Below are 57,671 nucleotides of genomic sequence, written 5' to 3'. Positions count from 1 at the left end.
GTTGCCTCCGGCCTGCGATTTTTCTGCTGATGTTCCGTCCTGGGACCGGCGTGTGCAGGCTATTTCAGCAGGGCCGCGTCACCCCAGGTGACGGCGGCGGGGTTGGCGCTCGGGCTGGCGCTAGTGGCCACCAGTTCTACGAGCCGGACACCGTTCAGATCGGCTGAGAGCGCCTGCGGGGTCTGCCCGAAGCGCAGCGGCTGAGACTTCACCAGCAGCTTGCCATCTCCATAGACGGCGAAGGTCACGGCTTCCGTGGTGTTGAGCGTGGAATCATCCACCCCGACCCTGGCTTCGAAGCGGCGATCGGACGGTTGCACCCGCACCTCCAGCCGCGAATTGGCAAGGATGCCGATACCGCTGCGGAAGGCCTTGCCGGCGATCTGAAGCTGGCGGCCATGGGGGGAGGCATCGGCCTGCGCCCCGCCCCAGCCGGTATAGGCCGGAATGTCGCCGCGCCCGCGCGTGCCGTTCCACGGGCTTTTCATGCGGTAGATGAAGGGGTCGGCCTGCGGCACCACGACGCCATCGACCGCCGGGTTGACGCGGCCGGGCAGGTCGGAGAGGTATTGCCCGTTGCTCAGGACCGGCGTGCCGCTGGCCATGAAGATCAGGGTCTGATGCGGATCGAGGTGGAACTTGGCCTCGCCGGTGAAGGGGGCCTGATCGGCCTGCGCCCACAGATCGTGCAGTTTGACCGGCTGATTGGCCAGATATTTCAGGTGCTCGGCGGTCAGGATGATGTCCTTGCCCTCCGCCGTGCGGTTGAACAGGGCCACAGCCTTGCGCGTCGGGTCTGCGCCCACGGTCTTGATCAGGATCTGCACATCGTCACTGTCATAGGCGAGGACCGCCTGATGGCCGCCCGCATCCTGATTGAGTGCGATGATCGCCTCATTGCCGAAAATCTGCATCAGCTCCGGCGAGGCCTGACTGAGGTCGTACCCGATCAGCAGCGGTGCGTTGATCATGGCCCACAGGGCGAAGTGCGAGCGCGCTTCGACCAGGTGCTTCGCATCGAACTCACCATGGCCGATAAACAGCATGTCCGGGTCGTTCCAGCTTCCCGGATGGGCATAGAGGGCGCGAGTGGCCGCCGAATCGAAATTGGTCAGCAGACGCGACCAGGAAGGGGTCAGGTCGTCGCTGGTGCGCGACAGGTTGCCGACATCCTTGCCCCAGGCGCGCACATCGGCGGAGCCCCAGGCGCAAAGCGAAAACACATAGTCGCCGTCCGGATTGCTGGCCTTCAGGCTGGTGGCGATCTGGGTATACAGCCCCCTGACCGCCGGGATATTGGTGCGGCTGATCGACTGGAAATCAATCAGGGGCGGCAATTCGCGATAGGTGCCGGCCTTGACACGCTCGGAGTCGGCCCCGAAGGCGCGCACGCCGCAGCCATCGACCTTGATGAAGTCAAAGCCCCAGTCCTTAAAATAGAGCGAAATGTCCTGCTCGATATGGCCGTAAAGCCCGACTTCGCGCTCTAGCACCGTGCCTTCGGGCAGGTTGGGGGTGTTAGGGCCGCCATAGGCCTGAGAACAGGCATTGCGCCCCAGATCAGAATAGATACCGGCCTTCAGGCCCATCTTGTGGAGGCGGTCGGTGAAGGGGCGCAGGCTGGTCTCTTCGCCCCCCCCCACGGCGGCGGAGGGGAAGAGTTGTATGCGCACCTGCATCCGGCCGTCCGACTGGCGCCGCTTAAGCCACCAGCCATCGTCGATATTGATGTAGCGGTAGCCCTTGGCCGCCAGACCGCTGTCGACGATGATACGGGCAGAATCGAGCACCCGCGCCTCGGTCAGGTCGGTGCCAAAGGCGTTCCACGAACTCCAGCCCATGGGCGGGGTCGCAGCGCGCCCTTCGCTGTAGGCGCTCCACTTACCGGTGGCGGCCAAAGGGGCGACCACAGGGGTGGCCGCCGTCTCGGCGTGCGCGGAGGCAGCGGTCAGGGCAAGACCAACGGCCAGCGCCACGGGGGCGGCGTGTCTCCTAAGGCGACGAAGTGCAGGCGTCATGGAAAACCTTTCGGGCGAAAAAATCAGAGACGGTAGGGCTTGAGCGGCCTGATCCCCGCGGAATCCGTCCGTTCAAGCCGCCAGTGAGGCGGCGGCCAGGGTGACGAACAGGGACGCACCGGCGCGCTGTCTTACGCGTAAGGCGAAGACGAAAGCCGTCCCTGATCGTCGCAGGCTTATTATGGGGCTCACATTCGCGCCTTGGCCGCCTGTTGCCCCAAGGCTATTATATCAGACAATTTCCGTCAATCGCCCAGAGGCCTATGGGCCTTTTGACAGGTCCGGCCGTGCGCTATGCCCCCGGGACAGGCTGAACGGCGTTTTTTGGCTTGATTCCCGCGCCTATTTGTCAGAGGTTTTAGCCTATAAACACATAACAACAGGGTGAGAGACATGCGACAGTTCTGTATAGCGCTGGGGGCATTGGCGCTGGTTTTGATGGCGGGTCCCGCAGCGGCACAGGCGGTGAGAACGGAACAGATCACCGTTCACAGTCAGGCTCTGGAGGGCAATCTGGAGGGCAATTCGGCGGATCGCAAGGTGACTGTATACCTGCCGCCCGATTACGATTCGCATCCCAAAAAGCGGTATCCGGTAATCTATGCCCTGCACGGTTATTCGATCAATAACGAGATCTGGTCGAAGGAAATCCGCACGCCGCAGACGATTGACGGCGCCTATGCGGCGGGCGTCAAGGGCATGATCATCGTCCTGCCCAGCTCGCAAACCCTGCACAATGGCTCGATGTATTCCAGTTCGGCAACGACCGGCGACTGGGAAGGCTTTATAGCCAAAGACCTTGTGGCCTATATCGACAGTCATTACCGCACGCTGGCCAATCGCGACAGCCGCGGTCTGGCCGGACATTCGATGGGCGGCTATGGCACAGTGCGCATCGGCATGAAGCACCCGGAAGTCTTCAGTGCCCTCTATGTGATGAGCCCGTGCTGCCTGTCGGCGCGCGGCAGTTTGCCGTCGGAAGAAGGGCGTAAACTGGAGGCCGTCAAAACCCCCGAAGAGGCACAGAGCCTCGGCTTTATGGGGCGCGCCACCTTTGCGGTAGCCTCGGCCTGGTCGCCCAACCCTAAAAAACCGCCCTTCTATGTCGATCTGCCGACGAAGGACGGCGAGACCCAACCCGATGTGATTGCCCGCTGGGCGGCCAATGCGCCCCTGGCGATGGTGCACCAGTACATCCCCAATATGCGCCAGTATAAGGCGATTGCCTTCGATGTCGGTAATCGCGACGGGCTGAAGATCGATACGGAGGCGCTGCACGTCACGCTGGAAAACTACGGCGTGGCCAACAGCTTCGCGCTTTATGACGGTGATCATGTCAGCGGCGTCGCCGACCGCTTCCAGAACCACGTCCTGCCCTTCTTTGCGAAGACCCTGTCGTTCGCACCCGCTAAAAAATGAGGCGGTCGCGCCGCACGGGTTTAGGCGCGGCGCAATAGTCTGACATTTGTTTTGACATTATGCGGTTTCGTGTTAGCGGTATCATAATGGCCGGATAAAAGGCCAAAAACACCGCGCACGGCGCACGCCGTCCGCACCAAAAAAGACAGGGAGATATAATGAAACCGCTCGTCCTCACAGGCGTATTGTCCCTACTTGCCCTGACCCAGCCTGCCGCTGCGCAGGAGCGGGTGTCGGTGACGGTGGACGCCACCCAGCCGGGAGCCAAGATCGACCGCCGCATCTTCGGTCAGTTTGCCGAACACCTCGGCAGCGGCATCTATGAAGGCGTGTGGGTCGGTAAGGACTCCGCCATTCCCAATACGCGCGGCATCCGCAATGACGTGGTGGCGGCGCTGAAAGCCATCAAGGTGCCGGTCGTGCGGTGGCCCGGCGGCTGCTTTGCCGACGAATACCACTGGCGGCGCGGCATCGGTCCGGAGCGCAAGCCGATGATGAACGCCAACTGGGGCGGCGTGATCGAGCCCAACACCTTCGGAACCGACGAATTTATGGACTTCGCCACTCAGGTGGGGGCCGAGGCCTATATCTCAGTAAATGTCGGCTCCGGCACGGTGGGTGAAGCTGCCGAATGGCTGGAATATATGACCTCCAGCACGCAGGACGGCATCGGGGCGGAACGCGCCCGAAACGGCCATGCGGAGCCCTATAAGGTGGCCTTTGTCGGGCTGGGGAACGAAAGCTGGGACTGCGGCGGCGCCATGACGCCGGACTTCTACGTCAGTCAGATGAAGATGTATGCGCGCTTTGTGCGCAACTACAACAAGGCCCAGCCGATGCAACGCATCGCGGTGGGCCCCAGTGGCCCGGACACCGCCTATACCGAGGCGGTGATGAAGTCCTATAAGGGCCGTAGCTGGGCCTGGGATATCGAAGGCCTGTCTCTGCACTATTACACGACCGGCGGCGGTTTCCCGGTGTCGCAGAAGGCAACGGGCTTCGGCGAAAAGGAATATGCCGTCATCCTTCAGGACACGCTGAAGATGGATGAGCTGGTCAAGACCCACTCCGCCATCATGGACAAGTACGATCCGGAAAAGAAGGTGTCGCTGGTCGTCGATGAGTGGGGTGCGTGGTACGTAGCGACGCCCGGCACCGATCCCGGCTTCCTGATGCAGCAGAATACGCAGCGCGACGCCGTGCTGTCGGCGCTGAACCTCAACATCTTCGCCCGCCACGCCGACCGCGTGCGCATGGCCAATATCGCCCAGATGGTCAATGTGCTTCAGGCCATGATCCTGACGGACAAGGAGAAGATGCTGCTGACGCCGACCTATCACGTCTTCCGCATGTACGTGCCGTTTCAGGGCGCCACCTTTATCCCGGTAACGCTGAATGCCGGCACCTACAGCTTTGGCGACATCCGCCTGCCGCGCGTCGATGCGCTGGCGGCGCGCGGGTCGGATGGGAAGATCTATCTCTCCCTGACCAATCTCGACCCCAAGACGCCGGTGGATATCGACGTGGCCAGCCTGAACTTTAAGGTGAGGACCGCGACCGGTGAAACCCTGTCGGCGGCGACATTCGATGCCTATAACACCTTCGCGGCCCCCCAGACGGTGGCCCCCAAGCCGGTCACGGCGAAGATGAAGGATGGCAAGGTGATGGTCCGCCTGTCCCCCGCCTCGGTCACCGTAATGGCCCTGCAACCCTGACCCTCTCCGCGCCGCATCAGTCAGACCCTGATGCGGCGCAACGGTTTTCAGTGCGTTTTCGCGTCCCCGGCCACGCCGTCCGTGGCCTGTTGTCTTCGCCTGCGCCTGCGCCTGTCGCACGGCTGTCTATGCTTTCAGAGGCTCTCATGTCCCATCCAACTCCACCCTCCGTCTCGCGCCGGCAGGCTCTGGCCGCCTCGGTCGCCACCGGCCTGCTGAGCGCCGCCCCTGTTCTGGCGCAAACCGCCAAACCCATTGCCTCGACCCTGAAGGCCGGGCAGGAACGCCCCCCCATCAACCCGTTCCTCTACGGGGGCTTCCTTGAGCATATCGGCGACCTCATCAACCACAGCCTGTGGAGCGAGGTGCTGGACGACCGCAAATTCTATCACCCAATCACCCCGACGCCGCCCGCCAAACCCGAAGGCCGTCCGGGCCGCAACCGCGACAGCAACCGCTGGGTACCCGTTGGACCGGAGTCAGCGCTCAGCATGGACCGCAAGACGCCGTGGGTCGGCGCACAGTCGCCGGTCGTGCAACTGAGCGCCGCGGAGCCGCGCGGCATCGCTCAGTCGGGTCTGGCGGTTGCCGCGAAGGATTATGTGGGTCGCGTCGTCATGGCCGCCGACAGCGAGGCGGAAATAACCGCCACCCTGATCTGGGGCAGCGGTCCCGCCGACCGTCAAACGGTCCGGGTCGCGGCGGGCACGGACTGGCGCAAGGTGCCTTTGCGCTTTAGCTGCAAGGCGGCCACGACCGAGGCGCGGCTGGAGATTACGGGCACTGGCACCGGCGCGTTCCGCGTCGGTGCGGTGTCGCTGATGCCCGCCGACAATGTCAAAGGCTTCCGCGCCGATACGCTGGCCCTGATGCGTGAGATCGACTGCAAGATTCTGCGTATTCCCGGCGGCAACTTCATCTCGGCCTATGACTGGAAAGACACGATCGGCGATCCGGATACCCGCCCGCCCGTCTGGGACCCGGTGTGGAGCTTCGCTCAGCCGAATGATGTCGGCGTCGATGAGCTGCTGCAAATGTGCCAGATGATCAATGCCGAGCCCTCATGGTCGGTCAGCACGGGCTTCGACGGCCCGCGTTCGGGCGCCGAGCAGGTCGAATATATCAACGGCAGCGCTGACACGCCGTGGGGCGCCAAACGCGCCGCCAATGGCCATCCGGAGCCCTACCGCGTCAAATACTGGAACATCGGCAATGAGATGTACGGCAACTGGCAGATGGGGCACATCCCGCTGAAGCAGTATGTCATCAAGCACAACCAGTTCGCCGACGCCATGCGCAAGGTCGATCCGTCCATCTACGTCATCGCCCCCGGCGGCTTTGTCGATGAGATGACGACGGGGCAGGGCATCTTCGTCGCCGGTCAGCCCAATGTCGAGTTTGGCTCAGACCGCGACTGGGCCAATGGCATGATGACGCACGCCTGGGGCCGCTTCGATGCGCTGGCAACCCACGCCTATCCGCCGGAAAACAAAAAGTTCGACATGGCGACAGGCAAGCTGTTCGACGTGCAGCGCCCGCTGGTCGAATGGGCGCGTCAGCCCGCCAATCGCGTTCTGACCATGGTCGAGTGCTGGGAAGAGTATAAGCGCCGCCATCCGGCGCTGAACGACGGCAAGGTAAAGGTCTTCTTCGATGAATATGCCTACAGCTTCCGTCAGAACCTGAAGACTTGTCTGGCGCTCGGCATGTGCCTGCACGAATTCTTCCGCCACACTGACTTCATCGACATGGCCGGTTACACCATGGCGACGGGCTGGCTCGATTTCGACCGCACGCGCTCGGTCATCAGCGCCACCGGCCGCATGTACCAGATGTACAATCAGCATTTCGGCACGATCCCTGTCGAGGTCACGGGCGCTTCGCCTGTACCGAAGCCCGACTTCCCTGCGGGCGGGGATCAACCCCGTGTCAATGCGGGCAGCGCCACCTATCCCCTCGACGTTTCTGCGGCCCTTACAGCGGACCGCAAGGCGCTGATCGTCGCCATTGTAAATGCCACGGAGCAAGCCCAGGCCCTTGACCTGAAAATCGACGGCTTCAAAGCGCGCAAGGGCGGCCGCTGCTGGAAACTGACCGGCCCTGATCTTGAGGCGCAAAACGCGGTGGGTAAGCCGGAACAGGTGGCGGTCACCGCGGGCCGTTTCGCCGCCGGGCCGCTGCGTATCGCCCCCAACAGCATCGAACTGTATGAATTCGTCCGCGCGTAAGCCCGAGGGAGGACACCATGACACCCAATCGCTATTTTACCGCAGCCGTACTGGCGGCCCTGATGTCCGCCGGGGCGCTGCAACCGGCCCTGGCGCAGAACCCGCTCGATGCGCCCGGCTATCAGGATGCGTCCAAACCGCCTGAGGCGCGGGCCGCCGACCTTGTGTCGCGCATGACGCTGGAAGAAAAGACGGCGCAGCTGATCAACGATGCCCCGGCCATTCCGCGCCTCAATGTGCGCGAATACAACTGGTGGAACGAAGGGCTGCACGGGGTGGCCGCTGCCGGTTACGCCACCGTCTTCCCGCAGGCCGTGGGTCTGGCCGCCACCTGGGATGAGCCGCTGATCCACCGCGTCGCGGAGACGATAAGCGTCGAGTTTCGCGCCAAATACCTGAAGGAGCGCCACCGGTTCGGCGGTTCGGACTGGTTCGGCGGCCTGACCGTGTGGTCGCCCAATATCAACATCTTCCGCGATCCACGCTGGGGGCGAGGTCAGGAAACCTATGGCGAAGACCCTTATCTGACGGCACGTATGGGCGTCGCCTTCGTCAGGGGGCTTCAGGGCGATGATCCGGTCTATTACCGCACCGTGGCGACGCCCAAACACTATGCCGTCCATTCCGGTCCGGAAGCCGGTCGTCACCGCGATAATGTCAATCCGTCGCCCTATGACCTCGCCGACACCTACCTGCCGGCCTTCAGGGCCACCATCACCGAAGGGCAGGCCGGTTCGATCATGTGCGCCTATAACGCCATCAATGGTCAGCCCGCCTGCGCCAACGAAGACCTGCTGGTCAAATATCTGCGCAAAGACTGGGGCTTTAAGGGCTATGTCGTGTCTGACTGCGACGCCGTGGGCGATATCTATTACAAGACGTCGCACGCCTATCGCCCGACCCCCGAAGAAGGGGTGACGGCGGCCTATCAGGTCGGCACAGACCTCATCTGCGGTAATGCCAATGAGGCCGACCACCTGACGCGCGCCGTGCGTCAGGGCCTGCTGCCGGAAAAGACGCTCGATACGGCGCTGATCCGCCTGTTTACCGCGCGCTTCAAGCTGGGGCAGTTCGATCCGCCCGCAAAAGTCTTCCCGAAGATCACGGCCGAGGATTACGACACGCCCGCCAATCGCGATTTCTCGCAAAAGGTCGCCGAGTCGGCCATGGTCCTGCTCAAGAACGAAAACAACCTGCTACCGCTGAAGGGTGAGCCGCGCCAAATCGCCGTCATCGGGCCCAATGCCGATTCGATGGACTCGCTGGTTGGCAACTACAATGGCGATCCCTCGCACCCGGTGACGGTGTTGTCCGGCATCCGCGCTCGCTTCCCCAAAGCGACCGTCACCTATGCGCCGGGATCGGGGCTGATCGACCCGGTGATGACGGCGGTTCCCGACAGCGCCTTCTGCCGCGACGAAGCCTGTACCCAAACCGGCGTGACGGTCAGCCATTTCGCTACCCCCGACATGGACGACGCGCCGCAGACGACGGGCAGCGAAGGCGGAATGCGTCAGGTCTGGGCTGGTGAAAATCGCAGCGGGGCCGTGCGCTATGACGGCTATCTGACCGCACCGGAGACAGGAGAATACCGCTTCCGTTATGACGCGCACGGCGGTTATCGCATTTGGGTCAATGACAAGATGATCGTCGATGCCTGGCGCGTGGACTGGCGTCCTTCTATCGCCACCGGGGGCGTGCGGCTTGAAGCCGGGTCGCGCTACCGCATCCGCGTCGAATCCTTTCAGCGCCAGCCGAAGGGTGAGGAGACCCTGGTGTGGAGCCTGCCGTCGGACACGGGTGCGCAGTCGGCCGTAGCCGCTGCCAAAGAGGCCGATCTGGTGGTTTTTGTGGCGGGCCTGTCGCAGCGCGTCGAAGGCGAAGAAATGCGCGTCGAAACCGAAGGCTTTTCGGGCGGCGACCGCACCACCCTCAACCTGCCGCCCGCCCAGCAAAAGGTGCTTGAGCAGGTCAGCGCCGCCGGTAAGCCCGTGGTTCTGGTCCTGATCAATGGCAGCGCGTTGGGTATCAACTGGGCCGACAAAAATGTCCCGGCCATTATTGAAGCCTGGTATCCGGGCGGGCAGGGTGGTGCGGCCGTGGCGCGCCTGATCGCCGGGGACTACAGCCCCGCAGGTCGACTGCCCGTCACCTTTTACCGCTCGGCCGATCAGCTTCCGGCCTTCAACGACTACAACATGAAGGGGCGCACCTACCGCTACTTCAAGGGGGAGGCCCTCTATCCGTTTGGCTACGGTCTGTCATTCACCACCTTCCGCTACGCCCCCCTGACCCTGTCGGCGCGTCAGGTAGCCGGTGACGGTCAGGTCAGCGTCTCGGCCGATGTGACCAATAGCGGCTCGCGCGACAGCGATGAGGTGGTGCAGCTCTATGTCAGCTATCCCGGCCAAAAACTTGCGCCCATCCGGGCGCTGGCGCGCTTCGAGCGCATCCATCTGAAGGCAGGGGAGACGAAAACCGTGCGCTTCACGCTCGACCCGCAAGCGCTCAGCACCGTCAATGCAGATGGGTCGCGCTCGGTCAAGCCGGGTAAGGTCGAGCTGTGGCTCGGCGGCGGGCAGCCTCTGAAACGCAAGGGGCTGGCGGCGCCGGCCGGCGTCAAGGGTGCCCTGACCGTTACCTCGTCCTACGTCATCAAACCCTGATCCGGAGATTGTCCATGACACGCTTTCTGGCCCTGACCCTCGGCGTGGCCGCCGCGGCTGTGGCCTTCGCCGCCGCCGCCGAAGAGACGGGCACCGGGCCCTATCCGGCCGTGTTCGAAGAAGACCCGACCCTTCCGGCGCACGTCGTCTATCACCCGCAAACCCTGTCGGCCCTGAAAGGGGAAAAACTCGGTCTCTACGTCTTTGGCAACGGGGCGTGCAGCCGCGACGGCACCAGTTCGAAGAACCATCTGCTGGAAATCGCCTCGCACGGTTATCTGGCCATTGCGCCGGGCACTATACCCGGCCCCAAACCGGCGGATTCCCCGGAAGGGCCGCGGCCGGGTGGCCTGAAGGCCGCGACCTCACCCGACGCCCTGAGCGAGGCCATCGACTGGGCGCTGAAGGAAAATGCACGCAAGGGCAGTCCCTATTACCAGCGGCTCGATCCCAAAAAGATCGCCGTATCGGGCTTTAGCTGCGGCGGGCTTCAGGCAATCGCCATCGCCAAAGACCCGCGCATCTCTACGCTGGTGGTGATGAACAGCGGCGTGTTCAATGCGGGAAATCCCATCGCAGGCCTGAACGTCGATAAGGCGATGCTCAAGGACATCCACGGCTCGGTCCTCTACGTCCTCGGCGGGCCGACCGACATCGCCTATGCCAATGGCAGCGACGACTATGCGCGCATCAGCCATATTCCGGCGGCGCATATCGACATTCCGGTCGGGCACGGTGGCACCTATATGGACCCGCACGGCGGCATCGGGGCTGAGGTAGTGACCCACTGGCTGAACTGGAAGCTGAGGGGCGACAAGGTCTCTGGCGCCAAATTCGTGGGCGAGGCCTGCGGCTACTGTCAGGATAGCCGCCTGACCTACGTCCGCAAGAATTTTTAACCCTGTTAGCGCAAGCGTACGCGCAGCGGCTGCCCGGAATAGCTGACCTCGGTTCCTTTCCCCGGTGCCAGAGGCGGCTGGTCCGGGGAGAGGAGATGCAGGCGTAACCGCTTGTGCTCGGCCATGCCGTTGAAGCGGCCCTGCCGTGCCCCGATGTGCAGTTCGCCGTTTCCCTCGTCCCACTGCAGGGCGATCCGACTGCGCGCCCCGCCCTCATAGTCATAGGTCAGGCCGTCATCCTCATAAAGTTCGAAGCCGCCGTTGCGGCCCGGGAAGACGAGAATATCCAGCGCCTCCCCGGTCAGGTCGGCAGTGGACTGCGCGACAGGCCCCAAGGGCAGGACGCTGCCCGCCCGCACGTGCACCGGGATCTGAGTCAGGGGGGCGGGAACGCGGTGTGTGCTGCCGCCGGCGCGCTGCGCGCCGCTCCACAGGTCGAACCAGCCGCCCTCGGATTCCGGCAGATAGACCGGCCACGCGCTGACCCCCGGCTCGATGACCGGCGCCACCAGCAGATGGTCGCCGAACATGTAGCTGTGCCTCTGATCGAGCGCCTGCGCGTCACGGCGGAAATCGAAGACCAGCGGACGAATCAGCGGCATTCCCGCCCAGTGGGCCTGCGCCGCCAGACTGTAGATGTAGGGAAAGAGGCGGTAGCGCAGGTTGAGATAGGTGCGTGCCACGCCCTCCACGGTTTCGCCATAGCGCCAGAATTCGGTATCGGTCATGTAGCCGTGCACGCGTTGCAACGGCAGAAAGGTGGCGTACTGGAACCAGCGGATGAAGCGCTCATGATAGGCCGGGTCCGTATATTGCGACGGCCCGGGACGGAAGAAGCCGCCCGCATCGACCGTCCAGTAGGGATAGCCGGCGCTGGCCATGTTGAGACCGGCGGGAATTTGACGCTTCAGCGTCTCCCAGTCATTGCCGATATCGCCAGACCAGGTGGCGGCGGCGTAGCGCTGCTGACCCACAAAGGCGGAGCGCGTCAGAATGAAGACGCGGCGGTCCGGGTAGTCGCGTCTTTGCCCTTCATAGACGGTACGCGAGACCTGAAGTGGGTAGCTGAGTCGCACGCGCTCACCCGCCCCGGCATGGGTTTGCCGTCCGACCAGATCGTCATTTTCAGGCTCCGTCGCGTCCTGCCACCAGGCGTCAATGCCCAGCGACGCCAGACGCTGGCTCTGATTTTGCCAGTAAAAGGCGGCGGCCTCCGGGTTGAAAAAGTCGATCCAGTCGGTGTCGGGGATATAGAAGCCCTTATCGGCCATAAGCTGACCCAGCTCGGCCTTGCGATCGACCTTCGACCACACCGACAGCATCAGGCGCAGGTCCATCCCGTGCAGGGTGTTTATCAACGCCGCCGGATTGGGATAGTGCGCTTCGTCAAAGCGCATGGCGTTCCAGCCATGCTTCCCCCAGTACTGCCAGTCCTGCACCATGACATCGACGGGCAACTGCCGCCGGCGGAAGTCTTCCGCCGTTTCGAGGATCTCCCGCGAAGAATGGAAGCGCTCCCGACAATGGAGGTATCCATAGGCCCATTTGGGCAGAATCGGGGTCGCTCCGACCAGTTTTCCGTAGGTTTGGAATATGTCTGCGGAATCGGGCCCGGCAATGACCACATATTCGATGGCGTCGGCCACGTCGGCGCTCAGGACGGTTGTGTCCTGTGCACGCTCATAAAGAAGGGCGGGCGCGTCTTCGGCATTGGCCTTTACGCGTAAGGTATGCGGTCCGGCGGTGAGGTCAGCCAGAAAGCTGGTCGTCGGCGGCAACCACAGATTGGTCAGGTCCGTATAGGGCTTGCCGTCAATTTCGACGTAATGGCGCGAAGCCATCTTGCGCCCGATATCGAGCTGAAAGGCATAGCGCCCGGCCGCGCTGAGGTGGATTTGCGCCTCGAAGACCGCCTCGGTACGTTCCTGTCGCGCATTGCCGCTGCCGGTGGTGACATCAACCACCTGACCCTGGGTCGCTATATCCACCTTTTGCAGGACGACGCGTTGTGACGGCGCGTTCAGTTCGCACTTGCCGCTGTTCAGCCAAAGCAGGCCATAGCCGCGGCTCGACAGCAAAAAAGGCAGGCTGATCTGCGTGTTGACCTGAGTCAGGCGGCGCGGAAGCTGGCGCAGATTGAGCGCGCCGTCCTGAAAACAGCCCGTACCGTAAAGATGTTCATCGGCAGGTGATTCGAAGGTCTGACGGGCGATAAACACCGTATCCGCCCCCAGTTTCGCAGGGGTCAGACGGCGCGCCTGCGCCGTTTCGCTGAGTAAAAGGTTATCCTGACCATCGAAGAATCGCAGGAGGCCGTTCATGTCGATGTCGCAGCGGATGCCTGGCAGGCGCAGACGGACCCGCCCTGCGCTTCGCTGCTGACCCGGCACAGGACGGTGGCTTTGCGGGAGAAGCAAAGGCTGGGGATCGCTGGCGAGACTCTGACTCGCCTTCGCAAAACGCACATGAAAGGCCCGATCGCTCAGGGCCGTGAGCGACAGCGTCCCTTCCGGGGTCACGGCCATGTAATCCGCCTGCCTCCGGGGGGCGCTCAGGGTCGAGCCGGCGGTTGCAGACAGGGCCGTAGCGGCAATTCCTCCGACTAATAGCTGCCGACGATCGCAAAGGCGCTTGGACGGATCCGCTTTTTCCACAGGATATCCTTGTTCTTGATGTGATGAGGCCAGATGCGCGCCCTGATTGTATATTTGGCGGCCGCTCAACCTTGCCAGGCTATGGCTTTACCGCTGTGGGGCCTACATTCACAACAATAGTGACCTGTAATCAACAGCATAGATGTTCATTACAAAAATTTTACATAGCCACCGGGCAGCCTATAGCCCCCCTGAAAGACGCATGATAAGGTTGTCATCGAGGACGTGACAGAGCCAAGGTGCCGAAACAAAGTGTCGCAATCCGGCAACTCACATAATATTTGATAAGTTGTCCGACCTTTCCCATTGAAAAAATGGGACCGCTATCATACCGTCGTTACGTTCATACGTATTGGGTGCCAACAAGAGGCAATTGGAAGGGGTTACAGCCCGGCACGTTAGTACATCAGAAAAAGTCAAAAAATCGCATCCCGTTCTACGGGAGCACAAAATACCTCGCGACCAAAGTAGTCAGTCGAGGCAGGGAGAGTTTAAAACATGAAACCAGTGAGCGGCACTATTGCCCGTAATCAATCCGTCATGTCTGGACGTCAGGGCCTGAATGGTAAACTGCTCGGCTCTACAGCCTTGGCCGTGGCGCTTCTGTCGTCGCCGGCCTTTGCTCAGGACGCGGCCAAGACGCCCACTCAGGAAGCGGCCCAGGATGACGTGCAGACCGTCGTGGTGACCGGTATCCGCGGCGCTCTGCAATCCGCCGCCCAGATCAAGCGCAAGTCGGCTACCTTCGTAGACTCCATCACCGCCTCGGACGTGTCCGCCCTGCCGGATCTGTCGGTAGCCGAAGCACTGCAACGCGTCCCCGGCGTGACTGTGACGCGCTTTACGCTCGGTGGTAGCCCCGACTTCCCGTCGCCTGAAGGGCGCGGTAACCTGATCCGTGGTCTGGGCTTCGTCCGTTCGGAATTTAACGGTCGTGACGCCTTCTCGGCCAATGGTGGTCGTGCGCTCGACTGGTCCAGCATCCCGCCGCAGCTTGTCGGCGCGGTCGATGTGTTCAAGAACTCTTCGGCGGACCTGATCGAAGGCGGCATCGGCGGCACGATCAATCTGCGCACGCTGGAACCCTTTGACCGTAAGGGCTATTTTGCTTCGGTCTCGGCGGATTTCAACTATGGTGATCTCGCCAAGAAGTGGTCGCCCTCTTACAATGCCGTGGTCAGCAACCGTTGGCAGACCTCGGTGGGTGAATTTGGCCTGATGGGGTCGTACTCAACCTCCAATCTGAAGTCGATGATCCATGGTTGGCAGCAGCCAGCGCCGATCCCGCGCGGTCCAAATACCGGCAACGCCTTGGAAACGAACGAACCATCAAGCGTTACCACCATCGTTCCGGGGAAAACAGTTGGGGCGATTCTGGGCTTCCAGATGCGCACAAATGAGGTCGAGCGCGACCGCTCCAGCACCTACCTCGCGGCGCAGTGGAAAAACGACACCATGCGTCTTACCGGTAAGTACATTCGGGTCGTCAATGAAAGCCAGGGCCTGGAATATACGCTGGAATCCTTCCCGGACGGCGGCAACAACCAGCGCTATTCTGTCACCAATGCTACATTCGACAATACCACCCTGTCGGGTTTGAACCGCTGTAACGTGCCAGCGGCCAGCGCGACTCGCCCTGTGGACTATTGTGAAACCCAGTTCCCGATCAATGGCGGCCTGATGACCTCAGGACTGGTTACCAATGATTTCGATAGCTGGACCGGGGCCTATGGCTTGGGTGTTGCCGTTCTGGGCATCGGCAAGACCGAGCGAACCACGACCGAGGATATCAGCCTGAACTTCAAGTGGCGTCCGTCTGATCGTCTGTATGTCGAAATCGACGCACACAAGACGACGGCCAGCGCTACAGCGAACGAAATGTGGGGTGGTTCGCAAACCTATGCCAACGCCTTCATTGTGCCGGGCCTCGACAATCCGCAAGTGACGCTCACTGCCGACCCGCGTACCAAAATCAATGCGGGCCAGATCGCTGGCAACACTGTTGTCGGTACGGACGGCAGCGGCAATTCGGTCTATCGGATCATGCCGGGCTTCCAGAAGGGCATGAACGACCCGAACGCCGCCTTCTGGCTCTATGCCGGTGAAGGGCACCGCGACGGTGACGGTGAACTGACCGCTGTGCGCGCTGACGTACAGTACGACTTTGAGGCAGATTCATGGTTCAAGTCGGTCAAATTCGGCGTCCGTCACTCAGAACGTTCGCAAACTAATAAAGAAATGGATGTCAACTGGGGCAGTATTGCTCCGGCATGGGAAGGGACCGGTCTCGGGGTTTTCTCGTCGCAAAAGACTCCTGCCTATGATCAGAAGGATTTCAGCGACTTCTATCGGGGCGGCGTTCTCCAAGGGCCGAACACTCAGTTCCTGGTCATCCGCTCCGACCTGCTGCTCGACCCGGTTGCCATGCGCAACTACGTTTATAACGAGCCGACCTTCGTCAATGCCGATGGCAGCCGTAAGTCGGGCTGGCGCACCCAGCTCGGTGCCGACGGTAAGCCAAACTACGATCCGGCGCGCGTTTCGGACATCGTCGAGACCACGAACAATGCCTATCTGATGCTGAACTTCGGTAAGGAGTTCGACAACGGGATGTCGGTTGACGGTAACTTTGGGGTCCGTTACACGACGACAGACCTCGATTCGAGCGGCTTCATGGCTTATCGGTCGATCGACGCCGATGCGCAGACCGCGTCAACCACGGACGCTCCTCGCACAGCAGACGCCGAATCGCGTGACTCGGTTCAGGACTTCCTCCCGGAAACGACGCGCTATCTTTGTCCAGGTCTGCCGGCGACGGCGACACCGGCGTACTTCGCCGCTTGCCCTGCGGGTCAGATCGGCAAGTCTGAGGCGCGCACGGTGTCGGTGAAGGATGACTCCTACGTGCTGCCGTCCTTCAACATGAAGTGGAACCTGAACAAGGACATGCTGATCCGCTTCGGTGCCAGCAAAAACCTGAGCCGTCCGAACGTTCAGGATATGCGTGCGGCTCAGCAGACAAGTGCGGTTACAACGCGTGTCGCGTTCCCGACCATCACTGACACAACCGACCCGCTGTATCGCGTCGACCGCGGGGCGCAAAACATCACACTTGACCAGATCCGGGTCACGGGTGGCAACCCACTCCTAAAGCCGACGACGGCGATCAACTATGACCTGTCCTTCGAATGGTACTTCCAGGGGGGTACGGTCTCCGCTGCGGTCTTCAAAAAGGACCTGAAGAATATCATTCAGGGCGGTGACTACACCCTCGGGTCTATCAAGCTGGATGGTAAGACGGTTAACGTCGTTTACGGTGGTCCGGTCAATGCCGATCAAGCCAAGCTGCAAGGGATCGAACTGGCCTATCAGCAGTTCTACGACTTCCTGCCGGGCTGGATGTCGCACCTCGGTCTGCAGACCAACTTCACCTATATCGACTCTAGTGCGACCCCGCCGCCGGCCTATATTGACGCCAATGGCGATGGTGTACCGGACGACTTTGGTACAATCTACCGCTTTGGCGTAGACGACCTGCTGGGTCAGTCGAAGTACATCTTCAACGTGGTTGGTATTTATCAAGACAGCAAGTGGGAAGGCCGTCTGGCTTACAACTGGCGTTCGGAGAACCTGACCTCCTATCGTGACTACATCACCGGCGACCCCATATATAACTCGGATGTCGGTTTCCTCGATGGTTCGATCAAGTACAATGTCAACCGTCAGTTCCAGGTCAGCCTGAACGCCTCCAACCTGCTCGATACTAAGAACAAGGCGGAGGCACAGGTTAACAAGAACGGTGATCGCGTGGGCCGCTTCAGCTTCCTGAACGACCGTCGCTTCGTTCTGAGCCTGCGTTACCAGTACTAACAGTCGCGGCCTGAAAACCCCTTACAGGCAGGGGGCGGAGTTTCTCCGCCCCTTGTTCGGACGGGAGTAAAGGTGTTTAGCCGCAATGATTCAGGCGGTGCACTACGTGCGGACATCAGCCCCAAGGGGAGCGAATAGCTTTCTGTTTTGGTCAGTGTGTCTGCGCTGCACATCGCTCCGAGCGAAAGGGAGCTTCTCATGAAAATATTGGCCAAACTGGCTGTTGTCCTTGCTTTGGGCACGGTCGCTGTGATGCCCGGTGTGGTGGCGGCCAAACCGCCGGTTTATAAGGCAGCAGGACCCAATGGAGGTCTGGGCTATACCAATACCAAAGTCGAAGAAAACCGCTATGTCATTACCTACACCGGGGACGCGCGGATGAAGGCCGATGTGGTGGCGAATTACGCCCTGTTGCGGGCGGCTGAGTTCACCACGGAGTCGGGGCATGAGTGGTTTGCCGTGCTCACGACCTCGGTCAAGGAAATCGAAGTCGGCAGCGCCGAAGACGTGGCGTCACGCACGGGTGCCTTTATCGGCAATGTTACTGCCAGCAGCGGAGCAGGGTCTAACCAAAGCGCGGGTAGTGACAGCAGTATTCCGATGGGCCCGTCAACGGGCGGCTTTGGCGGGGGTGATGTGCCGCCGGCGGTGCTGGAACGCTGGAAGCCGAGAAAGGTCTCTCAGGCCGTCCTGCTGATTCAGGTCGGCAGTGGTGATCAGGCCAGCTTCCCCGGGGCGACCAAGCAACCAGAAATCTTCGAAGCAAAAAAGACAGCGGAAGAAATCCGTGCCTCCGTTAAGTAATTTTTATTTTATTATTCGGGCGCGGCTTTAGTTTAAAGAGCCGAGCGCGATTTTTCTCTATTTCCAAAACATCGAATAGTGGTGTTCCCGATATCATTTCAGTATTTTGCGTATTCTTTGGCCGATGTAAAATAATGCAAAGGTATCGTTATTTGCGTTGAAAATATCTAAGATGATTGTTATGAATTTGTTGGCAGCAATTTGCCTCCCAAATTGACATGCCGCTTTTTCATACTGCGCCGCGCTACCACAGGCGCGGCGTTTTTTTTGCATATATGCAATGTTTCGACAAAAGGCCTGTTGAAATCCTGTAATCTGGGAATATGTTTCTTTAAAAGATAGGTGTTCCCGCGCATCGGTCGCGTGTACCGGGTGGGGGCGAACAGCGTTCGCCCCTCTTGCCGACGGGCCTGAGGGTATTTGGGAGGTAGAGTGTGTATGGACGTAAAGGTGCAGCATATCGGGCAGACCGGGGCGCGGGTGGTCGTCATCGACGACTTTCTCATCGAAGCGTCACGCGTCGTCGATATGGCGGCGGCGTGCATGCCCTTTCCGCCCGAAGGTCAGACCGCTTATCCGGGGCGGCGGCGTCATATCGGCCCCGGAGATCCCGCCTCGCCCTACGTGATGGGCGTGTTGCAGAAGTTGGCGCCCGTCATCGGGCAGGCCTTTGATGTCAGCGGTTTTGGCATCGTCGAAGCCAGTTTTTCGTTGGTCACCACGCCCCCTGACGCCCTTAGCCCCGTTCAGCGCCTGCCGCATTTCGACTGGGCCGATCCGCGTATGGTCGCGGTGCTGCATCACCTGCATCATCTGCCCGATACTGGCACGGCCTTTTATCGCCATATTGCCAGCGGCATAGAACGCGTCGATGCCGAGAGCGCGCCGCGTCTTCGCCAGGCCATGCGCGATGAAGACGAGCGGATGGGCGTGTCGCCAGGCTTTGCGGCCGAAACCAATGACCGGTACGAAAAGATATTTCACGTCGAAGCCCGCTTCAACCGCCTCGTCATCTATCAGGGGGCGCTGCTGCATTCCGGCTATATCCCGCCCGATTTCACCTACAGCGACGATCCGCGCACCGGGCGTCTCACAGGAAATATTTTCGTGCGGCTCAATGACACATAGCTCGTCCGGCCACCTCACACGTAACACTAGTCTTTCAAACCCAAAAGCCCCCTGATCTCTCAGCCTCCACAGGACCCCTGCGATGCGTGAAAACCCGGAAGCGATCAAAAGCATCTGTATCCTTGGCGGCGGGACGGCGGGCTGGATGGCGGCCTCGGCTCTGGCGCACAAGCTACAGAGCTTGCCGGTATCCGTGACTCTGATCGAGTCCGAAGAGATCGGCACGGTCGGGGTGGGTGAAGCCACCCTGCCGCATATCCGCAGCTTTAACGCGGCGCTCAATATCGACGAAGTGACCTTCATGAAGGCCACGGAAGCGACCTTCAAACTGGGGATCGAATTCTGCAACTGGGGGCGTATCGGCGACCGCTATATCCACCCCTTCGGCGACTATGGCACGCCGATCGACGGCATCCCCTTCTATCAGTACTGGTTGCGTCTCAAACAGATGGGCGAGGCGGGCCGCCTCGATACCTATGCCTATCCCATCGCTATCGCCGAGGCCAATCGCTTTCGCCATCCGGCCAGCGACCCGGCCCAGATCGAATCCACTTTCGGCTATGCCTATCAGTTTGACGCCGGTCGCTATGCGGCCTTCCTGCGCCGCTTTGCCGAAGGGCACGGCGTGATACGCCGCGAAGGCAAGGTCGTCGATTGCCAGTTGAACCCTGACAATGGCCATGTCGCGGCGCTGACGCTCGATAATGGCGTCGTGATTGAGGCCGACCTGTTTGTCGATTGTTCGGGGTTTCGCGGCCTCTTGATCGAACAGGCGCTGAAGACCGGCTATGACGACTGGAGCCAGTGGTTGCCGTGCAATCGCGCCGTCGCGGTGCCGACGGAATCACGCGGCGGCTTGACACCCTTCACCCGCGCCACCGCGCTGGAGGCCGGCTGGCAGTGGCGCATCCCGTTGCAACACCGCACCGGCAACGGTCACGTCTATTGCAGCAGCTTCATCAGCGATGAGGCCGCCCATGCGCGTCTGCTGGGCAATCTCGACGCGCCTACGCTGGCTGATCCGCGTCAGCTTTATTTTACGACGGGCCGTCGCCGGCAGTTCTGGAACCGCAATGTCGTGGCCATTGGTCTGGCTGCCGGCTTTCTGGAGCCGCTGGAATCGACCTCGATACACCTCATTCAGGAAGGCATTACCGAGCTTCTGCAAATCTTCCCGGACAAGCATTTCCGGCAATCGGACATCGATGAGTATAACCGCCGCATGGGCGTTAATTTCGAGCGGGTGCGCGACTTCCTGCTGCTGCATTACGTGGCGACGCAGCGCGACGATACGGAGATGTGGCGGTATTTCCGCAACATGACCCTGCCCGACAGCCTAGAGGAAAAGATTCAGGCCTGGCTGACGCGCGCCCACCTCATTCGCTATGAGTTCGGCGTCTTCCTGCCACCAAGCTGGGTGGCGGTGATGCTGGGGCAAAACCTGATCCCGCGCCATTATGATCCGCGCGTCGATCGCCTGTCATCGGACGAGGTGCGCCGGGCGGGGGACGCCCTGAAACATCGCGTGTCCGCGGCCGCGGCGGCCACGCCGGATCATGGGGCCTATATCCGCAAGATGGGCGCGGCCTCCGACACCGGCCCGCTTCTTGCGAAAGGCGCGTAAGACCATGACGTCTGCAAACCTGCATGTGGTGGTCTGTGGCGGCGGGCTGGCCGGTCAGATGGCGGCGGCGGCGCTGGGGGCCTATGCCTGCCCGACCCTGACCGTCACCTGGCTGAGTGAGGGCAAAGACCCCGACACAGATCTGTTTTACGGCCATCTGGCCCCGCCCGATGCCTACCGCTTCAATCTGGGGTGCCGGGTGGCTGAGCCGGACCTGATCCTGCACAGCCAGACGGGCCTTTCCTTCGGCACACACTACCGCCTGTGGGGGGCGCAAGGGCTCGACTGGGTGCAGGCCTTCCATCAGCCGTTGCCGGTGCTGGAGGGCGTTCCGTTTCATCACTATCTGACTCAGCAGAGGCAGGCGGCGCTCGAACCCTATCTGGTTTCGGCGCTGGCGGCGCGGCGTGGCGCCTTTGCCCACCCGCCCGAAGAGCGCAACCATCCTTTGTCGCGTGCCGAATATGGCTATCATTTCGAAGCGGCCGATTACGGTCAGCGGTTTGAGCGTGCGGCCCTGAGCGCCGGGGTGCGCCGGATTGAGGCCTTTATCGCCGCCGTGGATGTGGCGGACGGGCATATCCGCGCCGTGCAACTGAGTGACGGTCAGAGTCTGACGGCGAATCTGTGGATCGACGCCAGCGGGCCGCACGCCACCCTGTTGTCACACCTCGTCCCCGAAACCCGGGGGCAAAGGCGGCTGACTGTGCAGCAGACGCGATCCGACGCGCCGCCCCACACCGGCGGGGTGACGGTGGTGACCGGAATGTCCGATGGCTGGCAGGCCCAGACCCCGCTGCGCGCCTCTCTGCTGACCCTGACCGTTACTGATCCCGACAGCGCCGCGACCGCAGACGCTTCGGCGCGCACGGCCACGCTCGCCGTGTGGCAGCGCCGTGCCGCCTGGGCGGGCAATTGCGTCGGTATCGGTCAAGCGGCCTGCGTCGCTGAGCCCCTGACGCCCGCCCCGATGATCCTGTTGCAGCGGGATATTGAGCGGCTGCTGGCCTTGTTGCCCGTGACGCCGGACCTATCGGTTGAGCGCCGGGAGTTTAACCGTCAGGCCGAGGCCGACTACGCGCACGCCGGTCTCTTTATGCGCGCCCTGTTCACCACCGCGCCGCGGGATGGCTCGGCCTACTGGCAGGGAGCGACGGCGGAGCCAGAGGAGGCGCGGCTTCGCCTCAAGATCGAACAGTTCGAAAGTCGCGGCCTCCCCGTCGCCTTCGACCTCGAACCCTTTAGCCGCGAAGACTGGCTGATCCTGCACTACGGCATGGGCCGCCGGCCCGCCCGCTATGACCGCACCGCCGACCGCGCCGATCCGGCCCGCGTCGAGGCCTATCTGGCCGCTCAGCGCCGCGACATCGACGGCGTGGCCCGCGCCTTACCGCCGCACCATCAGTATCTGGACGGCCTGACCGGCTATCTGCGTCAACAACAAGGACAAACCGCGTGACCTCGTACCTCAAGGAGATCGTGATTCTGGGCGGCGGGTCCGCGGGGTGGATGACGGCGGCGGCCCTGTCCAGTCTGGTCGATCCGCAAAAGGTCTCGGTCGTGTTGGTCGAGTCCGATCAGATCGGCACCATCGGCGTCGGCGAAGCCACCATACCCGACATCATCAACTTCAACCGGATGCTGGGGATTAGCGAAGACGCGTTCATGAAGGCGACCCATGCGACGTTCAAGCTGGGGATCGAATTTGTCGATTGGGGGCGCAAGGGGCAGGCCTATATCCACCCCTTCGGCACCCACGGCGTCGATATGAACGGCTTTGACTTCCACCAATACTGGCTGCGGGCGCGGCAGGGCGGGAATACCCACCCGATTGACCACTACAGCATGAGCGCCGTCGCTGCGCGTCAGGCGCGTTTCGACCTGCCCCCAGCGGGGGAGAATTCTCCGCGCGCCCATATCCGCTACGCCTATCATTTTGACGCTACCCTCTATGCCCGCTTTCTGCGTAATTACGCTGAACAACGCGGGGTGCGCCGCGTCGAAGGTAAGGTCGAGCGGGTCGTCCAGAACCCCGGTAGCGGCGATATCGAGGCCCTCGCGCTCGACAATGGCCAGACCCTCACCGGCGAGTTGTTCTTTGACTGTACGGGCTTCAGCGCCCTGTTGCTGGGCAAGACGCTGGGTGTTGGCTATCACGACTGGAGCCACTGGCTGCCGTGCGATGCGGCGCAGGCCGTCGCCTGCACCCATGCCGGGCCGCTTTTGCCCTATACGCGTTCGACCGCCCGTCCCTCCGGCTGGCAGTGGCGCATCCCCACCCAGTCGCGCACCGGTAATGGCCATATCTACAGCCGCGCCTTTATGGACGATGGCGACGCGACGGAGATACTGCTGGCCAATCTCGACGGTGAGGTGATCAGTACGCCGCGTCAGATCCGCTTCACCGCCGGGCACCGCCACACCTTCTGGAAAAACAACTGCATTGCGATCGGCCTGTCCGCCGGTTTCCTTGAGCCGCTGGAATCGACCTCCATCTATCTGATTCAGGAGGGGATCAGCCGCTTCATCGCCCTGTTCCCCGATGCCTCCCTGCCGGTGGTGGTGCGCGACGAATATAACCGCCATATGCGAACCGAGTTCGAGCAGGTGCGCGACTTCATCATCTTGCACTACAAGGCGACCGAACGCGACGACACGCCCTTCTGGGACTACTGCCGCAATATGACCATCCCCGACAGCCTGACGCACAAGATCGAGCTCTTCCGCACGGCGGGCCGCACCTTCCGCTACGAAGACGAGCTGTTTGCGCGCACAAGCTGGGTGGCCGTCTTCCTGGGGCAGGGCATTGTGCCGCACACCTGCGATCCGGTCGTTGCCCATGTGCCGTATGACACAGTGATAGGCAGTCTGGAGTCGATGCGCGCTGCCATGGCCGCCGAAGCCGGGCGCATGCCGACACACGCCGCCTTCCTGCAATCCTACTGCCCCGCTGTGCGGGCCTGAGACCGAGTAACCTGACCGTGCCGAACCCCGAAGAGACCAAACAAGACCTGAGAATACGCAAGATCGTGATCGTGGGCGGCGGCACCGCCGGGTGGATGGCCGCCGCCGGCATGTCCAAGCTGATGCCGTCGCGCGAAGTGGCGATCCGCGTCATCGAATCCGATGCCATCGGCACGGTCGGGGTGGGTGAAGCGACCATCCCGCACATCCATTATTTCAACCGCCTGCTGGGGCTGGATGAGAACGAATTTATCCGCAAGACCAATGCCACCTTCAAGCTGGGGATCGAGTTCGTCAACTGGGGCGGGCTGGGGCAGAGCTATATCCACCCGTTCGGTGCCTATGGCGCCAATATGGATGGCATCCACTTCCACCATTTCTGGCTGCGCTACGCAAAGATGGGCAAGGCCCCGTCTCTGGATGCCTACAATCTGATGGTCTGTGCCGCAAAGGCGCACAGGTTTCAGCGCCCGGACCCGACGCGCCTCAATGCGGCGCTGAACGGCATCTCCTATGCCTTCCATTTCGACGCCAGCCTCTATGCGCGTCTCATGCGCGAACTGGCCGAGAAGCGCGGTGTCATCCGCACCGAAGGCCGCATCACCCGCGTCGTGCAAGACTCCCATTCCGGACATATCGACAGCGTCGTGCTGGAAAGCGGTGAGACGGTCGAGGGCGACCTGTTTATCGACTGCTCCGGCTTCCGGGGGCTTTTGATCGCGCAGACTCTGGAGGCCGGTTATGATGACTGGAGCCATTGGCTGCCGTGCGACCGCGCCGTGGCCCGCGCCTGTGCCAAGGTTGCCGATCCCATCCCCTATACGCGCTCGACCGCCAAGACGGCGGGCTGGCAATGGCGTATCCCGCTTCAGTCGCGCACCGGCAATGGCCACGTTTATTCCAGCGGCTATATCTCCGATGAGGCGGCGCTCGAGAGCCTCAACAGCGATCTGGACGGTGCGCCGCTGAGCGAGCCCAACTTTCTGCGCTTCACCGCCGGTGTTCGTCGCGCGCCGTGGACGAAGAATGTCGTCTCAATCGGGCTGGCGTCGGGCTTTCTTGAGCCACTGGAATCGACCTCCATCCACCTGATCCAGACGGCCATTGCGCGCCTGATGGCTAACTTCCCGGACAAGAGCTTCAATCAGCCGGATATCGACTATTACAATGCGCGCACGCGGCTGGAGTTCGAGCAGGTTCGCGACTTCATCATCCTGCATTATAAGGCCACCGAGCGCGACGACACGCCGTTCTGGGCATATTGCCGCCATATGGAGATACCAGACGCCCTGCGTGAGCGGCTGGCCATCTATCAGGAAAATGCCCGTCAGTACCGCCACGACAATGAGCTGTTCAGCGAGGTGAGCTGGCTGGCGGTCATGCACGGTCAGAATGTCCGCCCCAAACGCTACCACCCCATTGCCGACATGATCCCGGAGGAGGAGCTGATCCGGCGCATGACGCAGCTCGAAGACGAGGTGACGCGGGCTCTGGCCCTTATGCCGGATCATCAGGCCTTTATCGACCGTCATTGCCGCGCGGCCGTGTGAGGGCCGCGTCCCGGCTGTGATCACTTACCGCTTGACAGGTCCGGCCCGACACCCTCAGCCTGAGCCTGGAAACGGCGGAGGTGCCTATGCGCGTGCTTTTATGTCTGGCATGGGGGCTGATGGCCTCTTCGGCGGTGGCGGCGGCCCCGGCGGCGCAAACCGTCTTCGTCAATGGCAAGGTGCTGACTCTCGATGCCGCCGATACGGTGGCCGAAGCCGTGGCGGTGCGCGACGGGCGCATCGTGTATGTGGGTACGTCCGCCGCCGCCAAAGCCCATATAGGCCCCAGCACCGAGGTCATCGACCTCAAAGGGCGCACCCTGATGCCGGGGCTGGTGGACGGGCACATGCACCCGCAGTCGGGGGGCCTGCGCACCTTAGGCTGCAATCTCAACTATCAGCGCCTGAGCCGGGACGCGTTTCTGGCCCGGATTCAGGCCTGCCTCGATGCCGAGGCCGAAGCGCCCGATGACCGCTGGCTTGTGGTGATCAACTGGTTCCAACAGGACATGATTCCGACCGGCTATGCCCCGACGCGCGCCGAACTGGACACGTTGCGCACCGGGCGTCCGATCATGGTGCGCTCTTCCTTCGGTCATTCGGCTCTGGTCAACAGCCGCGCGCTGGGCGTGGCACAGATCACGCGCGACACCCCTGACCCGAAGGACGGCAAGATAGTGCGTGACGCGCAGGGCGAGGCGACGGGCCTGCTCGAAGACGCGGCCCAATCAAAGGTTCAGACCCTTATCCCGCCGCCGGACGCCGCTACCCATCTCAAGGCCGCGCACATCGCGCTGGGTTTGATGGCTGAACAGGGGATCACCACGTTCCTTGACGCCTATACGGATATCGAAACCCTGACCGCCTATCAGACGCTCTACAGGCGCGGCGACCTGACGGCGCGCGGGCATTTTGCCGTGCTGATCGACGCCGGCGATACCTATGACGCCAAAGCCGCGGTCGCCGAGGTGGTGCGTCAGCGCGGCCTTTACGACACCGGGGATCAGGGCGCGAAGCCCGCCCTGCGCGTCCATACGGCCAAGCTGTTTCTCGATGGCGTGATCACCGCCCCGGCCTTTACCGGCGTCATGGTCGCCCCCTATTTCGAAAACAGCGGGAGCGAAGCCGACCCGCACTGGCGGCCCGGTCACAATCGCGGCCCCAGGCCCTATTTCACGCTGGCGCAACTGAGCGACATCCTGGGTCTGCTGGCCGAGGCGGGGATAGACCCGCACATGCACGCCGATGGCGACGGGGCGGTGCGACTGGCGCTCGATGCTGTGACCAACCTGCGCCGCATCCATCCGGACAAGGACATTCGTCCGGCCATTGCCCATGCCGAGATCGTCGATCCGGCGGACTATACGCGCTTTGCAGAACTGAACGCGCTGCCCGTCCTGTCGTTTCAGTGGGGCAAGCCCGCCGCCGACACCATCGAAGGCGCGCGGGAGCCGCTGGGGCCCTTTCGCCACGCCCTGATCGAGCCTTCGGGCCTGCTGGATATCTACGGGGCGCGTCTGACCTTCGGCAGCGACTGGCCGGTCGATACACTGGACGAATGGTTCGCGCTGAAGGTGGCGGTCACGCGCACGGCGGCCAGGGCCGATCAGGGCAAATATCCGGGGCGGCTGGGCGTCGATCCGGGCCTCCCCCTGCGGACGGCCCTGCGCGCTATGACGCTGGGCGCGGCCTATGCCCTGCACGTTGATGATCGCGTCGGTTCGGTGGAGCTGGGCAAGTGGGCCGACCTCATCGTCCTCGACCGCGACCTGACCGCGACCGATCCCGAAGCATTGGGCGACTCAAGGGTCGTCCGGACCCTGCTGGGCGGCCGGACGGTATACCGGCGGCCCTGAACCTAAAAAGCCGGAGGGGTGACCTCCGGCTTCTCAGTCTTACATCTTGTAGGTCAAGCGGATCGTGCCTTCGCGCCCGATGCCGTCAAACCAGCTATGGTTATAGTAGGGGTAGCCCGTCCAGGTCGGGTCGTAGACCGGCTTGGTATCGAACAGGTTGCGCACCGAGAAGGACACGGTGGCCTTGTCCGTCACATCGTACTGGATCGAGCCGTTGGCGATCGAATAGCTGCTGACATAGGCGTCTTCGTCATAGTTCGGCGTGCGATCGACATAACGGCCGCTGAGGGTTGCCTTGAACGGCCCGTTGCGCAGGCTGACGCTCAGGTTCGACTTGTTGCGCGGCAGTTCGTAGCCGCTGGTCGGGGTCAGCATGCTGAAATAGGTGTCCCCGGCATAGCGCTGATAGTCCTGCTTGATCACATAGGTGTGGCCGCCCGACACGTCGATCTGACCGATCGGGGTGTCGAAGCCGAACCGCAGGCTAAGATCAAGGCCGGAGGTCTGCTGACTGGCCACATTGATCGGGTTGATGAAGATCGACATGATATCGCCGCCGCTGTTGCGCTTGACGCGGCTGAGGGCGTCCTTACAGGTGGGCGAGTTGGGGTCCACCGCGGCCCCGGTGGTCGTCGAACCGAAGCGGCAGTCGGACTCGGTCTTCAGCACCGTGGCCATTTCCAGATCTTCGACCTGATCCTTCATCTCGATCTTATAGTAGTCGAGCGAGACATCGAACCGGCGCGACGGAGCCCAGACGAAGCCCGCCGTAAAGGAGGTGCCCGTTTCCGACTTCAGGTCACGGTTGCCGACGCGGCTTTTGATAATACGTTCGGAATCGAGCGAACAATCGCCCAGCGGCACGCCGGGCTCTTCGGTGCGGCATTTGAACTGATCGACGACGCTGGGGTGTTCGTTGCCAGGACCGGTATAGACATAGTGCAGGTCCGGCGCGCGGAAGGCCGTGCCATAGGTGGCGCGCAGCAGCAGCGACTTCACCGGGCGGTATTCCAGCCCCGTATTATAGGTCACCTTGTCCGTGTCGCGCCCGGCGAAGCCGAACTGGTCATAGCGGGTGGCGAGGCTGAGCGACAGGTTGGACAGAAGCGGGATCTGGAATTCGGCGCCGAGGGCCTTGTTGCTGCGGCCGCCCTTGCCGTCGGCGTCCTTCCAGCCCCAGTAATAGTACTGCGTCGCCAGTGGGTCGGGCGAGAGATCATAACCCTGACGACCGGCTTCGGCCACGACGGCGAAGCCCACCGGGCCCGCCGGCATCTGGAATAGCTCGCCGGTCGAGAGCACGGCCTTGAAGCTGTTGGTCCACGAAGACGGCTTATAGATGCTCTTGACCACCAGCGAGTCGTATTCGGCCGGCGTCAGCGGCGTGTAGAAGCGGTCATAGCTGGGGGCAAAGATGGGATATCCGTCGGAGTCGGTCCCTAGCTGGTCACCGAGGAAGAACTTGGTCGCCTTGGCATTGATCAGCAGCGGGAAAGCGATTTTCGACTCGAAACGACTGAAATTGAAGGCGAGGTCATAGGACCACCTATTGCCTTCGCCGAACGTCCCGCGGATGCCGGGGCTGATGGTGAAGGTCTGCGAATCGACCTGACGCATCCCCTTTTCAAGCCCGCCCATTTCTTCCGGGGTAAAGGTGCGGTTCCAGTCTTCCAGCTGACCGCTGTTGGCGTTGTAGAAATAGCTGTCTTCGTTGTCGCTGCCCGGCTGGTAGTACCAGGTCAGGCGCGGCCGCATCAGCTTGACCTTGCTCTTGGCTGCCTGAATATCGGCAAACAGGGTGGTGGTGTCGTTCAGCTCATAGGTGAGGGAGGCCAGACCGGACAACTGCACGCGCTCGGAGACCACAGTGCGGTAGGCCACACCGGCGGTCGAACCACAATAATAGCCGTAACGCGGACGCAGGGCATACTGCATGGTGCCGCCGCTCAGGCCAGATAGTGCGTCACAGGTGGCCTTGCCCGGGTCCAGATAATCCTCGTTTTCGTCCTGAATCATGAAGTTACGCTCAGGCAGTTGCGAGCGGGCGGTCGGTGCGTCAAGCGTCGAATCCTGACGCTCGCGCTGATAGCCCCACAGCGGACGCTGATTGCGGACCTCGACACCGAAGACGGCGTGGAAGCGGTCGGCGTCGAAGCCCGACGAGACGCTCATCTCCAGCGACTTGCCGCCGCCCTGTTCGGTAAAGCCGTGCGAAATATCGACGGTGGTGCCGTCCGCCTTCTTCTTCAGCTTGAAATTGACGACGCCCGCAATGGCGTCAGACCCGTAGATGGCCGAGGCCGAACCGGACAGGATTTCCACGCTATCGACCATGCCCATCGGGATGTTCGACACGTCGGTGAAGTTGCTCTTGCCGTTGAACGGCATGGGATAGTCGGCGATGCGGCGGCCATTGACCAGCACCAGGGTGTGGTTGGGACCAAGGCCGCGCAGATTGACCTGCTGACCGCCGGGCGAGAAATCCGCCCCGTTGTTCGATTGCTGCCCCTGCACCAGACCGGTGTTCTGCGTCACCGAGGCCAGCAGGTCCGGCACGTCCTTGAATGCCTTGTCCTTAATCGCCTGAGCGGTGATGGTGGTCACCGGAGCCGGGCCTTCCTTCTGGGTACGCGGAATGTTGGAGCCGATCACCGTGACGGTGGTGATTTCCGGTTCTCCCGAAGCCTCTTGCGCTGCAGCACAGACCGGTATCAGGCTAGTGCCTGCCAGCAGGGCGATCTTCAGCATGGCGGGTAGATGTGATCTCGGCATGGTGCACTCCACAGCTCTGGGGCTAAAGTAACGGGATTATAGGCGCGCTATCCTCACGCGCCGCATTTCTGTCGGAATGTGATCTCAGAATGTAAATTTCTGCAATCAGATTGTCTTAATGGCTTCACAAACCCGCATATGTGACACATTAATGTAACGCTGGGTCAATATCGTTACGGAGGCAATCATGTCACGTCGCCTGCCTATCCTGTTGTTTGTGATCGCACTTTTGTGCACTGCGGTAACGTCCGTGGCGGCGCAGGGGTTTTGGGGCTCGAAAGGCTATAAGGCCTTCGTGATCGGCGACCCGCAAAAGCCGCGCGAAAAGGCCCCTCAGCCCGGTCTGATGATGGCCGGAGGGGGCGAATGGCCGGTGGACGCCTTCCATTGGTTCGCCGACAAGACGGGGCATGGCCACGTCGTCGTGCTGCGCGCCTCCGGCACGACCAGCACTGCGGATGAGATGTATAAGCAGATCGGCGGCTTTGCCTCGATCCGCACCTTCGTCTTTATCGACCGTAAGGCCTCAACCGATCCGGAGCTGCTCGACGCACTGAAAAAGGCCGACGGCATCTTTCTGGCCGGCGGGGATCAGTCGAACTATGTGCGCTTCTGGAAGGGCACGCCGGTCGAGGCGGCACTCAATGCCCACGTCGCGGCGGGCAAGCCTCTGGGCGGCACCTCGGCGGGTCTGGCCGTGCAGGGGGAATATGTTTACGGTGCGATGGACGGCGGCAGTATCGGGTCCGAAGAGGCGCTGAAAGACCCGCTGGGCGCGGCGGTGACCATGGAAACCGACTTCCTGCGCTTCGACCTGCTGAAAGGCATCGTCACCGACACCCATTTCAAGGAGCGCAAGCGTCAGGGGCGGCTGGTCGCGTTTCTGGCCAAGGCGCAGCACATGGCCAGGCGGCCTCTGACCGGCATCGGCGTGGATGAACAGACCGTGCTGGCGGTCAATGGTGACGGTTCGACGCACGTCTATAGCAATATAGGCGGCTATGCCTGGCTGTTCGAAGGCGTCACCCCTAAGGACCTTAAGGTTGGCACGCCGCTTTCCGTGGACAATATCAAGGTCACGGGCCTTGATAAGGACAGCACCTTCAACGTTCTGGCGCGGCAGGTCGGGCATCCGGCCTTCGTTAAACGCTATACCGTCAGCCAAGGCGTCATGCGCGAAAAGAAGCGCTGGGCGCTGGCCATCCATGGCGGGGCCGGTGTCATCGAACGCGAAAAGCTGTCACCCGAGAAGGAGGCGCAGTATCGCGCCGGGCTCAGTGCGGCGCTGAGCCGCGGTCAGGCCGTGCTCGATAAGGGCGGCACGGCGGTCGATGCGGTCGAAGCGACGCTGCGCGTACTGGAGGACAATCCGCTGTTTAATGCCGGAAAGGGGGCGGTCTTTACCGCCGACGGCGTCAATGAGCTGGACGCGGCCATCATGGATGGGGCGACGCAAAAGGCCGGGGCGGTGGCCGGTGTCACGCGCACTAAAAACCCGGTGTCACTGGCCCGCGCGGTGATGGAAAAGTCACCGCACGTCCTGCTGGCGCGCGACGGGGCTGATCGCTTCTCGGTCGAAAAGGGACTGGAACAGGTCGATCCGCAATACTTCTTCACGCAACCGCGCTGGGACCAGCTTCAGGCGTGGAGGGCCAAAAATCTGGCGGCTGTGGATCAGACTCATCTGTTCGGCACCGTGGGGGCGGCGGCGCTTGATCAGGACGGGCATCTGGCGGCGGCCACCTCGACCGGCGGCACGACGGGCAAGCGCTGGGGCCGGGTCGGGGATTCGCCGATCATCGGCGCGGGTACCTATGCGAAGGATGGAGCCTGCGCGGTGTCGGCCACGGGAACGGGTGAATATTTCATCCGCGAATCTGCCGCGCGTCAGGTCTGCGACCGCGTCCTGTGGAAGGGCCAGACCATAGCCGAAGCCGCACAGGACACCATCATGGCGGTGGGTGCCATCGGCGGCGACGGCGGCCTGATTGCCATGGACGCGGCGGGTGAGGTAGCATTCGGTCTCAACGATCTGGGCATGTATCGCGGCACGGTATCGGCTGAGACCCCAATAAGAACGGCTATTTTCGCGGACGAAAAATAGTGTAACGTTTGCTAAAGCCACTTTTCAGAAAGCGCTTGTATGGGGACGCGCAAGGCCACGCCTGAAATTGACGCCACTGACCGCCGGTTGCTCGCGGCGCTGCGTGAGGATTCGCGCCTGACCGTATCGCATCTGGCCAAACAGCTCGAAATTCCGCGCACCCAGGTCTATGCGCGGCTGGCGCGGCTGGAGGCGGAAAAGATCATTGCCGGCTATACGCTGCGCATGGGGCAGGCCTTTTCGCGCACGCGGATGCGGGCCCATGTGATGATCAAATGCCTGCCGCGCTTCAATCTGGAGGTCGAGACGGAGCTGGCGCGGCTGAGCGAGGTGTCGGCTATCTACGCCATCAGCGGGGAGTACGATATCATCGCCCTGCTCGAAGCGGCCAATGGCGAGGAGGTCAACGACCTCATCGACCGCATCGGCCTGATGGAGGGGGTGGAGCGCACCACCACCTCGGTTATTCTGGCGACCAAGCTGGAGCGGTAACCGCGTCAGAGTTTGTCGAAGACCGACCCCATGCGCGGCGCGAACAAACGCTCATAGGTGCGCAGCAGATAGTTGTCGGTCATGCCCGACACATAGTCGCAGATAACGCGCAGATCGTCCGAGGCGGCCTGATAGCGGGCGTACTGATCGCGCGGCAACAAGCGTTTGGGGTCCGATTGCAAGGCCTCAAACACCGCCACTACCATGGCCTGTCCCTTGAACTCCAGATGCTGCACGCTGGGGGAACGGATCACCTCTTCGAACACAAAATCCTTGAGCGCCTTGAGAAACCGCCCCGGGCCGTCGGGCAGCTCGACACGATAGCGCAACAGCGGCTCGGCAAAGGTATCGTCTTCGGCAAACCGCGCATGAGTGATGAAATGCCCGACCAGACGGTTGACATAGTGCTTGCGCGACCCCGAACCGCCAAACAGGGCGCTGACCATGCCCTCATAGACATTGTTGCCGCTCTCGTGCGGATAGCGGGCCTTGAGCGCATCCAGAAACGAGCTGCAGTCACTTTCTGGCACGGCGCGGCGAAAGGCGCTTTCGCTGACCAGATTAAGCGCAATGGCGTCTTCGAGGTCGTGTACGCCATAGGCGATGTCGTCGGCCACATCCATCAGGCTGCAATCGAGCGATTTGTGCCCCGTAGCATGGTGGCTGTCGGGTTTGGTGTCCAGCGCCTGAAACCGCGTCCGGTCGCCTTCGGACAACAGCTCCAGCACCCAGTCTACAACATCGGTTTCGCTGTCCAGATAACCCTTTGGCGGCTTTGAGGCGCGGCAGTCGATAATGTCGATCGTGGTCGGCCCCTTCATCAGGGCCGGTTGGCGCTCCGGGTGGGCGGCTTTTGACAGGGCGACCGGGTATTTCAGCACGCCCAGAAGTGTGCGCCGCGTCAGATTAGCCCCGGCGCTTTTGGAGAACGTCTCAAGCCGCGACAGGATGCGCAAAGTCTGGCCATTGCCCTCAAACCCGCCGTCGTCGCGCATACAGTAGTGCAAGGCCACTTCGCCGCCGTGGCCGAAGGGCGGATGGCCGAGGTCGTGGGTACAGCCTATAGCCTGAATCAGCGCCCGGTCGGGCAGGTGGGCGGCGGCGGGATGCTCAGACTGGTGGGTCTTGAGCTGCTTGTTGAGACTGCCGCAGATCTGCGCGACCTCCAGCGAATGGGTCAGGCGAGTGCGGTAAAAGTCGCTGTCCCCGAGATTAAGGATCTGCGTCTTGCCCTGAAGGCGGCGGAAGGAGGCCGAATGGATGATGCGGGCATAGTCGATATCCCCGGCATCGCGGGCGTCATCGGCTTTGGCGGACCAGTTTTCGCGGCGGGCGTACCAGGACATCAGATTCGTTCACGGCTTAAAAAGGAGACTTTAGGCGGGCCGGGGGCCTGCCGCCAGTGACGAATCCATCGCAACCGTTTAGACAGGTTAAAACTCAGAGGATTCTGCCATGACCCGCCGTTTCTGTTTTGCCCTCGACCTGCACGATGATGCCGACCTGATCGCGCGCTACAAGGCCTGGCACGCGCCCGGTCAGGTGCCGGGCCCCATCATCCGCAGCATCCGAGAGGCCGATATTCAGTCCATGGAAATCTGGCAGGCGCACGACCGTATGTTCATGATCATGGAAGTCGGTGACGCCTTCGCTCCCGACGCCAAGGCCGCCGCCGATGCGGCTTCGGAAGACGTGCAGGCGTGGGAGCGCCTGATGTGGGAGTTCCAGAAGCCCCTGCCCAAGGCGCGGCCGGGCGAAAAGTGGGTGGCCATGACCCGCATCTTCACCCTTGAGGAGCAGCCCTAAAAATACGGTTCCAGAGCCGCCGCCAGAACCGGCACCTGCGCGGTGGCCAGCCCCGCCAGATTGAGCCGTCCGGACGCCGCCATGTAGATGCCGTGCTGGGTTCGCAGGCTCAGAACCTCTTCCGGGCTAAGCGGCAGGGTCGAAAACAGGCCGTTCTGCCACCTCAGAAAGCCTAGACCGGGATGCGCCGCCACCAGCGCCGCGCGCAGGCTGTGGACACGCCGTCGCATGGTATCGAGTTCGTCGGACCACATTCTCGCTAGCGCCGCGTCGCTAAGGATCAGCCGCACCACAGCCGCGCCGTGATCGGGCGGCATAGACCACAGGGTGCGCGCGAGATTGACTAGATTGCCGCGCAGTCGCTCACGCCGCGCTTCATCCCCGCACTGATAGAAGAGGGCGCCGACGCGATCCCGGTAAAGGGCGAAGTTTTTATTGCACGAATAGGCGATCAGGGCTTCGGGCACGTGCTTAAGCAGGTCGCGCATCGGCGAGCAATCTGCCTCCAGACCTTGTCCCAATCCCTGATAGGCGAGGTCAATCAGCGGCAGTAGGCTGCGTTCGGCGCACAGGCTCGCCACTTCGCGCCACTGCTCGGGGCTGAGATCGGCCCCGGTCGGGTTATGACAGCAGGCGTGCAGCAGGATGATATCGCCGGGGGGAGCGCTTTCCAACGCCTTGCGTACGCCAGCGAAGATTACCGACTGCGTGTTGCGGTCGAAATAGCGGTATTCGCGGATCGTCAGCCCGGCGTCTTCCAGCAGCGGAAAGTGGTTGATCCAGGTGGGTGTCCCCACCCACACTGTTGCACCGGGGCGGGCGCGATTGAGCAGTTCCGCCGCCAGCCGCAGCGCCCCCGTGCCGCCAGGCGTTTGCACGCCGCTGAGCGCCGTATCACCACGCCGCGCCTCGCCGAAAACCACGGGGATCAGCGCCTCGACAAAGCCCATATCGCCGGCCGTCCCCAGATAGCTCTTGGAGGTCTGGCTGTTCAGCAGGATGGTTTCGGCCTGTTTGACGGCGGTCATGACCGGGGTGTGCCCCTGTTCGTCCTTATAAACGCCGACGCCGAGGTCGATCTTGTCGGTGCGCGGATCGGCCCCGTGCAACTGGATCAGCTCCAGCAGGCTGTCGGACGGCTGATCCTTCAGCGCGGCGAAGAGGGGGGAAGCGGTCAGGGTCGCGGTCACGTCAAATTCCGATTCAGGCGGTAAAAATCTGCCCGTCGCGCACGGCGACCGGCCAGGGGGTGAGGGAGGCGCCGGGGCAGGGATCGCCGACGCACACACCGTTTTGAATGTCGAAGAGCGCGCCGTGCCACTGACAGCGGATCAGGCCGCCATCGGGCGTCAGATAGTCATCCAGCGTCTGGCACAGCGGCAGGCCCGCGTGCGGGCAGGCATCGACATAGCCGTGCACCGTCTGCCCCTGCCGCACGACAAAGCCGTGAAAGCGCGCCTCGCCCACCTGAAGCACATAGTTGCGCGCCGCTCCGTCGGCGATGCGCGCCAGCGGCCCCAGCGCGATGCCGGGGCGCACCTGGGTCAGGCGGGGCAGGGTGGCGGTCATAGCTCCACAGCCGGGCGGATGCGCGTCGTGCAGGGGCCAAAGCCAATGGATACAAACCCCTCCGCCTCGGCGCGGGCAAACAGGCTTAGCTCGTCGCCGTCTTCGAGGAAGCGGCGCGTTTCACCCGACGGCAGGGTGAGTGGCGTCTTGCCCCCCTCGGTCAATTCCAGCAGGCTGCCCGCCTCGTGCGGCTGCGGTCCGGACAGGGTGCCGGTCCCCAGCAGGTCGCCGGGGCGCAGATTGCAGCCGCCGCTGGCGTGGTGGGCGATGATCTGTGCCACGGTCCAGTACATGGCCTCTTCGGCGCGCGATTGCGCCAGTTCGACCGGCGCGCTCAGGCCCGTTGTGCGCAGGCTGGCCCCCAGACGGATGCGATAACCGCCCTGTGCCTGATCCTCGGCGTCGATCAGATAGGGCAGGGGCGCGGGATCATCGCTGGCGCGCATTCTCGGCGCGGTGCGGAAGGGGGCCAGCGCGTCGGCCGTAATGACCCAGGGCGAAATCGTAGTGTGGAAGTTCTTGGCCAGAAACGGCCCCAGAGGCTGATATTCCCAGGCCTGCACGTCGCGCGCCGACCAGTCGTTGAGCAGACAAAACCCGGCGATACGCTCAGACGCTTCGCGGATCGGCACCGGCTGACCGAGCGGGTTTTCGCCACCGATAAAGACCCCCAGCTCCAACTCGTAATCGAGCCGCTGCGTCGGCGCAAAGCGCGGGGCGTCGGCGTCTGGGGCCTTGATCTGACCCCGAGGGCGCGTCACCGGCTCACCGGACACACGAACCGAAGAGGCGCGGCCGTGATAACCGATGGGGACGTGCTTGTAATTGGGCAGCAGGGGATTGTCGGGCCGGAACAGCTTACCCACCGCCGTGGCGTGGTGGTTGCCGACATAGAAGTCCGTATAGTCACCGATCTCAGCCGGGAGATACAGGGCGCAGGTCTCGGCGGTATAGAGGTGCGCCGACACCGCCGCTTCATGCGCCGGATCGCCGAGCAGGGTCGAGAGACGCTGACGCAGGGCGCGCCGCTCGGGCGCCGGGCGAGCAAACAGGGCATTGAGCGTGCGTGCGCCGAACGCCGCCGCATCGCCGTCGATCAGTCTGGCCTGATGCAGGCCGCGCAAGTCGAGAATATGATCGCCAATAGCCGTCCCCAGGCGGCGGTCGTCGCACCCTATGGGCGCAAAGATGCCCAGCGGCAGGTTCTGGATCGGAAAATCGCCGTGGCCGTTGGCGTCAGGCAGCCAGCTTTTGCGGTCAGGGTCGTGGGTAAAGTCGATCATGGCAGTCGAGCCTTTTCAAAGCCGCCCCAGCCGGCGTCATAATCGCCTTGCAGACCCGGCAGGGCGAGGGCCTGAGCCGTGGGGCGCAACACGAAGCGCGTTTCAAACATGAAGGCCATGGTGCCTTCGTACCGATGGGGTTTGAGGTCCGCCGAGACCCCTGCGTCATAGCTGGCGCAATCCGGGCCGTGGGCGTTCATACAATTGTGCAAAGACGCGCCGCCCGGCGCGAAGCCTTCGGCCTTCGCGTCATAGACGCCTTCGATCAGGCCCATGAATTCGCTCATGATATTGCGGTGGAACCACGGCGGGCGGAAGGTGTGTTCGGCCACCATCCAGCGCGGCGGGAAGATCACAAAGTCGCAATTGGCGGTGCCGGGCGTGTCGGAAGGCGCGGTGAGGACGGTGAAGATCGACGGGTCCGGGTGGTCAAAACTGACCGTATTGATCGTATTGAAACGCCGCAGATCATACCGGTAGGGGCAGAGATTGCCGTGCCAGGCCACCACGTCGAACGGCGAATGATCGAGCGTCGTGCTCCACAACTGGCCCTGAAACTTCTGGATCAGTTGATGCGGCGCGTCTTCGTCCTCAAAGGCCGCGACCGGGGCTTCGAAATCGCGCGGATTGGCCAGACCGTTAGCGCCGATAGGCCCCAGATCGGGCAGTCGGAAGGCCGCGCCGTAGTTTTCGCAAACATAGCCGCGTGCGGTCCCTTCCGGCAGTTCGATACGGAATTTCAGCCCGCGCGGGATCAGCGCGACGCTGAGCGGCGCGGCCTCGATCACCCCACATTCAGTGATGATGCGTAAACGCCCCTCCTGCGGCACGATCAGCCATTCGCCATCGGCGTTGAAAAAGGCGCGCCGCGTCATGCTGGCCGTGGCGGCATAGAGATAGACCGTCACGCCGCTCTGCGTCTCCACATCGCTATTGGCGGCATAGGCCTTCATCCCGTCGATAAAATCGACCTCGCCCTGTGGCGTCGTGAGCGGCGACCAGCGCAGGCGGTTGGGTGAAGGTGGCGGGCCGTCTGTGCGCCAACCGTGTGCCTCAAACGGCGCAAAAGCGGCGTGCTGCGCCGAGGGCCGCAGACGATAAAACCATGTCCGGCGGTTTTCGCTACGCGGGGCGGTAAAAGCCGTACCCGAAAACTGCTCGGCATAAAGACCGAACGGCACCGCCTGTGGCGAGTTCTGGCCCACGGGCAGGGCACCCGGTACGGCCTCGGTGGCGAAATGATTGCCAAATCCGCTGAGGTAAGGGCCCATCACGCATCGACCGAAATGACGCCGCGGCGGATCTGATCGAGTTCGATCGACTCGAACAGGGCCTGGAAATTGCCGTTGCCGAAGCCTTCATTGCCCTTGCGCTGGATGATTTCAAAGAAGATCGGCCCGAACAGGTTTTCGGTGAAGATTTGCAGCAGGATGCCCTCTTCGCCGACATTGCCGTCGATCAGGATGCGGTTACGCCGCAGCCGCTCAAGGTCTTCGCCGTGGCCGGGCACGCGCTTATCCACCAGTTCGTAATAGGTCTCGATCGTGTCCTGAAGCCGCACGCCGCGTGCCCGCAGCTTTTCCACCGTGGTGTAGATGTCGTCGGTGGTCAGCGCCAGATGCTGGATGCCTTCGCCTTTGTATTCTCTGAGATATTCCTCGATCTGGCTCTTGTCGTCCTGCGACTCGTTGAGCGGGATACGGATGGCCTTGTCCGGCGCAATCATGGCCTGAGAGAAAAGGCCGGTGGCTTGTCCCTTGATGTCGAAATATTTCTGCTCCTCAAAGCCGAAGATGCGCGAATAAAAGTCCGACCACACTCGCATCTGACCGCGATGCACATTGTGGGTCAGGTGGTCGAGTAGGTCGAGCCCGACGCTGTGTTCCCGCTCGGCGGCCTCGGCCCCCGGCACAGCGAACCAGTCGGCATAAAGATGATCCGTATCGGGGGTCAGATAGAGGTAGGAGCCGCCGATGCCCTGAAGCACAAAACTGCCGTCGCCCAGCGTCCCGGCGGTAGCGTCGGCGGCCTTGGCCCCGCGTGCCAGCGCGGCCTCAAAGGCGGTTTGCGGATCGGCGACGCGGAAGGCCATACCTGAGGCCGAGGGGCCATGCGCGGCGCGGAACCCAGCGGCCTGACCGGCGGGCTCTTCGTTGAGCAGCAGGTTGATACGGCCCTGCTTATAGCGCGTCACGGCTTTTGACGGATGGCGCGAGGCAGCGACAAAACCCAGTCGCTCGAAATGGGCACGCATGGCCGTGGGGTCGGGGCTGGTGAACTCGACAAACTCAAAGCCGTTCAGACCGAGCGGATTGTGCGGAGTGACAGACATGGGAACCTCCGTTTTGTTTCGATTGATATAGTATCTATTGCAACAAATTAAAAAATCCAGTCTCTTTTTCGTGAGGCCTGTGGAAAGGCGTCGGCGGGCGGGTTAGGCTTCGCTCATGCGCGCCCTGATCCTTCTGCCGCTTGTGGCTTCGTCTCTGATGCTGTCCAGCCTGTCCCGGCCACAGGTCAGCCATGTGCCGTTTGGGGTGACGGCCGGTGGTGAGGCGGTGGAACGCTACACCCTGCGTAACCGACGCGGAACGGAGGTGTCGGTTCTGACCTATGGGGCCATTCTCGATGCGGTGCGGGTGCGCGACCGGCGCGGGCGTTTGGACAATGTGGTGCTTGATCTGATTGACCTAAAGGCGCATGAGGCGCGGGCCAATTTCAGCGCCGTGGTCGGCCGCTTTGCCAATCGCATATCGGGCGGCGGTTTTACGCTGGACGGGCGGCGCGTGGTGCTCGACCCCAAGGGCGGGATCGTTTCACATGGCGGCAGGCCCGGCTTTTCCGGGCGCGTGTGGATTGCTGAGCCGTGCGCGACGCGGGGCTGCCGCTCGCTGACCTTGCGCTACATCAGCCCGGATGGCGAGAACGGTTTTCCGGGGACGTTGCGTGTTTCGGTGACCTATAGCCTGTCGGATGACGACACGCTGACGCTGGACTACCGCGCCACGACCGACAAGCCGACGGTGATCAACCTGACCAACCACGCCTATTTCAATCTGGGCGGGGCGGCGTCGGGTTCGACCGACGCTCAGTACCTGCAACTGAAGGCCGACGCCATTACCGCCCTGTCGGACAAGAAGCTGCCGACAGGGGCTCTGCGCCCGGTCGTGGGCACACCGTTCGATTTCCGTCGCCCAGCTCAGATTGGTGCGCAGATCGTCAGGGCCGATCCGCAATTGAAGATCGGCGGCGGCTTCGACCATAATTTTGTGCTGAGCAAACCCCAACCCGGCGCGCTGAGCGTGGCGGCGCGGGCCTGGGACCCGAAAAGTGGCCGGACTCTGGAACTGAAGACCACCGAGCCGGGTGTGCAGCTTTTCACCGGCAACGGCTTTAACGGCACGCTGAATGGGCGGGCGGGCAATCGCATCTGGCCCCGCGACGGTTTCGCGCTGGAAACCCAACATTTTCCAGACAGCCCAAATCGCCCGGAGTTTCCTTCGACCGTGCTGCGGCCGGGCGAGGTCTTCCATTCGGTGACGACGATCCGGTTCGGTACGGCGAAGACGCTGAAAGAGGCCTTCTCAGATTAAAAAACCCCGATCTTGCGACCGGGGTTTTTCCTTATCCAATTTTGGCCGGTTCGAGCTTCGGCATCAGCAGATGCACGGCCAGAAGCGCCAGAAAATAGCCTGTGGCCGCATAGACGAAGATGGGCGTGTAGGAGCCGATCTTGTCGAGCACGAAGCCCGCATATTTAGCCATGGCCATGCCGCCAAAGGCCCCGAACATACCGCCGATCCCGACGACCGAACCCACGGCGCCATTGGGGAAGACGTCCGACGGCAGGGTGTAGAGATTGGCCGAAAAGCCTTGGTGCGCGGCGGTCGCCACGCCGATGATGGCCACGGCGACCCACAGATTGTCGGCCATGGCCGCGACGCCCACAGGGAGGGCCAGGGCGGCGCAGATCAGCATGGTCACCTTGCGCGCCGCGTTGACGCTCCAGCCGCGCTTGATGAACTGCGACGACAGCCAGCCGCCGCCCACAGAACCGATGTCGGACAGCAAGTAGATGGCGACCAGCGGCGGCCCGAAGGTCTTGAGATCAAGACCATAGCGCTTGTGCAGGAAATCCGGCAGCCAGAACAGGAACATCCACCAGATGGGATCGATCAGGAACTTGCCCAGCGCATAGCCCCAGGTTTCCTTGGTGCGGATGACCTTAAGCCACGATACCTTTTCGACCACGACCACCGGGTCCTGTTCGATATGGCTCAGTTCCAGTGCATTGACCTTTTTATGTTCACGCGGACGGCGATAGACCAGCCACCAGACGGGCAGCCACAGAAGGCCAACAGCCCCCGTAAAGATAAAGGCCGCCTGCCAGCCGAAGGTCAGGGTAATCGCAGGAATGACCAGCGGCGTGACAATAGCGCCGATATTAGTCCCGGCGTTGAACAGCCCGACCGCAAAAGCGCGTTCGGACTTGGGGAACCACTCCGACACAGCCTTGACGCCGCCGGGGAAGGCCCCGCCTTCGCCGATGCCGAGGAAGACGCGGGCGATGATGGCGTCTTTCAGCGATGACATGGCCGCGTGGCCGATATGCGCCGCCTGCCAGATGACAAAGGCCAGAGAAAAGCCGATGCGGGCCCCGAAGCGGTCCACGATCTTACCGAAGGCGAGGTAGGAGAGGGCGTAGGCGAACTGGAACCAGAAGACCAGATCGGCATAGTCCAGCTCGCTCCAGCCGAACTCCGCTTGCAGGGTCGGCTTGAGCAGACTGACCGTCTGACGGTCCACATAGTTGACGACCATGGCCGTGAACAGCAATGTCACGACCAGCCAGCGGTAGCGCGTCGCGCCAGCGGGGGCGTTGGAGCCCGAAGGTGCCTGCATGGCGATTTCCCTTATTTCTTTTTGTTTTCGTTAGTGTCTTTGGTGTTCAGTGCCCCGATCAGCGCCTTCATATTGTCGATATAGGCGCTGGTCGAAATACCGATGACGGGTTTATCGGTGATATAGGGCGAGGTATCGGTCTTGTCGCCGACATGGGTTGAGCGGTAATCCCCTTCGGCCGGCGTTGGCGAACCGTCGCCGATGTACGGGTTAGATGTCGATTTCAGCTCGGTCGGCCACCAGCCGTCCTTGTTCAGGGACTTGACCAGTTGATCGGCGGTTTCAGCGGCGCGGCCGTGGTTGAGGTCAGAATCGCCGTGTTCCTCGATCAGGAAGTAACGCGGCAGCGGCTTGGCCACGCCGTTTTTCAGCGGTGAGTCCTTAGAGGCCTCTTCCGGCGGGGTGGCTTTCAGCTTTTCATAGTCCTGACGTAGCTTGGCGACATTGATCGACCGCGTTGAGCTATAGTGCCGCAGCGTATGCTCCGGATTATAGTCGGCATAGTAGTGACCACTGATGACGTTAGAGCCTTCGCGGTGCGTATAGAGCGCCTTATTGGTGCCCAGTTCGACAAACGACGGATAGAGGGGCTTTTCGCCGGGCAGACGCACCGAGTCGAGCCAGTCGAGTGCCGCCGGAATGGGCGCCAGATATTTGGTGTCGCCGGTCAGCTTATAGAAGTCCATCAACTGACGGATGGCGCTGGCGGTGGTGTGCGCCGACAGGGATTTCGGCTCATAGGTGCGTGCGCCTGCGGGTTTGAGATCGGGCGTATATTGCAGCGCCCAGCCGGCCTGCGGCGCGCCGTTTTGCGCCAGAATATAGATGTTCATGCCGCGGTTTATGGCATCGAGAACGCGCGTTTCACCCAGTGCCTGATAGCAGAGGATCAGGAAGTGGACATTGCCGGCGGCCACATCGTCATTGAAGGTGATGTAGGACGTGTAGTCTGGTTGACCGTGGTGCGAAAACTCGTACTTCAGCGGATACCGCTGCGGCCAGCCGCCATTGGGGTACTGGCTTTTAAGAACGAAGTCGATCGCCTTGTCGAGCGAGGGCTTGTACTTCGGATCGTGCTTTTCGAGATAGAGACGCAGGATGAAGGTCATTGCCTCCACCGTGCCGTCATCATCATAGGTGGCATTGCCCCAGTAGTGCTGGAACTCTTCCATGCGCCAGGCGTTCTTGCCGATGGTGTCATACCATTGCTTCGTTGAGGCCTCGCCACCGAAATCGATGAAATAGTGCCAGCCGCCATTGTCCTGCTGTCCGAAGATCAGGGCGGCGGCAGCCTTTTCGGCGGCGGTGTAGTAATACTCATCGCCCGTCGCATGATAGGCGTCGAGGAACAGGTGGCCCATGGTGGCCGTGCCCGGCGGCTGCACCCAGATCATACTGGGTTTGGCTTCCAGCTCACCCCAGCGGCGCGACATGTCCGGCAGATAGGACCACACATAGCCGCCATTGGTCGAAACCGTCTCGACCATGAACTCCGTGGCCTTGCGCATCGTCTTTTTGACCGCATTGTCTGAAGGCTGAGAGGCGGCGCTCGCCAGCGGGCTGCACATAGCTAGGCACAGGCCTGCCGTGAGGCCTGCAATCGATTTTAAAAAGGGGCGCATGGAGATGGCGTCTTTCCCGATACTGAGCGTTTGTTTTTATGGTTGCCGCTACCTTATACGGTAATGACACCGGTTTCCAGCGTGTCGCTACAAATTTTTTCGGGGCAGGTTTTTCAGGCGCAAAAGCGACAGGATTAATTCGGTAACGGGTAGGGCGACAGGGCGGCGCTGAGTCGACCCAGCGTCACGGGTTTCGACAGGTGGCCGTCCATGCCGGCATCGAGGCACAGCTGGCGCTCATCGATCAGGCCCTGCGGCGTCAGGCCGATTACAACGACTGGCGGGATCAGCCGGCGGCGTTCCAGATCACGAATTTGGCGTGTTGCGCGAAACCCGTCCATGTCTGGCAGGTCGATGCTGAGCAGTACGACGTGGCCCTGACGCGACAACAGGGCCTCCAGAAGAGCGTCACCGCGGGTAAGGACCATGGCCTTCAGCCCCAGATCCTCCAGCAAGGTGACGATGAGGTCGGCGCTGGGAGGGTGCGGCTCGGTCAGCAGGATAATGGGGGCGGCGGTCACCATAAATGTGCGGACCTTTCGACGAAGCCGATTTTATTGAAACCTTGCGGCCGCGTGCCTAACCCGACATGGCAGCATTGTATGTGCACTCGTACACATAGGGGTAAACGCGATGAGGTTCCCCTATGGACACGCTCCACCCCGAACTGTTGAGCAGCAATCTCCTGATGGCGCTGCGCCCCGCCGACCGGATGCGGCTGCAAGCGCGTATGGAGGTTATTGAGGCCCGGCGGGGCATGGTATTGTTCAGTGCCGGGGACGTGGTGCGCCATGCTTGGTTCCCGCTGGGGCCGACCCTGGTGGGTTTTCGGGTACTGCTCGATGACGGGCGCGGGGTAGAAACCGCGCTGGTCGGGCGCGAAGGGGCCGTCGGCGGCATCGTCAGTCAAGGCCGTCTGCCCGCCTTTTCGTGCGCCGAGGTGCAGTTTCCGGGCAAACTGCTGCGTATTGATCTGAAGACGCTGGAGGCGCTGAAGGCCGAATCCCTCACGCTGCGCTACTTCTTTGCGCGCTATTCGGATTGCCTGCTGGCGCAGGTGTTTCAATCGGTTGCCTGCAATGCAACTCACACCATCGAACAGCGGGCGGCGCGCTGGCTGACCCTAGCGCTGGACCGCACAGAGACGGCGACAATCCCGCTGACGCAGGATCAGTTGTCGTCTATGCTAGGTGTCGGGCGGGCCTATGTCAGCCGTGTCATGGGTGTGTTGCAACGGGACGGCCTGTTGGCCACCGTGCGCGGGCGGGTCGAAATCCGCGATCCGGCCGGGCTCAGGCAGCGCGCCTGCGGCTGTGCCAATCAGGTGCGCGCCCATTTTGACGAAGTGCTGGACGGGGTCTATCCCGCGCCGGAAGAGAATGAGATGACGGCGAAATGAAACTGCACGGCTATTTCCGTTCATCGGCCGCCTGGCGTGTGCGTATCGCGCTGGCGCTGAAAGGTCTCGACTATGATCAGGTCTTCGTGCACCTGCGTCACGGGGATCAGCGGGTACCGGCCTTTCTGAAGGTCAATCCGCAAGGTCTGGTCCCGGCGCTGGAGGTCGAAGACGGAGAGATACTGACTCAGTCTCTGGCCATCTGCGAATATCTTGAGGAGGTCTATCCGCAGCCGCCACTTCTGCTCGGCAGCGCGCTGGAGCGGGCGCGTATCCGTGCCTTTGCCTACGCCATTGCCTGCGAAATCCACCCGGTGCAGAACCTGCGCGTTCTCAACCGGATCAAGGCGCTGGGTCAGGACGAGGCGGACGTCAGGGCGTGGGCGCAGGAGACGATTGCCACGGGCTTTGACGCCTGCGAGGCCCTTCTGGATGGGCAGGCGGGGCCCTACTGCTTCGGGGCGCAGGTGACTTTGGCTGACGTTTTTCTGGTGCCGCAGATGGCCAATGCCCGCCGCTTTGGAGTCGAACTGCGCTGGCCGCGTCTGAGGGATGTCGAAGCCGCCTGCCAGAGCCATCCGGCCTTTGACACCACGCGACCTGATCGGCAACCCGACGCCGAATAATCAGACCGGGTTGCGGTAAAGCCGACCCTTTTCGACCACCAGAATTATGCAGATGGCTGTCAGGCCCAGCCCCATAGCTGCCAGCGGCAGAAGCCATACTCCGCCGGACCAGAACTGACCGATCCACGCCCCGATCAGGCCGCCGCCGACCATCGACAGGACCCCCTGAAGCGAAGCCGCCGTGCCCGCCACATGGCCGACCTTTTCCATGGCAATCGCCGTGAAGTTGGAGGTGCACATGGCCATGCACATCATAGTCAGGCCCTGAAGAATCGTGAAACTGATCAAGGTTTCATAGCCCAGCAGCGCCCATATCACATGCACGGTCGAAAGGATGATCAGGGCGGTCAGCGAACGGTGTGACATGACGCGCGTCCCCAGCCGCTCGACCAGACGGATATTGGTGAAGGCTCCGACCGCCATGGCGCCGGCGCACAGGGCGAAGACCAGTCCCAGATAACCCGGCTGATGGAACACCTCCTCGAAGATCTGCGGCATCATCGACAGATAACAGAGGATCATCGCCGTCATCACCATCACCGCCAGTCCATAGCCGAGTGACATAGGCTCTGAGGCGATATAGCGCGCCACGCGGAGGAACTTGCCCGGTGATGGGGCGAAGCGCTGCTCGACAGACAGGGTTTCTGGCAGGCGCAGCCACACCCAGACAAAGACCAGCAATCCGGCGATCGTCAGCGCAAAGAAAATGCCACGCCACGGAAAGGCCAGCATGATCAATTGACCCAGGCTGGGTGCCATGATCGGTACGGCCATGAAGATGACGTGTGAGGTCGAAAGCACCTTGGCCATGCGCGCGCCGGTGTAGAGGTCGCGGATGGCCGAGCGCGGGATGACATTGGCCGAAGCCGCCGCCACGCCCTGAAAAAAGCGCAGCAGAATCATGTGCTCCAGATCGGTGACCAGAGACACGGTCAGCGATAGCAGCACATAGACGATCAGCCCGCCCAGCAAGACGCGGCGTCGCCCGAGCCAGTCTGAGAGGGTGCCGCAGATAAACTGGCCTACGCCGATCCCCATAAAGAAAACCGAGATGATCAGCTGCATGCGGTTGGCATTGTCGATGCCGAAATCCGCCGCCATGGCGGGCAGGGCGGGCAGCATGGTGTCCACGCTCAGTGCCGTCGCAGCCATGCAGGCGGCGATAATGGCGACAAATTCAGGGAACGGCGGGATGTCCTTGGGGGGGAGCTTGAACATGACGCCCCCCTATAGCTGGATGACGCTACGAAAGAAATTAGGAGTTTGAGAAAAAGCCAATATCCGGGCAAGGTAGGCAGATGAAGAGCACAGACATGGCCCTGATCCTGCTGGCGGCCGGGCGTTCCCGGCGCTTTGGCTATGCAGACAAGCTGATGGCCGATCTGGGCGGCAGGCCGTTGGGTCTGCATGTGGCGCAATGCGTTTCAGAGATGAGGTGGAGGCAGAAACTCGCCGTGGTGGCGTCGGACGGCTTGCGGGACGGTCTTATGGCACTGGGGTTTGAGACGGTCACCCCCGCGTCGGACGCCGGCATTGGGGACAACCTGGCTCTGGCGGCTCGGCAGGTGAACAGCGCTACCGGGGTGCTGGTCTGTTTGGCCGATATGCCTTTTGTGCCCCTGACGCATATCAAGGCTCTGTTGAGCGCGCTCGGTGACGGTATCACCATCGCCGTGAGCGCCGCTGGTGACGCGAAAGTGCCGCCTGTGGCCTTCTCTGCGACCCATATCGCAACCCTGCGCGGCCTTAGTGGCGATCAGGGGGCGCGACGGATATTGATCTCTGCCGCCGTTCAAACCGTAATCCTGGACGCGGCGGCAGATGAGTTGTTCGATATCGATACGGTGGTGGATATGAAGCGGGCGCGTGAGCGGTTTAGATAAAGCAAATGTCACTTTGCGGCCGTACCAAATCCGCTAAACTTCTGTTCACATACAAGGGGAGACGGTCTTGAGATTCAGTATCAATGGTAAGGCCTACGAGCAGGATGTGCGGGAAGATATGCCCCTACTGTGGGCTCTGCGCGACGAATTCGGGCTGGTCGGCACCAAATTCGGCTGTGGTATCGCTCAGTGCGGGGCCTGCACGGTACATGTCGATGGCACGCCAGTGCGCGCCTGCATCACGCCGGTCAGTGCCGTCGAAGGCGCGGCCGTGACCACAATTGAAGGCATCGGTCAGACCAAGGAAGGCAAGGCGCTTCAGGAGGCCTGGCTGGAGCTGGACGTTATGCAGTGCGGGTATTGCCAGGCCGGTCAGATCATGACGGCGGCGGCTCTTTTGAAAGAGACGCCCAAGCCAACCGATACAGATATTGACGCGGCAATGGATGGCAATCTGTGTCGCTGTGCCACCTACACTCGCATCCGTTCAGCTATCAAGAAAGCTGCCGGGGTGGCACTCACCGACACGCGGGAGGCCTGAGCATGGATGATGTGAAGATTTCGCGCCGCTTGTTTGTCTCTGCGGCTGCGCTTGCCGGTGGGGGCTTTGTCATGGGCTTCGGGGCCTCACCGTCAGAGGCGCAATCCGCCACCACGCGTCTGACTGATTATGTGGCCGTTGACCTCGAAGGGAAGGTGACCATCCGGGCCAAGAACCCTGAGGTGGGGCAGGGCGTCAAGACCATGCTGCCCATGATCATCGCGGAGGAAATGGATGTCGATTGGGCGCAGGTGCACGTCGAAACCGCCCCTGTCGATGAAAAAACCTATGGGCCGCAATTCGCCGGTGGTTCGCTAACCACGCCGATGAATTATGAGAATATGCGCCGCGCCGGTGCTGCGGCGCGCGCCATGTTTCTTCAGGCGGGGGCCGAGGCGATGAGGGTGCCGGCAGCCGAGCTGAGTGCCGTCAAGGGCACGGTGCTGCATAAGGCGAGCGGCAAGAAGCTGAGCTATGGAGCGCTGGCTTCGGCGGCAGCGAAGGTGCCGTTGCCGGACCTGAAGACGGTGGCGCTGAAAGACCCCAAAAGCTTCACCCTAATAGGGCAGTTTAAGGGCGGAGTAGATAGTCCAAAGATCGTCAGGGGCGAACCTATCTTCGGTATCGACACCGAGGTGCCGGGGATGAAATACGCCATCCTGGCCAAACCGCCGGTTTACGGCGCGAAGTTCAAGTCGGCCAATCTTGATGCCGTTCGCAAGCTGCCCGGCGTGGTCCAGCTATTCACGCTGGAAGGTAAAGGGGATTTCCACGGGATTCAGGATTGCGTGGCCATCGTCGCCGACAAATGGTGGTACGCCAAATCGGCGCGCGATCAGCTGGAGATCGTCTGGGACGACGCCATAGGCGTACCGCATGACACGGCGACCTATGCGGCACAGGCGGAAAAGCTATTGATGGGCAGTGGCGATATCATTCGTAACAAGGGCGACACTCAAACGGGGCTGGCGGCTGCAGCGAAAACGATCGAGGCCGTCTACGAGACGCCCTTCATCCCGCATGTGCCGCTGGAGCCGCAGAACTGTACTGCGAAGGTGACGTCAGACGGCATTGAAATCTGGGCTCCGACTCAGTCGCCAGGCGGGGGCCGCCGACTGGTGGCGCAGGCGCTGGGTGTGCCGGAAGACAAGATCACAGTGCATATGATCCGTGGCGGCGGTGGTTTCGGGCGACGGCTGGAGAACGACTACATGCTCGAAGCGGCGGTGGTGGCGCAAAAGGCTGGCGTTCCGGTCAAGCTTTTGTGGACGCGCGAAGACGACGTCGCTTACGACTACTTCCGGCCCGGCAATTATCACCGTCTGCGCGCCGGTCTGGATGGGGCGGGCGGCCTTAGCACCTATCAGGCGCACGGCGTGACCTTTGCGCGCGGTGGTAAACCCGCGCAGGGCGCCGGCATCACGCCGGACGGTTTCTTGCAGATGACCGTTCCAAATTACCGGCTGGAGCAGTCGCTTATAGAGACGCTTGTCCCCACGGGCTATTTGCGCGCGCCGTCGTCCAACTCGCTGGCCTATGTCCACGAATGTTTCCTTGATGAGGTGGCACATGCGGCAGGTAAGGACCCGTTCGACTTCCGTCTGCAACTGATTGAGAGAGCCGGTAATGTGCCGCCTGCGGAGGGCCGGGGCCCGGACTACGATCTGAAACGGCTGAAAGTGATACTGGAAACTCTCAGAACGCGCTCACACTGGAACCGTCGCAAACCGGCAGCAGGGGAGGGCTTCGGTCTGGCCACCTATTTCAGCCATCGCGGTTATTTTGCCGAGGTGGCCAAGGTGCGGGTTAGCCCGGACGGCACGTGGCGCGTCCTGAAGGTCTGGGTGGTTGGCGATGTCGGATCGCAGATCATCAACCCGGCGGGCGCGATCAATCAGGTCGAAGGTTCGGTTATCGACGGTATTGGTGAGCTGCGACAGGCAATTACCTTCGAGAAGGGTCGTGCGATGCAGGGTAATTTCCAGGAGGTGCCGCTGATGCGCATGTCCGAAGCGCCGCACATCGACACGCACTTTGTCCTCAGCGACAACCCGCCGACCGGCCTGGGCGAGCCGGCCCTGCCGCCGGTCATTCCGGCCGTGTGCAACGCCATCTTTGCGGCGACGGGTGTGCGCGTGCGCAAGCTGCCTCTGACGCCGGAGGCTTTGGCAAAAAGGGCGTGAGTGAGGTTATCGACATTACCGTCCCGGCCTATGGCGACTACGTGCTCGACGATCTGTGGCGCTGGCGACGCGAAGGGCTGAAGACGGCGCTTCTGACGCTGGTGGCCATCGACGGTTCGTCTCCCCGACCAGTGGGCAGCCAGATCGCTGTGGCCGAAGATGGGCGCGCGGTTGGGGCGATTACGGGCGGCTGCGCTGAACAGGCTCTGGTGCGCGATGCGCTGAGCGCCATCGCACGCGGATGCAACCATGTGGAACGCTATGGTGAAGGCTCGCGCTTTCGCGACATTGTTTTGCCCTGTGGGTCGGGGATCTCGGTCGCATTTGATGTGACGCTGAGCGATGAGGCCGTAGCGGGTTTGCGAACGGCTCGCCAGCAACGGCGAGAGGCCGTCTATGTGTGGGACGGGGGCTTTGAGCGGCTCTACCGGCCGCAACCGCGTGTGCTGGTCATGGGGCAGGGTCCGATCGTGCCGTTCCTGGCACAGATGGCGTGTCTGAGTGAGTTCGCAACGGCGGTGGTGTCCCCAGACGACACCACGCGCGAACGCAGCCGAGCCGATGTGATCCGGCCGTTAAGCGCCGCCTCCGGCGGCGGCCTCACGGGTCTGATCGACGCCGCCACCGCGGTCATCAGCCTGTTCCACGATCACGACTATGAGCCGGAGATACTGGCTACGGCCTTGCATTCACAGGCCTTCTATCTCGGGGCGCTGGGCAGCCGCCGGGCCCACGCACGTCGTATCGAAAAGCTGAAAGCCCTGGGTTTTGATGCCGCTCAGATCAACCGTATCCGGGGGCCGGTCGGGCTCGATATCCGGGCGAAAACGCCACCTGAAATCGCCGTTTCCATACTGGCCGATGTGATCCGGGCGTGGCGCGCCTAATTGGATTTGAGATAGGCTATGATATCAGCGCGCTTTTTGGCATCCTTTGTTGGGGCCATGGCCATGGTGTTGCCGGGGAGGGTTCCTTTCGGATCGGCCAGAAAGCGGTCCAGTTGCGCCTCGCTCCATACCGGCCCCTTCTTCATCGCGGCTGAGTAGCTGAACTTAGGATCATTGGTCCCGGCCTTCTTGCCGACAATACCAGCCAGTGACGGGCCGATGCCCGTGGCACCCGGCTTCACCGAATGGCAGGACAAGCAGGCCCCGAAGGCCTTTTTACCGGCAGCCGCGTCCTGCGCCTGCGCCGGGGTGAGGGACACGATCAGTAGCAAAGTGCCAGTCAGTGGCGTCAGGCCTTTCAAAATATGGGTCATGGCAATCCTGTTGAGGGGTTGGTCTATCTGTTTTTAACAGGCTCTCTGCCCTCGTAAATACGGAATCCGACATCCGCCGATACGGGTATGCAGACTCAAGAAAGGCCCCGCAAAGGGGGCCTTCCGAAAGTATTTTGTACTGGTATTAGAGCCAGTATCCGAACAGCCAATCCCACATGATATGCCTCACTTGACCACGCTAAACAGCCCTATCGCTGTACGTGCATGGTTAACACTTTCTAAACGCATTGACAAGCATTAACCAAGAATTTTTACGGCATATTAACCCGTTTTTTCTCGCAACTGACGAATTGTGCAGGGAAATCAAAATAAACGCAGTCGGGGTTGCGTGACATTTCGCCGCGATACCTGCGCAACAAGGTTAATAGGCGGTGTTTCACAGCAAAAGCTATGCCAACGCGGATAAGCGTAAGTAAAAAAAACCCGCTGTTAGAAGACAGCGGGTCGTAACGTTTTACTGAAGATGTGTTTTAGCCGTGGCGCAGTTGTTCGGCTTCGGCCGCCATGCGCGCCAAGAACGCCTTGGCGTCCATTGGCCGGGCTATATAGTAGCCCTGACCGGTATCACATCCCATGCGCGCCAGTAGCGACAAGACTTCCAGCGTTTCGATCCCTTCGGCCACCGCCTTCATGCCGAGCGCATGCGCCAGCTGGATGGTGGACTTCATCACGGCGCGATCAGCCTTGTTCTCGCAGATATCCTGCGTGAAGCGGCGGTCAATCTTCAATTCGGTAGCCGGGATTTTGCGCAGATACTCCAGCGTGGACAGGCCTGTGCCATAGTCGTCGATCGAAAGGCCAATCCCCATGTCGCGGAATTCGGCCATCAGCAGGCTGGGCGTCTCGTTCTGCGCAATTGCGTGCGTCTCGGTCACTTCGAGGATCAGGCAGGACGGCGGCACCTGATGCCGGTCAAGCGCAGCTTTCACCGTGTCCATGATGTCGTGCGACGTCAGAAGACTGGGCGAAATATTCACAGAGATGCGGAACTCCGGCTTGGTCAGCAGGACCGTCTTGGCGACTTTCAGCGCGTCGTTAAGCACAAAATCTGTCAGGCGGTCGATACGGCCGTGGCGTTCGGCCATTTCGACAAATTCCAGCGGACTGACCGGGCCGCGCGTTTCATGCGTCCAGCGCACCAGCGCTTCGGCGCCCAGCAATTCCTTGCTGTAAAGGTCCATCTTCGGCTGATAGGCCACCCAGATCTTGCCGGCGTCCAACGCGTCGTCCAGTTCGCCCAGCAGCGACAGGTTCCACTCCTTTTCACTGATCTGCGACGGATCATGCAGACGCCAGCGAGTGCCATCTTGTTCCGCCGAGTGGGCGGCGGCCAGAGCGCTGGTCAGACGGTGCGAGACGGGTAGGTCGAATTCACGATCCACGCCGAAGGAGATATCGACGTCGAAGGAATTGCGCGCAAAGCGAATGGGGCTGCGGAAGATAACGTGCAGGGCGGTGAACTGTTCGATCAGCAGGTCATGGTCATACAGGTTCGACAGCCAGAAGAAGTTGCCGTCGTCGCCGTGATAGAGCTGAGCCCCACCGGCCCCCAGTTCGAGGCGCGCCACGATCTCCTTCACCAGCAGGCGCTCAGCCTCCGGCGGCAGGGCGCTGACCATTTCGGCGTAACGGCGGATACGGGCGGCAACCAGTTGCCGGCCATCGAGGCGGTCTTCGTGACGGATGGCATTGGGTGTGAAAAGGCCGGATACGGGATTGATGGTGCCTCCCTTCTTCTCCTGCGCGCCAAAGCGCCGCCACAGGACACAGATGCCTGTCAGGAACAGCAGGGTCATGCCACCCATAATATCCATGAAGATATTGAAGCGCTCAAGAACGCCCGGCACGACCAGTAGCGTAACGACGGCTCCCAGCATAAGAAGCCGCTTGCCACGTTTCATGCGCGGGCTGAGCAGGCACGCGGCGATACCCGCAGCAAACAGCCAACCCGGTAACCAGCCCAGTTGCAATGGGCGGCCACGCTTGAGCGTCTCTGCCGCCAGTACGACGACGGTTGAGGTAGAAGACTTATTGCCCTGACCCAGAACGCGCAGTTGATCACCAAGGCTGGGGTCATTGAAGCCTACGAGCACGTCCTTGCCCCGAAAGGCATTGGTCTTTGTTTTGCCAGTCAGAACGTCAGCGGCGCTCGCATACGGCACGGTGCTGCTGTCGAAGGCATAATTTATGGAGAAGCTTTCCTGCGTGTTGCCGTAAACCCCTGACAGAACAGACTCGATCGAGTCGAGTGCCTGGCCGCTAATCTCGGTCTTGTAAGGGACTTTGGACAGCCCTCCCCAGAAGGCCACGTATCGCGCTAATGATACGGTCTGTGCCTCATCGCGCACGATGTCAGGGGGGAGGATGTAGGTCATCTCCTTCGGCCCTGAACGGTAGTCAGCCTTGGCACTAACAAAGACACGGCCGGGGTGGCGCGCAAAGGTATCGGCCAGCAGCCGGTTGCGGCTTTCGCCCTGATCGGTCAGAGGGGTAAGAAAGAAGACGCGATTGGCGCCTTCGGCAAAAAGGCGCTCGGTCAGACCGGCCATGTGGGCGTGTTTCCAGGGCCAGGGGCCCAGAGAAGACAGGGCTTCGTCATCGACACCGACGACGACCATTTCGCCGCTGACCGGCATTTTCTGAAAGGAGTTGCGAGCCGCGCGTAGGAACAGCTCCAGCGGATGGCCAAGCTCGATAAGGGTCAGCACAGCCGACACGACCAGCAGCACGATCAGCGTGACTGATTTGCGGATGCGATCCTTAAACGAAGTCGGGGTCTTGGGTGACGTCATGATGCAATACCTCGGCACCGCCACAATGACGTCAATGTGTTATTATTTTGCAAACTGCGTGAAAATTTACATCGGCTTCATATGTTGACCTTTGATTAACTATAATTTTCACCTTCCGTCCGAGATAAGGGCGTTCTCTATACTTTCGGTTTTGACTGTAGAGAGGGCTTGCCCTGCCTGTGGAATAGGTATGACGGAAGAAAGGCCGCGCTACTGAATTGTAGTATTTATGTTACAGGGGTTTGTGTTCGCAGACAAAAATCCGCAACGGCGACGGCTCGGGCAGGGGCGCGCGTATCAGTCAGCAGCGCAACCCGCACGGGTTGCTCCTTTTTGTGTAAATAAAAGACAAAGACATTCCACAAATGAAAATGCCCCCGCACGACACGCGCTATTGGCTGGCCACCAGCGCCCTGGGTCTGATGATGAGCGCGCCGACCTTTGCCCAGACGGCTCCCGCGACGACGCCAAACCCGCCTCTCGCTCAGGCGCAGCCAACGCCGGCCAAACCCGCCGCCAAACCGGGGGAGGCCGCGCCCGCCACCGGTACAGGTGAGGCGGTCGAAACCGTGACTGTTACGGCCGCCCGCCCGCTCACCAAGATCGACCGCGATGTGTATGACCCGAAGACCGACCCGGATACACCGGTATCGTCTGCGGCGGATGCGCTGAATAAGGCACCGGGCGTACAGGTGGACGGCGAGGGCAATGTGACCTTACGCGGCAATTCGAATGTTCAGGTCTATATTAACGGCAAGCCGTCAGCGCGCACCGAAGGCAATTTCCGTGGCATGACCCTGCAATCCATGCCCGCTGAGGATATTGATACAGTTGAGGTCATGACCAATCCCGGCGCTCAGTATGGGGCCGAAGGCGGGGCCGGTATTATCAACATTAATCTGAGGCCGGGGCGCGGTTTGCGGCCAAACCTCTTTGTTCTGGCCAATGCCGGAAGTTTCGGACGCTACATGCTTGCGCTGCAAGGCGGTGCGGGGAAAGATCTGGGGGCGAAGGGGACGCTGTCTTTCTCAGGGGGGCTCAACATCCAGCATGGGGCCAACCGGGGCTCGACCAGCAGTTCCCGCGAATACATCCGCAGTAGCGGTAACACCACGACCACTTCCGGGGGTAACACACGGTCAGAAAACGATAATTACGGGCTGAGGGGCAATGTCGAATACGCGCCCAATCAGAAAGATACGTTCACACTCGAAGGCACTTACAACCAGAGTGAAGGCCGCACCAACAGCAAGGACTATACCGAAGACCTGAATGCGGCGGGTCTGCTGAGCGAGCGGTATGACGGTGTACGCAACAATACCAACGAAGCCCGTCAGGCCTCCGCGCGTCTGGGGTTCAACCACAAGGGCGATCAGGAAGGAGAAACCTTCCGCGCCGATTTGCGGGTCACCACGGGTGAGACAACGCAGAACAACCTTGCGGACCTCACCTATCAGGTCACAACCAGCCGCAGCGTCGTGCAGGAAAATGTCGAGCTGGGTGAGGATTCGAGCCTGTCCTTAAGCGCAGACTACACGCGCCCGCTCTGGAACGGCATTTTTTCGACCGGCTTCGACCTGAACTCACGTAGCGGGTTACGTGATGCCAGTCAGTATGACACCAACCGTCTGACAGGTATCCGGACGCTGAATGCGCGCCGTACCAACTCTGTGGTCCGCGATCAGGACCAGAGGGAATTCTATGTCAATTATCAGCGGGAATTGAGCGAAAAGTGGAACGTGCAGGGGGGGCTGCGGGTCGAAGAAACCCATGTCAGCCTAAATCGCAAGGTTTGGTACAATCCCAATCCGTCAGGCAATGATCAGGCCTTTTTCGAGACCAGCTATATCAACTACCACCCCAGCTTTGCCGCGCAGTACTTGCTGAGCCCCAAGTCAAAAATCCGCTATAACTACAGCCACCGCGTCAGCCGGCCGAATATAGACAACCTCAATCCAGCGATCATCTACAATAGCGAGCGCAGCGCGCGTCAGGGTAATCCGGGCCTCAAGCCTGCCGAAACCCATGCCAACGAACTGCGCTACGAATATAATGATCGGGCTAAAAACTTCCTTTTCAGTGCCGTCTATTTCCATCGGGTGACGGAAGGGATTGTCGTCAATCGCACGGTCTATATCGACCCGAATAATACACCCACGGACACCAGCGACGATGTTTTGCTGACCAGCGTTGAAAACGGTGGCGAAGGTGTCGAAACCGGTATGGACTTCCAGATCGACAAGCGCTGGGGCAGCAAGTTCAGCCTCAATATCCAATCGACCGCCAAGCGCGAGACGCAGCCGCCACGCTCCAGCACGGTGGCCACCGTCACCGAGCAGGACTCCGTGACCGGGCGCATTCGGGCGCGCTACAGCGTGACGCCTCGCGATACGTTGCAACTGACGCTGAACGCGCCAGTCAGAACCCTGAATGGGCAAGGCTATACCGAACGTCCGATGACGTGGCAGGGGTCCTACAGCCGTCCGTTGAATGCCAAACTCACCCTGACCTTTACGGCGCAGGGGCAGGGCAAGGCCCGCACCTTTACCAGCAATGAAACGGTCCGCAGCTTTACGGAACGCGATAATGGCGGGACCACCTTCATGGTGGGCCTGCGCTTTAACCCCTTTGGCATTACAGGCCGCAGTATGGGCGGCCGCGGGCCCGGTGGCGGTCAAGGTGGGGGTCAGGGCGGGGGCAACTGGGGTGGCGGCGGGGGTGGAAATGTCAATCCCGGTGGCGGTTTATGATTCATTTCAGGCGGTGCAGCAGGCCATCGCCTTTTCTCTGCTCGGCTCCCCGGAATGCGGGAGGTGAAGCGGGTTGACCCCGTGCGGTTTTACCCCTTATGGTCGGGGTAAAGTATGGGGGAAGACGGGATATTATGCGTGCGACGGCCATCACGACCGAAGCCTCTGCGTCGGCAGCGGCCAGCGCGCCATCCCCCATGGCGCAGGCCGCGCCAGACAGCGTGACGGCGGCAGATGTCTCATCCGCCGAAGCCCTGATCCGCAAGGTCA

General features: G+C 61.7%; 40 protein-coding genes (1 of these 40 only partly in view). 25 read left to right on the top strand and 15 right to left on the bottom strand.

Features of this window, described 5'->3' with window-relative positions:
* Positions 1-59: 59 nt before the first annotated feature.
* Positions 60-2,018, bottom strand: a complete 1,959-nt coding sequence (locus tag ASTEX_RS16470) for an NPCBM/NEW2 domain-containing protein (RefSeq protein WP_013480770.1) — start codon at positions 2,016-2,018, stop codon at positions 60-62.
* A 393-nt stretch (positions 2,019-2,411) separates the two neighbouring features.
* On the opposite strand from ASTEX_RS16470, the gene ASTEX_RS16465 reads away from it, so the two are divergent.
* The 5 genes from ASTEX_RS16465 to ASTEX_RS16445 all read left to right on the top strand — a co-directional run bounded on the left by ASTEX_RS16465 (position 2,412) and on the right by ASTEX_RS16445 (position 10,945).
* Entirely contained in the window at positions 2,412-3,437 is a 1,026-nt protein-coding gene (locus ASTEX_RS16465) for an alpha/beta hydrolase (protein ID WP_013480769.1), read from the top strand.
* 158 nt (positions 3,438-3,595) lie between these two features.
* The gene (locus ASTEX_RS16460) at positions 3,596-5,152 is read left to right on the top strand and encodes an alpha-N-arabinofuranosidase (protein WP_013480768.1); all 1,557 of its coding nucleotides are present in this window, start codon (positions 3,596-3,598) and stop codon (positions 5,150-5,152) included.
* Positions 5,153-5,298: 146 nt separating this feature from the next.
* The gene (locus tag ASTEX_RS16455; RefSeq protein ID WP_013480767.1) at positions 5,299-7,380 is read left to right on the top strand and encodes an alpha-L-arabinofuranosidase C-terminal domain-containing protein; all 2,082 of its coding nucleotides are present in this window, start codon (positions 5,299-5,301) and stop codon (positions 7,378-7,380) included.
* 17 nt (positions 7,381-7,397) lie between these two features.
* Complete coding sequence (locus ASTEX_RS16450) at positions 7,398-10,046, top strand: glycoside hydrolase family 3 protein (protein WP_013480766.1); 2,649 nt, start codon at positions 7,398-7,400, stop codon at positions 10,044-10,046.
* A 14-nt stretch (positions 10,047-10,060) separates the two neighbouring features.
* Positions 10,061-10,945, top strand: a complete 885-nt coding sequence (locus ASTEX_RS16445) for an alpha/beta hydrolase (RefSeq protein WP_013480765.1) — start codon at positions 10,061-10,063, stop codon at positions 10,943-10,945.
* A 5-nt stretch (positions 10,946-10,950) separates the two neighbouring features.
* Here the strand turns inward: ASTEX_RS16445 and ASTEX_RS16440 are convergent, their stop codons facing one another.
* Positions 10,951-13,470: a glycoside hydrolase family 31 protein gene (locus ASTEX_RS16440; RefSeq protein WP_245532557.1), complete on the bottom strand. Its 2,520-nt coding sequence runs from the start codon at positions 13,468-13,470 to the stop codon at positions 10,951-10,953.
* Between the two features lie 627 nt (positions 13,471-14,097).
* Between ASTEX_RS16440 and ASTEX_RS16435 the strand changes: the two genes are divergently transcribed.
* From ASTEX_RS16435 to ASTEX_RS16395, 8 genes are all read left to right on the top strand, one after another.
* Positions 14,098-17,469, top strand: coding sequence for a TonB-dependent receptor (locus ASTEX_RS16435; RefSeq protein WP_013480763.1), 3,372 nt, complete (start codon positions 14,098-14,100; stop codon positions 17,467-17,469).
* 198 nt (positions 17,470-17,667) lie between these two features.
* Positions 17,668-18,273 (top strand): CC0125/CC1285 family lipoprotein, encoded by a 606-nt coding sequence (locus ASTEX_RS16430; protein ID WP_013480762.1) that lies wholly within the window; start codon positions 17,668-17,670, stop codon positions 18,271-18,273.
* Positions 18,274-18,711: 438 nt separating this feature from the next.
* The gene (locus tag ASTEX_RS16420) at positions 18,712-19,401 is read left to right on the top strand and encodes a DUF6445 family protein (protein ID WP_013480761.1); all 690 of its coding nucleotides are present in this window, start codon (positions 18,712-18,714) and stop codon (positions 19,399-19,401) included.
* Between the two features lie 82 nt (positions 19,402-19,483).
* Positions 19,484-21,025 (top strand): tryptophan halogenase family protein, encoded by a 1,542-nt coding sequence (locus ASTEX_RS16415; protein WP_013480760.1) that lies wholly within the window; start codon positions 19,484-19,486, stop codon positions 21,023-21,025.
* A gap of 4 nt (positions 21,026-21,029) precedes the next feature.
* Positions 21,030-22,484, top strand: a complete 1,455-nt coding sequence (locus ASTEX_RS16410; RefSeq protein ID WP_013480759.1) for a tryptophan 7-halogenase — start codon at positions 21,030-21,032, stop codon at positions 22,482-22,484.
* A complete protein-coding gene (locus ASTEX_RS16405; RefSeq protein ID WP_013480758.1) occupies positions 22,481-23,989 on the top strand; it encodes a tryptophan halogenase family protein in 1,509 nt (502 codons plus the stop codon). Before ASTEX_RS16410 ends, ASTEX_RS16405 begins: the two co-directional genes overlap by 4 nt.
* A 17-nt stretch (positions 23,990-24,006) precedes the next feature.
* The gene (locus tag ASTEX_RS16400) at positions 24,007-25,539 is read left to right on the top strand and encodes a tryptophan halogenase family protein (protein WP_013480757.1); all 1,533 of its coding nucleotides are present in this window, start codon (positions 24,007-24,009) and stop codon (positions 25,537-25,539) included.
* 86 nt (positions 25,540-25,625) lie between these two features.
* Entirely contained in the window at positions 25,626-27,395 is a 1,770-nt protein-coding gene (locus ASTEX_RS16395) for an amidohydrolase (protein ID WP_013480756.1), read from the top strand.
* Positions 27,396-27,434: 39 nt separating this feature from the next.
* Here ASTEX_RS16395 and ASTEX_RS16390 read toward each other — a convergent pair whose 3' ends face one another.
* Positions 27,435-30,167 carry a TonB-dependent receptor domain-containing protein gene (locus ASTEX_RS16390; RefSeq protein WP_013480755.1) on the bottom strand — a complete coding sequence of 911 codons (2,733 nt, stop codon included), beginning with the start codon at positions 30,165-30,167 and terminating at the stop codon, positions 27,435-27,437.
* Between the two features lie 187 nt (positions 30,168-30,354).
* Between ASTEX_RS16390 and ASTEX_RS21010 the strand changes: the two genes are divergently transcribed.
* Together ASTEX_RS21010 and ASTEX_RS16380 are read left to right on the top strand one after the other, a co-directional pair.
* Positions 30,355-32,271 (top strand): isoaspartyl peptidase/L-asparaginase, encoded by a 1,917-nt coding sequence (locus ASTEX_RS21010; RefSeq protein ID WP_013480754.1) that lies wholly within the window; start codon positions 30,355-30,357, stop codon positions 32,269-32,271.
* Between the two features lie 39 nt (positions 32,272-32,310).
* Positions 32,311-32,763: an Lrp/AsnC family transcriptional regulator gene (locus ASTEX_RS16380; protein WP_013480753.1), complete on the top strand. Its 453-nt coding sequence runs from the start codon at positions 32,311-32,313 to the stop codon at positions 32,761-32,763.
* Positions 32,764-32,768: 5 nt separating this feature from the next.
* Here the strand turns inward: ASTEX_RS16380 and ASTEX_RS16375 are convergent, their stop codons facing one another.
* Positions 32,769-34,109: an anti-phage deoxyguanosine triphosphatase gene (locus tag ASTEX_RS16375; protein WP_013480752.1), complete on the bottom strand. Its 1,341-nt coding sequence runs from the start codon at positions 34,107-34,109 to the stop codon at positions 32,769-32,771.
* A gap of 109 nt (positions 34,110-34,218) precedes the next feature.
* Here ASTEX_RS16375 and ASTEX_RS16370 point away from each other — a divergent pair, with 109 nt between their 5' ends.
* Complete coding sequence (locus ASTEX_RS16370; protein ID WP_013480751.1) at positions 34,219-34,569, top strand: L-rhamnose mutarotase; 351 nt, start codon at positions 34,219-34,221, stop codon at positions 34,567-34,569.
* On the opposite strand, the gene ASTEX_RS16365 is transcribed toward ASTEX_RS16370, so the two are convergent.
* Genes ASTEX_RS16365 through hppD form a run of 5 tightly spaced genes read right to left on the bottom strand, consistent with a single transcriptional unit; the run spans position 34,566 to position 39,753 of the window.
* Positions 34,566-35,759, bottom strand: coding sequence for an amino acid aminotransferase (locus ASTEX_RS16365; protein WP_013480750.1), 1,194 nt, complete (start codon positions 35,757-35,759; stop codon positions 34,566-34,568). The genes ASTEX_RS16370 and ASTEX_RS16365 overlap by 4 nt on opposite strands.
* A gap of 13 nt (positions 35,760-35,772) precedes the next feature.
* On the bottom strand, positions 35,773-36,138 hold the full coding sequence (locus tag ASTEX_RS16360; protein ID WP_013480749.1) for a Rieske (2Fe-2S) protein: 366 nt from the start codon (positions 36,136-36,138) through the stop codon (positions 35,773-35,775).
* Positions 36,135-37,421 carry a fumarylacetoacetase gene (gene fahA, locus ASTEX_RS16355; protein WP_013480748.1) on the bottom strand — a complete coding sequence of 429 codons (1,287 nt, stop codon included), beginning with the start codon at positions 37,419-37,421 and terminating at the stop codon, positions 36,135-36,137. Before fahA ends, ASTEX_RS16360 begins: the two co-directional genes overlap by 4 nt.
* Entirely contained in the window at positions 37,418-38,692 is a 1,275-nt protein-coding gene (hmgA, locus tag ASTEX_RS16350; protein ID WP_013480747.1) for a homogentisate 1,2-dioxygenase, read from the bottom strand. The genes fahA and hmgA overlap by 4 nt, the downstream gene beginning before the upstream one ends.
* Positions 38,692-39,753, bottom strand: coding sequence for a 4-hydroxyphenylpyruvate dioxygenase (gene hppD / locus ASTEX_RS16345; RefSeq protein WP_013480746.1), 1,062 nt, complete (start codon positions 39,751-39,753; stop codon positions 38,692-38,694). The genes hmgA and hppD overlap by 1 nt, the downstream gene beginning before the upstream one ends.
* 115 nt (positions 39,754-39,868) lie before the next feature.
* Here hppD and ASTEX_RS16340 point away from each other — a divergent pair, with 115 nt between their 5' ends.
* A complete protein-coding gene (locus tag ASTEX_RS16340) occupies positions 39,869-41,014 on the top strand; it encodes an aldose epimerase family protein (protein ID WP_013480745.1) in 1,146 nt (381 codons plus the stop codon).
* Between the two features lie 31 nt (positions 41,015-41,045).
* On the opposite strand, the gene ASTEX_RS16335 is transcribed toward ASTEX_RS16340, so the two are convergent.
* The 3 genes from ASTEX_RS16335 to ASTEX_RS16325 form a co-directional block, all read right to left on the bottom strand.
* Positions 41,046-42,323 (bottom strand): MFS transporter, encoded by a 1,278-nt coding sequence (locus tag ASTEX_RS16335; RefSeq protein WP_013480744.1) that lies wholly within the window; start codon positions 42,321-42,323, stop codon positions 41,046-41,048.
* Positions 42,324-42,334: 11 nt separating this feature from the next.
* A complete protein-coding gene (locus ASTEX_RS16330; protein WP_013480743.1) occupies positions 42,335-43,945 on the bottom strand; it encodes a pectate lyase in 1,611 nt (536 codons plus the stop codon).
* Between the two features lie 134 nt (positions 43,946-44,079).
* Complete coding sequence (locus tag ASTEX_RS16325; RefSeq protein WP_013480742.1) at positions 44,080-44,469, bottom strand: response regulator; 390 nt, start codon at positions 44,467-44,469, stop codon at positions 44,080-44,082.
* 122 nt (positions 44,470-44,591) lie between these two features.
* Between ASTEX_RS16325 and ASTEX_RS16320 the strand changes: the two genes are divergently transcribed.
* Positions 44,592-45,344, top strand: a complete 753-nt coding sequence (locus tag ASTEX_RS16320; RefSeq protein ID WP_013480741.1) for a Crp/Fnr family transcriptional regulator — start codon at positions 44,592-44,594, stop codon at positions 45,342-45,344.
* A complete protein-coding gene (gene maiA / locus ASTEX_RS16315) occupies positions 45,341-45,970 on the top strand; it encodes a maleylacetoacetate isomerase (RefSeq protein WP_013480740.1) in 630 nt (209 codons plus the stop codon). The genes ASTEX_RS16320 and maiA overlap by 4 nt, the downstream gene beginning before the upstream one ends.
* On the opposite strand, the gene ASTEX_RS16310 is transcribed toward maiA, so the two are convergent.
* Positions 45,971-47,188 carry a multidrug effflux MFS transporter gene (locus ASTEX_RS16310; protein ID WP_013480739.1) on the bottom strand — a complete coding sequence of 406 codons (1,218 nt, stop codon included), beginning with the start codon at positions 47,186-47,188 and terminating at the stop codon, positions 45,971-45,973.
* A gap of 80 nt (positions 47,189-47,268) precedes the next feature.
* On the opposite strand from ASTEX_RS16310, the gene ASTEX_RS19510 reads away from it, so the two are divergent.
* From ASTEX_RS19510 to ASTEX_RS16290, 4 genes are all read left to right on the top strand, one after another.
* Positions 47,269-47,853 carry a nucleotidyltransferase family protein gene (locus ASTEX_RS19510; RefSeq protein WP_013480738.1) on the top strand — a complete coding sequence of 195 codons (585 nt, stop codon included), beginning with the start codon at positions 47,269-47,271 and terminating at the stop codon, positions 47,851-47,853.
* Positions 47,854-47,920: 67 nt separating this feature from the next.
* Positions 47,921-48,394, top strand: coding sequence for a (2Fe-2S)-binding protein (locus ASTEX_RS16300; protein ID WP_013480737.1), 474 nt, complete (start codon positions 47,921-47,923; stop codon positions 48,392-48,394).
* A gap of 2 nt (positions 48,395-48,396) precedes the next feature.
* Positions 48,397-50,577, top strand: coding sequence for a xanthine dehydrogenase family protein molybdopterin-binding subunit (locus ASTEX_RS16295; protein WP_013480736.1), 2,181 nt, complete (start codon positions 48,397-48,399; stop codon positions 50,575-50,577).
* A complete protein-coding gene (locus ASTEX_RS16290; protein WP_013480735.1) occupies positions 50,574-51,464 on the top strand; it encodes an XdhC family protein in 891 nt (296 codons plus the stop codon). The genes ASTEX_RS16295 and ASTEX_RS16290 overlap by 4 nt, the downstream gene beginning before the upstream one ends.
* On the opposite strand, the gene ASTEX_RS16285 is transcribed toward ASTEX_RS16290, so the two are convergent.
* A complete protein-coding gene (locus ASTEX_RS16285) occupies positions 51,461-51,838 on the bottom strand; it encodes a c-type cytochrome (protein ID WP_013480734.1) in 378 nt (125 codons plus the stop codon). The two genes, ASTEX_RS16290 and ASTEX_RS16285, sit on opposite strands and share 4 nt — an antisense overlap.
* 491 nt (positions 51,839-52,329) lie before the next feature.
* Positions 52,330-54,651, bottom strand: a complete 2,322-nt coding sequence (locus tag ASTEX_RS16280; protein WP_013480733.1) for an EAL domain-containing protein — start codon at positions 54,649-54,651, stop codon at positions 52,330-52,332.
* 365 nt (positions 54,652-55,016) lie between these two features.
* Here ASTEX_RS16280 and ASTEX_RS16275 point away from each other — a divergent pair, with 365 nt between their 5' ends.
* Together ASTEX_RS16275 and ASTEX_RS16270 are read left to right on the top strand one after the other, a co-directional pair.
* Positions 55,017-57,401: a TonB-dependent receptor gene (locus ASTEX_RS16275; protein WP_013480732.1), complete on the top strand. Its 2,385-nt coding sequence runs from the start codon at positions 55,017-55,019 to the stop codon at positions 57,399-57,401.
* Between the two features lie 134 nt (positions 57,402-57,535).
* A protein-coding gene (locus tag ASTEX_RS16270) for a hypothetical protein (RefSeq protein WP_013480731.1) crosses the window boundary here: on the top strand, positions 57,536-57,671 show its start. Its footprint extends 614 nt past the window's final position; the window shows 136 of its 750 coding nt (coding positions 1-136); its start codon is at positions 57,536-57,538; its stop codon lies off the right edge, out of view.

The organism is Asticcacaulis excentricus CB 48 (assembly GCF_000175215.2).
GTDB classification, from domain to species: domain Bacteria; phylum Pseudomonadota; class Alphaproteobacteria; order Caulobacterales; family Caulobacteraceae; genus Asticcacaulis; species Asticcacaulis excentricus.
This window is presented reverse-complemented; position numbering and strand designations above follow the sequence as displayed.

Coding starts and splice junctions, on each gene's coding strand:
- ASTEX_RS16470 (WP_013480770.1), bottom strand. CDS start 2,018: ATGACGCCTGCACTTCGTCGCCTTAGGAGACACGCCGCCCCCGTGGCG.
- ASTEX_RS16465 (WP_013480769.1), top strand. CDS start 2,412: ATGCGACAGTTCTGTATAGCGCTGGGGGCATTGGCGCTGGTTTTGATG.
- ASTEX_RS16460 (WP_013480768.1), top strand. CDS start 3,596: ATGAAACCGCTCGTCCTCACAGGCGTATTGTCCCTACTTGCCCTGACC.
- ASTEX_RS16455 (WP_013480767.1), top strand. CDS start 5,299: ATGTCCCATCCAACTCCACCCTCCGTCTCGCGCCGGCAGGCTCTGGCC.
- ASTEX_RS16450 (WP_013480766.1), top strand. CDS start 7,398: ATGACACCCAATCGCTATTTTACCGCAGCCGTACTGGCGGCCCTGATG.
- ASTEX_RS16445 (WP_013480765.1), top strand. CDS start 10,061: ATGACACGCTTTCTGGCCCTGACCCTCGGCGTGGCCGCCGCGGCTGTG.
- ASTEX_RS16440 (WP_245532557.1), bottom strand. CDS start 13,470: ATGGCCGTGACCCCGGAAGGGACGCTGTCGCTCACGGCCCTGAGCGAT.
- ASTEX_RS16435 (WP_013480763.1), top strand. CDS start 14,098: ATGAAACCAGTGAGCGGCACTATTGCCCGTAATCAATCCGTCATGTCT.
- ASTEX_RS16430 (WP_013480762.1), top strand. CDS start 17,668: ATGAAAATATTGGCCAAACTGGCTGTTGTCCTTGCTTTGGGCACGGTC.
- ASTEX_RS16420 (WP_013480761.1), top strand. CDS start 18,712: ATGGACGTAAAGGTGCAGCATATCGGGCAGACCGGGGCGCGGGTGGTC.
- ASTEX_RS16415 (WP_013480760.1), top strand. CDS start 19,484: ATGCGTGAAAACCCGGAAGCGATCAAAAGCATCTGTATCCTTGGCGGC.
- ASTEX_RS16410 (WP_013480759.1), top strand. CDS start 21,030: ATGACGTCTGCAAACCTGCATGTGGTGGTCTGTGGCGGCGGGCTGGCC.
- ASTEX_RS16395 (WP_013480756.1), top strand. CDS start 25,626: ATGCGCGTGCTTTTATGTCTGGCATGGGGGCTGATGGCCTCTTCGGCG.
- ASTEX_RS16390 (WP_013480755.1), bottom strand. CDS start 30,167: ATGCCGAGATCACATCTACCCGCCATGCTGAAGATCGCCCTGCTGGCA.
- ASTEX_RS21010 (WP_013480754.1), top strand. CDS start 30,355: ATGTCACGTCGCCTGCCTATCCTGTTGTTTGTGATCGCACTTTTGTGC.
- ASTEX_RS16380 (WP_013480753.1), top strand. CDS start 32,311: ATGGGGACGCGCAAGGCCACGCCTGAAATTGACGCCACTGACCGCCGG.
- ASTEX_RS16375 (WP_013480752.1), bottom strand. CDS start 34,109: ATGTCCTGGTACGCCCGCCGCGAAAACTGGTCCGCCAAAGCCGATGAC.
- ASTEX_RS16370 (WP_013480751.1), top strand. CDS start 34,219: ATGACCCGCCGTTTCTGTTTTGCCCTCGACCTGCACGATGATGCCGAC.
- ASTEX_RS16360 (WP_013480749.1), bottom strand. CDS start 36,138: ATGACCGCCACCCTGCCCCGCCTGACCCAGGTGCGCCCCGGCATCGCG.
- fahA (WP_013480748.1), bottom strand. CDS start 37,421: ATGATCGACTTTACCCACGACCCTGACCGCAAAAGCTGGCTGCCTGAC.
- hmgA (WP_013480747.1), bottom strand. CDS start 38,692: ATGGGCCCTTACCTCAGCGGATTTGGCAATCATTTCGCCACCGAGGCC.
- hppD (WP_013480746.1), bottom strand. CDS start 39,753: ATGTCTGTCACTCCGCACAATCCGCTCGGTCTGAACGGCTTTGAGTTT.
- ASTEX_RS16340 (WP_013480745.1), top strand. CDS start 39,869: ATGCGCGCCCTGATCCTTCTGCCGCTTGTGGCTTCGTCTCTGATGCTG.
- ASTEX_RS16335 (WP_013480744.1), bottom strand. CDS start 42,323: ATGCAGGCACCTTCGGGCTCCAACGCCCCCGCTGGCGCGACGCGCTAC.
- ASTEX_RS16330 (WP_013480743.1), bottom strand. CDS start 43,945: ATGCGCCCCTTTTTAAAATCGATTGCAGGCCTCACGGCAGGCCTGTGC.
- ASTEX_RS16325 (WP_013480742.1), bottom strand. CDS start 44,469: ATGGTGACCGCCGCCCCCATTATCCTGCTGACCGAGCCGCACCCTCCC.
- ASTEX_RS16320 (WP_013480741.1), top strand. CDS start 44,592: ATGGACACGCTCCACCCCGAACTGTTGAGCAGCAATCTCCTGATGGCG.
- maiA (WP_013480740.1), top strand. CDS start 45,341: ATGAAACTGCACGGCTATTTCCGTTCATCGGCCGCCTGGCGTGTGCGT.
- ASTEX_RS16310 (WP_013480739.1), bottom strand. CDS start 47,188: ATGTTCAAGCTCCCCCCCAAGGACATCCCGCCGTTCCCTGAATTTGTC.
- ASTEX_RS19510 (WP_013480738.1), top strand. CDS start 47,269: ATGAAGAGCACAGACATGGCCCTGATCCTGCTGGCGGCCGGGCGTTCC.
- ASTEX_RS16295 (WP_013480736.1), top strand. CDS start 48,397: ATGGATGATGTGAAGATTTCGCGCCGCTTGTTTGTCTCTGCGGCTGCG.
- ASTEX_RS16285 (WP_013480734.1), bottom strand. CDS start 51,838: ATGACCCATATTTTGAAAGGCCTGACGCCACTGACTGGCACTTTGCTA.
- ASTEX_RS16280 (WP_013480733.1), bottom strand. CDS start 54,651: ATGACGTCACCCAAGACCCCGACTTCGTTTAAGGATCGCATCCGCAAA.
- ASTEX_RS16275 (WP_013480732.1), top strand. CDS start 55,017: ATGAAAATGCCCCCGCACGACACGCGCTATTGGCTGGCCACCAGCGCC.